This is a genomic window from Gluconobacter kanchanaburiensis NBRC 103587, from assembly GCF_007988905.1.
Classification (GTDB): domain Bacteria; phylum Pseudomonadota; class Alphaproteobacteria; order Acetobacterales; family Acetobacteraceae; genus Gluconobacter; species Gluconobacter kanchanaburiensis.
Window position 1 is genome coordinate 228271 of the sequence record NZ_BJVA01000001.1, and the last position, 56075, is coordinate 284345.

Annotated in this window: 58 protein-coding genes and 1 tRNA gene (2 of these 59 only partly in view); 40 read left to right on the forward strand and 19 right to left on the reverse strand. The window is 59.8% G+C overall.

From position 1 onward, the window contains the following. Positions 1 to 185, forward strand: partial view of a preprotein translocase subunit YajC gene (yajC, locus tag GKA01_RS01025; protein ID WP_146858611.1) — the 3' portion only. It extends 160 nt beyond the left edge of the window; 185 of the gene's 345 nt are visible here — the last part of the coding sequence; the start codon falls outside the window, past its left edge; the stop codon is at positions 183 to 185. Positions 186 to 270: 85 nt separating this feature from the next. Here yajC and GKA01_RS01030 read toward each other — a convergent pair whose 3' ends face one another. Further along, entirely contained in the window at positions 271 to 879 is a 609-nt protein-coding gene (locus tag GKA01_RS01030) for a superoxide dismutase (RefSeq protein ID WP_146858328.1), read from the reverse strand. A gap of 68 nt (positions 880 to 947) precedes the next feature. Continuing rightward, entirely contained in the window at positions 948 to 1820 is an 873-nt protein-coding gene (locus tag GKA01_RS01035) for an NAD(P)-dependent oxidoreductase (protein ID WP_146858329.1), read from the reverse strand. Between the two features lie 96 nt (positions 1821 to 1916). Between GKA01_RS01035 and msrP the strand changes: the two genes are divergently transcribed. After that, on the forward strand, positions 1917 to 2855 hold the full coding sequence (gene msrP, locus GKA01_RS01040; RefSeq protein ID WP_146858331.1) for a protein-methionine-sulfoxide reductase catalytic subunit MsrP: 939 nt from the start codon (positions 1917 to 1919) through the stop codon (positions 2853 to 2855). A 41-nt stretch (positions 2856 to 2896) separates the two neighbouring features. Further along, the gene (gene msrQ / locus GKA01_RS01045) at positions 2897 to 3472 is read left to right on the forward strand and encodes a protein-methionine-sulfoxide reductase heme-binding subunit MsrQ (protein ID WP_228119718.1); all 576 of its coding nucleotides are present in this window, start codon (positions 2897 to 2899) and stop codon (positions 3470 to 3472) included. A 31-nt stretch (positions 3473 to 3503) separates the two neighbouring features. On the opposite strand, the gene GKA01_RS01050 is transcribed toward msrQ, so the two are convergent. Both GKA01_RS01050 and GKA01_RS01055 read right to left on the reverse strand, forming a co-directional pair. Beyond that, a complete protein-coding gene (locus GKA01_RS01050) occupies positions 3504 to 4064 on the reverse strand; it encodes a uracil-DNA glycosylase family protein (protein WP_194265772.1) in 561 nt (186 codons plus the stop codon). Then, the gene (locus GKA01_RS01055) at positions 4061 to 4669 is read right to left on the reverse strand and encodes a LabA-like NYN domain-containing protein (protein ID WP_146858335.1); all 609 of its coding nucleotides are present in this window, start codon (positions 4667 to 4669) and stop codon (positions 4061 to 4063) included. Before GKA01_RS01055 ends, GKA01_RS01050 begins: the two co-directional genes overlap by 4 nt. Before the next feature lie 212 nt (positions 4670 to 4881). Between GKA01_RS01055 and rpoZ the strand changes: the two genes are divergently transcribed. From rpoZ to gloA, 19 genes are all read left to right on the forward strand, one after another. Continuing rightward, on the forward strand, positions 4882 to 5277 hold the full coding sequence (gene rpoZ / locus GKA01_RS01060) for a DNA-directed RNA polymerase subunit omega (RefSeq protein WP_146858337.1): 396 nt from the start codon (positions 4882 to 4884) through the stop codon (positions 5275 to 5277). Positions 5278 to 5312: 35 nt separating this feature from the next. Beyond that, positions 5313 to 7610, forward strand: coding sequence for a RelA/SpoT family protein (locus GKA01_RS01065; protein ID WP_146858339.1), 2298 nt, complete (start codon positions 5313 to 5315; stop codon positions 7608 to 7610). Positions 7611 to 7614: 4 nt separating this feature from the next. Then, positions 7615 to 8067, forward strand: coding sequence for a holo-ACP synthase (gene acpS, locus GKA01_RS01070; protein ID WP_146858341.1), 453 nt, complete (start codon positions 7615 to 7617; stop codon positions 8065 to 8067). 9 nt (positions 8068 to 8076) lie between these two features. Continuing rightward, positions 8077 to 8892 carry a signal peptidase I gene (lepB, locus tag GKA01_RS01075; protein WP_146858343.1) on the forward strand — a complete coding sequence of 272 codons (816 nt, stop codon included), beginning with the start codon at positions 8077 to 8079 and terminating at the stop codon, positions 8890 to 8892. Beyond that, entirely contained in the window at positions 8889 to 9623 is a 735-nt protein-coding gene (gene rnc / locus GKA01_RS01080; RefSeq protein ID WP_146858345.1) for a ribonuclease III, read from the forward strand. The genes lepB and rnc overlap by 4 nt, the downstream gene beginning before the upstream one ends. 25 nt (positions 9624 to 9648) lie before the next feature. Continuing rightward, a complete protein-coding gene (gene era, locus GKA01_RS01085; protein ID WP_146858347.1) occupies positions 9649 to 10536 on the forward strand; it encodes a GTPase Era in 888 nt (295 codons plus the stop codon). A 110-nt stretch (positions 10537 to 10646) separates the two neighbouring features. Further along, positions 10647 to 11387 (forward strand): UMP kinase, encoded by a 741-nt coding sequence (pyrH, locus tag GKA01_RS01090; RefSeq protein WP_167506293.1) that lies wholly within the window; start codon positions 10647 to 10649, stop codon positions 11385 to 11387. Positions 11388 to 11454: 67 nt separating this feature from the next. Continuing rightward, positions 11455 to 12021, forward strand: a complete 567-nt coding sequence (frr, locus tag GKA01_RS01095) for a ribosome recycling factor (protein ID WP_146858349.1) — start codon at positions 11455 to 11457, stop codon at positions 12019 to 12021. Between the two features lie 68 nt (positions 12022 to 12089). Then, positions 12090 to 12797, forward strand: a complete 708-nt coding sequence (uppS, locus tag GKA01_RS01100; protein WP_146858351.1) for a polyprenyl diphosphate synthase — start codon at positions 12090 to 12092, stop codon at positions 12795 to 12797. After that, complete coding sequence (locus tag GKA01_RS01105; RefSeq protein ID WP_146858353.1) at positions 12794 to 13645, forward strand: phosphatidate cytidylyltransferase; 852 nt, start codon at positions 12794 to 12796, stop codon at positions 13643 to 13645. Before uppS ends, GKA01_RS01105 begins: the two co-directional genes overlap by 4 nt. After that, positions 13638 to 14855, forward strand: coding sequence for a 1-deoxy-D-xylulose-5-phosphate reductoisomerase (gene dxr / locus GKA01_RS01110; RefSeq protein WP_146858355.1), 1218 nt, complete (start codon positions 13638 to 13640; stop codon positions 14853 to 14855). The genes GKA01_RS01105 and dxr overlap by 8 nt, the downstream gene beginning before the upstream one ends. Beyond that, positions 14848 to 15948 (forward strand): RIP metalloprotease RseP, encoded by a 1101-nt coding sequence (rseP, locus tag GKA01_RS01115; protein ID WP_146858357.1) that lies wholly within the window; start codon positions 14848 to 14850, stop codon positions 15946 to 15948. The genes dxr and rseP overlap by 8 nt, the downstream gene beginning before the upstream one ends. A gap of 171 nt (positions 15949 to 16119) precedes the next feature. Continuing rightward, positions 16120 to 18555: an outer membrane protein assembly factor BamA gene (bamA, locus tag GKA01_RS01120; RefSeq protein WP_146858359.1), complete on the forward strand. Its 2436-nt coding sequence runs from the start codon at positions 16120 to 16122 to the stop codon at positions 18553 to 18555. A 52-nt stretch (positions 18556 to 18607) separates the two neighbouring features. Continuing rightward, positions 18608 to 19510, forward strand: a complete 903-nt coding sequence (locus GKA01_RS01125; protein ID WP_194265771.1) for an OmpH family outer membrane protein — start codon at positions 18608 to 18610, stop codon at positions 19508 to 19510. 11 nt (positions 19511 to 19521) lie between these two features. Then, complete coding sequence (lpxD, locus tag GKA01_RS01130) at positions 19522 to 20580, forward strand: UDP-3-O-(3-hydroxymyristoyl)glucosamine N-acyltransferase (protein ID WP_146858361.1); 1059 nt, start codon at positions 19522 to 19524, stop codon at positions 20578 to 20580. A gap of 157 nt (positions 20581 to 20737) precedes the next feature. Beyond that, positions 20738 to 21208 (forward strand): 3-hydroxyacyl-ACP dehydratase FabZ, encoded by a 471-nt coding sequence (fabZ, locus tag GKA01_RS01135; protein ID WP_371859237.1) that lies wholly within the window; start codon positions 20738 to 20740, stop codon positions 21206 to 21208. A 5-nt stretch (positions 21209 to 21213) separates the two neighbouring features. Then, the gene (lpxA, locus tag GKA01_RS01140) at positions 21214 to 22071 is read left to right on the forward strand and encodes an acyl-ACP--UDP-N-acetylglucosamine O-acyltransferase (RefSeq protein WP_146858365.1); all 858 of its coding nucleotides are present in this window, start codon (positions 21214 to 21216) and stop codon (positions 22069 to 22071) included. Between the two features lie 2 nt (positions 22072 to 22073). Next, positions 22074 to 22919 (forward strand): LpxI family protein, encoded by an 846-nt coding sequence (locus tag GKA01_RS01145; RefSeq protein ID WP_146858367.1) that lies wholly within the window; start codon positions 22074 to 22076, stop codon positions 22917 to 22919. After that, complete coding sequence (gene gloA / locus GKA01_RS01150) at positions 22916 to 23305, forward strand: lactoylglutathione lyase (protein WP_146858370.1); 390 nt, start codon at positions 22916 to 22918, stop codon at positions 23303 to 23305. Before GKA01_RS01145 ends, gloA begins: the two co-directional genes overlap by 4 nt. On the opposite strand, the gene GKA01_RS01155 is transcribed toward gloA, so the two are convergent. Further along, a complete protein-coding gene (locus GKA01_RS01155) occupies positions 23289 to 23513 on the reverse strand; it encodes a hypothetical protein (RefSeq protein WP_228119715.1) in 225 nt (74 codons plus the stop codon). The genes gloA and GKA01_RS01155 overlap by 17 nt on opposite strands. Before the next feature lie 147 nt (positions 23514 to 23660). Here GKA01_RS01155 and rpmH point away from each other — a divergent pair, with 147 nt between their 5' ends. From rpmH to argB, 6 genes are all read left to right on the forward strand, one after another. Beyond that, positions 23661 to 23795, forward strand: a complete 135-nt coding sequence (gene rpmH / locus GKA01_RS01160; RefSeq protein WP_062110587.1) for a 50S ribosomal protein L34 — start codon at positions 23661 to 23663, stop codon at positions 23793 to 23795. A gap of 11 nt (positions 23796 to 23806) precedes the next feature. Next, complete coding sequence (gene rnpA / locus GKA01_RS01165) at positions 23807 to 24205, forward strand: ribonuclease P protein component (RefSeq protein WP_167506297.1); 399 nt, start codon at positions 23807 to 23809, stop codon at positions 24203 to 24205. An 8-nt stretch (positions 24206 to 24213) separates the two neighbouring features. Next, on the forward strand, positions 24214 to 24453 hold the full coding sequence (gene yidD / locus GKA01_RS01170) for a membrane protein insertion efficiency factor YidD (RefSeq protein ID WP_228119714.1): 240 nt from the start codon (positions 24214 to 24216) through the stop codon (positions 24451 to 24453). 102 nt (positions 24454 to 24555) lie between these two features. Next, a complete protein-coding gene (gene yidC / locus GKA01_RS01175) occupies positions 24556 to 26280 on the forward strand; it encodes a membrane protein insertase YidC (RefSeq protein WP_146858621.1) in 1725 nt (574 codons plus the stop codon). Between the two features lie 17 nt (positions 26281 to 26297). After that, on the forward strand, positions 26298 to 26978 hold the full coding sequence (yihA, locus tag GKA01_RS01180; RefSeq protein ID WP_146858623.1) for a ribosome biogenesis GTP-binding protein YihA/YsxC: 681 nt from the start codon (positions 26298 to 26300) through the stop codon (positions 26976 to 26978). After that, on the forward strand, positions 26975 to 27922 hold the full coding sequence (argB, locus tag GKA01_RS01185; protein ID WP_146858376.1) for an acetylglutamate kinase: 948 nt from the start codon (positions 26975 to 26977) through the stop codon (positions 27920 to 27922). The genes yihA and argB overlap by 4 nt, the downstream gene beginning before the upstream one ends. Positions 27923 to 27948: 26 nt before the next feature. On the opposite strand, the gene GKA01_RS01190 is transcribed toward argB, so the two are convergent. Next, complete coding sequence (locus tag GKA01_RS01190) at positions 27949 to 29334, reverse strand: sensor domain-containing diguanylate cyclase (RefSeq protein WP_146858379.1); 1386 nt, start codon at positions 29332 to 29334, stop codon at positions 27949 to 27951. A gap of 190 nt (positions 29335 to 29524) precedes the next feature. Between GKA01_RS01190 and dapD the strand changes: the two genes are divergently transcribed. Genes dapD through GKA01_RS01205 form a run of 3 tightly spaced genes read left to right on the forward strand, consistent with a single transcriptional unit; the run spans position 29525 to position 32125 of the window. Beyond that, positions 29525 to 30355, forward strand: a complete 831-nt coding sequence (dapD, locus tag GKA01_RS01195) for a 2,3,4,5-tetrahydropyridine-2,6-dicarboxylate N-succinyltransferase (protein WP_146858381.1) — start codon at positions 29525 to 29527, stop codon at positions 30353 to 30355. A 4-nt stretch (positions 30356 to 30359) separates the two neighbouring features. Then, positions 30360 to 31505, forward strand: a complete 1146-nt coding sequence (gene dapE, locus GKA01_RS01200) for a succinyl-diaminopimelate desuccinylase (RefSeq protein WP_146858383.1) — start codon at positions 30360 to 30362, stop codon at positions 31503 to 31505. A 38-nt stretch (positions 31506 to 31543) separates the two neighbouring features. Continuing rightward, on the forward strand, positions 31544 to 32125 hold the full coding sequence (locus tag GKA01_RS01205) for a hypothetical protein (protein WP_146858385.1): 582 nt from the start codon (positions 31544 to 31546) through the stop codon (positions 32123 to 32125). 19 nt (positions 32126 to 32144) lie between these two features. Here the strand turns inward: GKA01_RS01205 and truA are convergent, their stop codons facing one another. From truA to def, 3 genes are read right to left on the reverse strand one after another with little or no spacing between them, the layout of a single operon-like run. Then, complete coding sequence (gene truA, locus GKA01_RS01210; RefSeq protein ID WP_146858387.1) at positions 32145 to 32957, reverse strand: tRNA pseudouridine(38-40) synthase TruA; 813 nt, start codon at positions 32955 to 32957, stop codon at positions 32145 to 32147. Then, positions 32950 to 33864, reverse strand: coding sequence for a methionyl-tRNA formyltransferase (gene fmt, locus GKA01_RS01215; RefSeq protein WP_146858389.1), 915 nt, complete (start codon positions 33862 to 33864; stop codon positions 32950 to 32952). The genes truA and fmt overlap by 8 nt, the downstream gene beginning before the upstream one ends. Before the next feature lie 6 nt (positions 33865 to 33870). After that, complete coding sequence (gene def / locus GKA01_RS01220; protein ID WP_146858391.1) at positions 33871 to 34425, reverse strand: peptide deformylase; 555 nt, start codon at positions 34423 to 34425, stop codon at positions 33871 to 33873. A gap of 214 nt (positions 34426 to 34639) precedes the next feature. Between def and GKA01_RS01225 the strand changes: the two genes are divergently transcribed. The 3 genes from GKA01_RS01225 (at position 34640) to GKA01_RS01235 (ending at position 35879) form a co-directional block, all read left to right on the forward strand. Next, positions 34640 to 35152, forward strand: coding sequence for an Hsp20 family protein (locus GKA01_RS01225; RefSeq protein WP_146858393.1), 513 nt, complete (start codon positions 34640 to 34642; stop codon positions 35150 to 35152). A gap of 89 nt (positions 35153 to 35241) precedes the next feature. After that, the gene (locus GKA01_RS01230; RefSeq protein ID WP_146858395.1) at positions 35242 to 35493 is read left to right on the forward strand and encodes a DUF1150 family protein; all 252 of its coding nucleotides are present in this window, start codon (positions 35242 to 35244) and stop codon (positions 35491 to 35493) included. 23 nt (positions 35494 to 35516) lie between these two features. Further along, positions 35517 to 35879 carry a RidA family protein gene (locus GKA01_RS01235; protein ID WP_146858397.1) on the forward strand — a complete coding sequence of 121 codons (363 nt, stop codon included), beginning with the start codon at positions 35517 to 35519 and terminating at the stop codon, positions 35877 to 35879. Positions 35880 to 35953: 74 nt separating this feature from the next. Here GKA01_RS01235 and GKA01_RS01240 read toward each other — a convergent pair whose 3' ends face one another. The 9 genes from GKA01_RS01240 to GKA01_RS01280 all read right to left on the reverse strand — a co-directional run bounded on the left by GKA01_RS01240 (position 35954) and on the right by GKA01_RS01280 (position 43782). Continuing rightward, positions 35954 to 36760, reverse strand: a complete 807-nt coding sequence (locus GKA01_RS01240) for an aminotransferase class IV (protein ID WP_146858399.1) — start codon at positions 36758 to 36760, stop codon at positions 35954 to 35956. Continuing rightward, complete coding sequence (locus GKA01_RS01245) at positions 36757 to 38091, reverse strand: anthranilate synthase component I family protein (protein ID WP_146858401.1); 1335 nt, start codon at positions 38089 to 38091, stop codon at positions 36757 to 36759. Before GKA01_RS01245 ends, GKA01_RS01240 begins: the two co-directional genes overlap by 4 nt. 60 nt (positions 38092 to 38151) lie before the next feature. Further along, positions 38152 to 39468, reverse strand: a complete 1317-nt coding sequence (rpoN, locus tag GKA01_RS01250) for an RNA polymerase factor sigma-54 (protein ID WP_146858403.1) — start codon at positions 39466 to 39468, stop codon at positions 38152 to 38154. A gap of 9 nt (positions 39469 to 39477) precedes the next feature. After that, a complete protein-coding gene (gene lptB, locus GKA01_RS01255; RefSeq protein WP_146858405.1) occupies positions 39478 to 40233 on the reverse strand; it encodes an LPS export ABC transporter ATP-binding protein in 756 nt (251 codons plus the stop codon). Beyond that, complete coding sequence (locus GKA01_RS01260) at positions 40230 to 41174, reverse strand: LptA/OstA family protein (protein WP_146858407.1); 945 nt, start codon at positions 41172 to 41174, stop codon at positions 40230 to 40232. Before GKA01_RS01260 ends, lptB begins: the two co-directional genes overlap by 4 nt. Beyond that, positions 41171 to 41971 carry an LPS export ABC transporter periplasmic protein LptC gene (gene lptC, locus GKA01_RS01265; RefSeq protein WP_146858409.1) on the reverse strand — a complete coding sequence of 267 codons (801 nt, stop codon included), beginning with the start codon at positions 41969 to 41971 and terminating at the stop codon, positions 41171 to 41173. The genes GKA01_RS01260 and lptC overlap by 4 nt, the downstream gene beginning before the upstream one ends. Next, entirely contained in the window at positions 41968 to 42966 is a 999-nt protein-coding gene (locus GKA01_RS01270) for a KpsF/GutQ family sugar-phosphate isomerase (RefSeq protein WP_146858411.1), read from the reverse strand. The genes lptC and GKA01_RS01270 overlap by 4 nt, the downstream gene beginning before the upstream one ends. 20 nt (positions 42967 to 42986) lie before the next feature. Beyond that, positions 42987 to 43631 carry a ribonuclease D gene (locus tag GKA01_RS01275; protein ID WP_146858413.1) on the reverse strand — a complete coding sequence of 215 codons (645 nt, stop codon included), beginning with the start codon at positions 43629 to 43631 and terminating at the stop codon, positions 42987 to 42989. A gap of 64 nt (positions 43632 to 43695) precedes the next feature. After that, positions 43696 to 43782, reverse strand: a tRNA-Leu gene (locus GKA01_RS01280). Between the two features lie 109 nt (positions 43783 to 43891). Here GKA01_RS01280 and GKA01_RS01285 point away from each other — a divergent pair. The 3 genes from GKA01_RS01285 to gltB all read left to right on the forward strand — a co-directional run bounded on the left by GKA01_RS01285 (position 43892) and on the right by gltB (position 51043). After that, on the forward strand, positions 43892 to 44878 hold the full coding sequence (locus GKA01_RS01285) for a complex I NDUFA9 subunit family protein (RefSeq protein WP_146858415.1): 987 nt from the start codon (positions 43892 to 43894) through the stop codon (positions 44876 to 44878). Positions 44879 to 45068: 190 nt separating this feature from the next. Continuing rightward, on the forward strand, positions 45069 to 46508 hold the full coding sequence (locus GKA01_RS01290; protein ID WP_146858417.1) for an NAD(P)-dependent oxidoreductase: 1440 nt from the start codon (positions 45069 to 45071) through the stop codon (positions 46506 to 46508). Positions 46509 to 46522: 14 nt separating this feature from the next. Further along, on the forward strand, positions 46523 to 51043 hold the full coding sequence (gene gltB, locus GKA01_RS01295) for a glutamate synthase large subunit (protein ID WP_146858419.1): 4521 nt from the start codon (positions 46523 to 46525) through the stop codon (positions 51041 to 51043). Between the two features lie 6 nt (positions 51044 to 51049). On the opposite strand, the gene GKA01_RS01300 is transcribed toward gltB, so the two are convergent. After that, a complete protein-coding gene (locus GKA01_RS01300) occupies positions 51050 to 52183 on the reverse strand; it encodes an acyltransferase family protein (RefSeq protein ID WP_146858421.1) in 1134 nt (377 codons plus the stop codon). A 122-nt stretch (positions 52184 to 52305) separates the two neighbouring features. Here GKA01_RS01300 and GKA01_RS01305 point away from each other — a divergent pair, with 122 nt between their 5' ends. The 3 genes from GKA01_RS01305 to GKA01_RS01315 all read left to right on the forward strand — a co-directional run. Continuing rightward, a complete protein-coding gene (locus GKA01_RS01305) occupies positions 52306 to 54114 on the forward strand; it encodes a M3 family oligoendopeptidase (RefSeq protein WP_146858423.1) in 1809 nt (602 codons plus the stop codon). Between the two features lie 8 nt (positions 54115 to 54122). Then, entirely contained in the window at positions 54123 to 55484 is a 1362-nt protein-coding gene (locus tag GKA01_RS01310) for an ABC1 kinase family protein (RefSeq protein ID WP_146858425.1), read from the forward strand. A gap of 195 nt (positions 55485 to 55679) precedes the next feature. Then, a protein-coding gene (locus GKA01_RS01315; RefSeq protein WP_146858427.1) for a hypothetical protein crosses the window boundary here: on the forward strand, positions 55680 to 56075 show its 5' portion. The gene runs 168 nt beyond the window's last position; 396 of the gene's 564 nt are visible here — the first part of the coding sequence; its start codon is at positions 55680 to 55682; the stop codon falls past the right edge of the window.

Consider the following 56075-nt stretch of genomic DNA (forward strand, 5'->3'; position numbering starts at 1 on the left):
AGCAGGGCTCTCTGCGTCGTGGTGATCGCATCGTGACGGCAGGCGGCATCGTTGGCGTCGTGCAGGCGACACGCGATGACAGTGATGAAGTGGATGTCGAGATCGCCCAGGGCGTGCGCGTGAAGATCGTCCGCAGCACGATCACAAACATTACCTCGCGCGACAAGCCGGCCAACGACTCCTGAAGCGGGTTTTAAGCCTGTAACTAAAAACGCCCCGCCCGGATTTTTCCGGACGGGGCGTTTTTGAATCTGATGAACCCAGAAAGGATCAGGCAGACTTCAGTTCAGCTTCCGCGAACTCATAATTGGCGAGTTTGTCCAGATAGTTCGTGATGTAATCCGGGCGACGGTTGCGGAAATCGAGGTAATAGGCGTGCTCCCAGACGTCGAGGCCCAGCAGCGCTTTCCCCTGACCTTCGGCCAGCGGGTTGGAACCATTTGCCGTCTTCGTAACGGCGAGCTTGCCCGACTTGTCCAGCACAAGCCAGGCCCAGCCAGAACCGAACTGCGTCGTGGCGGCCTGCTTGAAGAGCTTCTTGAATTCTTCGACGGAGCCAAAGTCCTCAGCGATCTTCTTCTCCAGACCGGTCGGGATCTTGCCGCCCGTTGGGGAGAGGTTCTTCCAGAACAGGATGTGGTTCCAGTGCTGGCCCGCATTGTTGAAGACAGGAGCAATCTCGGGCTTGCCGTAGGAGAACGCGATGATTTCCTCAAGCGTCTTGCCAGCCAGTTCCGGCTTGCTTTCTACGAAACCGTTCAGCGCCGTGACATAGGCCTGATGGTGTTTGTCGTGGTGCAGTTCCAGCGTTTCCTGGCACATGCCAGCACCGGCGAGGGCATTCTCCGCATAGGGCAGGGGGGGAAGTTCGAAAGCCATGATGTCACTCCTTGGCAGAATAAGACGAGATGACCGCCCTCCGGGGCGACCGCTCCCGCCTATCGTTCTCATTTATGGGGAAGATTGGCAACGCTGTGTTCCATGGCGCCGATGAGGGCTGAATAATCCTCATCGGCATGTTGCCGGTTCGAAAGGGCCAACGCCTGATCCGCAACTGCCATGCCGGGCATGAACGCACCGACCTTGCGTCCGGCGTTCAGTAGCAGCCCCATGTCCTTGGACATGAGGCGTGTTGGGAACTGGGAGGGAAATTCGCGGTTCTGTCCCATCTTCAGCTTGCGCTTGTGATGCGGGCTGACAACAGCCACCTGCTGGAGCGTTTCGAATACGACATCGCGATCCAGTCCAGCAGCTAGACCGTATGTCACGCCTTCCGCAACAATATTGAGCGTTGCCCCCATCACGCCGTTCACAACCAGCTTCAAGCGCGCCGCAGAACCCGCTGGGCCAGCATGGATCGTCAGCTTGCCAATGACGTCCAGAACTGGCTGTGCGCGCTTGACCACGGCCTCTTCACCACCCACCAGCATGACAAGATCACCGCTCTCAGCTTCGGGCGTGCTGCCTGACATGGGGGCGTCCAGCAATGAGAAACCGTGTTCGGCAGCCAGAGCGGCAAAGGCATCAGCCTGATCGGGCGATACCGTAGAGGTGTCGAGAACAAGCTTCTCAGGCGTCAAAGCCGCGAGGGCGCCGTTTTCACCATGCAGGGACTGGATTTCGGCGGCATCATTCGGAACACAGAAAATGATTACGTCCGCTGCTTCTGCAATGGCGCGGGGTGAGGGTAGCATTTCCGTTTCATCCTTGCCCCCTGAAGGCGCGAACGCCACGACCGGGTAACCCGCTTTGCGAAGATTGGCCCCCATACGCTGGGCCATGGCCCCGTAGCCGATAAAACCGATCTTTGGACTGGACATGGAAACTGGCTCCTTGTGGTGCGTTGCGACAGAGTTACATATGAAGGGGCCAGATTTTCATGGCTGCCAGAGTCTCGCAAAGCCCGGAAATCGAAAATGGCCCTCTTTCGCTATCCCCGTCCCCTTCCGTCTGAAATCACGCCAAAACAGATTTATCTCTCCCGTCGCACTCTTATTGGCGCCACGGCTGCGCTGGCTGCGTCGGCGACTGCGGCGGAGGCTGCTCCCCTTCAGACACATCGCGGCCCATATTCCGCGGTTCTGGAGCCGACCCCACACGAAGACGTGACACATTATAACAATTTCTATGAGTTCGGGATGGACAAGGCGGACCCGTCCAGTCAGTCACAGGAATTCCAGCCTCTGCCCTGGACGCTCGAAATCACGGGCCTCGTAAAAAAGCCCCTTCGTCTCGATGTGGAACAGCTCCTTAAGTCCAGCGAAATTGAGGAGCGGATTTATCGGATGCGCTGTGTGGAAGCGTGGTCCATGGTCATACCTTGGGACGGTATTCCTCTTGCGAACCTGCTCAGAAATGCGGATCCTGATCCACGGGCCACCCATGTCGCCTTCGAAAGTGTGGTGCGCCCATTGGAAATGCCCGGACAGAATGGCGGATTTTCTGGAATCCAGTGGCCTTATGTCGAAGGTCTGCGTCTGGACGAGGCCATGAACCCTCTGACCCTTATCGCGCTCGGCATTTACGGGGAGACGCTGCCCAACCAGAACGGGGCGCCGCTGCGGCTCGTCGTTCCCTGGAAATACGGGTTCAAGGGCATCAAGTCGATCCAGCGCATCCGTCTGCTCGATCATGAACCTCCGACAACATGGAACCGGCTCGCTCCCGATGAATATGGTTTCTACGCCAACGTCAATCCGCAGGTTGATCATCCCCGCTGGAGCCAGGCGAGCGAGCGGGTCATCGGTGCGCGGTCACTGTTTGGCGCCCGACGTCAACCCACGCTCATGTTCAATGGCTATGGCGAGCAGGTTGCGGATCTGTACCGGGGCATGGACCTGCGGGCACACTTCTGATGACGAGGACCTGTGAGCGTATGGTTGTAAATGTCAGGTTCATGTTGAGGAAGCATTGGCGTGTCATCTTCTACCCGCTGGGGCTGCTGCCAGCCGTCTGGCTTCTCTGCGAGGGACAACAGGGCGCGCTGGGTGCTGATCCTGTCAATGTTTTTGAACGTTCTCTCGGCCTTTGGGCTTTCCGGTTTCTGTTATGCTGTCTGGCTCTCGCGCCTCTCAGGCGATTTACCGGCATCAACCTGCTGCGTTATCGACGGCTGACCGGTCTTCTGGCGTTTTTCTACGCGCTTATGCACCTGGCGGCCTATATTGGGCTGGACCTTGGATTTGACTGGTCAACCCTGTGGCGCGATGTCACCCATCGCTCTTTTATCATTTTGGGAATGGGGGCGCTGCTGATGCTGGTGCCGCTTGCAGTCACCTCAAACATGCGCGCAATGCGCATGCTGAGAGGGCGCTGGAAACTGTTGCATCGGCTGATCTACCCTGCCGCGCTTCTTGCAGGCATCCATTTCTTCCTGTCCTTCAAGACACTGAACAGCATATCTGCCCCTTATCTTGTGGCGTTGGGACTGGTGTTGCTGGCCCGTATCTCAAGGCGGTCGAAGACGATCTGAACTGGTCGGGGCAGGGATACGTGCTGCAATGCTATGCCGCAGGTCGCAATGCTGCGCGGATTTTCGGGGAGAGTTCCGAAAGGGCTGCACGCCGCTGTGCCAGCATGTCGGCCGGGAAGGAATTTGTCGGGAAGTGACACCCGTCGGCAAGAAGGAGGCCGTCGGGAAGATGGGTAATCTCGCCGGGCCGGAAATCAAGCCGCGACAGGGGAATGCCACAGGCTCCAAGAACGGCAATATGAGCACTGATTCCCAGCGTCAGAACCAGTTTGAGGCCATGCATGCTCTGCAACTCCCGGCAGAGGGCCGCACTGCACTCCTCGAGCTCGGACGGAAGTGCGAGCGGCTGCGGCGAGAGAGGCTGCATGACCGTCGTAATGCGGCCGACGATATTGTCCGGTCCTGCCACGGTGTCGAAAACGATCCGGTTGGCCTCCAGAAAAGACGCCAGGGTCGTCACGGCCTCCTCCGGATCAAGGCAGACGATCAGCAGTTCGGCTGAAAGGGGACCGATACCCGGTCTTGCTCCCTCGGGAATGGGAGCAAGGGGAGGGATCGTGGCGGTCGTTCCGGTGGAAGCCCGAAGTGTCATGAATCGGTGGTCTCGTCACTGTTGATATCGGCCGGATGACGAACGGGACCCTGACGTGACGAGGTGCGCGGCTCCGCCAGACGGCGCGTGAAGGACGGCGCGATGTCAGCCAGCTCCACGAACAGATCGGCCTGCCGGCGCAGGTCATCCCCGATCATGGGGGGAGACGAGCGCATCGAGGAAATGACCGTGACCCGGACACCGCGTGCCTGTGCGGCTTCCACTGCCCGTCGCAGGTCGGAGTCGCCACTCACGATTACCGCGTGATCGAGGCGCCCTGCCTGTTCCAGAAGATCCACTGTCAGTTCGACATCCATGTTTCCCTTGATACGGCGTCTTCCTGAATTATCCGTAAACTCACGCGCATTTTTCATCACGAGGTGGTAGCCGTTATAGGCCAGCCAGTCGGTCAGTGGCCGGAGCGGGGAGTAATCATCCGTTTCAGGCATCGCGGCGTAGTAAAATGCACGCTGAAACAGGCACTGGGTCTCGAACAGCTTGCGGAGGCTGCGGAAGTCGACTTCAAAACCCAGATTGCGGGCTGCGTGGTGGAGGCTGGCGCCGTCGATGAAAAGAGCTGTGCGTTCGTTCTGGCGCAAAAGCATGATGGGTAATCCTGGTATATAAAATATGTGTCCCTGTCGGACAGCGTCGTCGGGAGGGGGTAAAGGCTGCCTTCCAGCTGCGAACGAGCTGAATGTGCTTAGGTTCAATTCCGGAGGGAGGGCAGGCGCGATTGCATTCGCATGAACCGCATGGTAATGCCAGCATTCTCTCTTATTTTATTCCTTAGTCTTACCCGAAGGGGGCCTGTCGCATGGCGCGCGTAACCGTAGAAGATTGCATCGAGAAGGTTCCCAACCGTTTCGAACTGGTTCTGCTTGCTGCCCAGCGTGCTCGTGGCCTGTCACGCGGTGAGGAAATCCGTCTTGAACGCGAGAACGACAAGAACACGGTCGTCGCATTGCGGGAAATCGCGGAAGACAAGGTCAGTCTGCCCGTCCTTCGTGAAGGGATCGTTCGCTCTCTCGCCCGTGCTCCAGAGCCTGAGCCCGTTGACGAGGAGGTGCTGGATCTGATTCCGACTGACCAGAATATTTTCGGTCTTCAGGATGTGTCCGCGGAAGAAGAGCACGCCCATATGGCTGAAAATATGTCTGCGGATGAATCTGCAGCGATCGAGGCCGAGCTTGGTGGTCGGGGTCGCCGCTGATTTTTTCTCTGCCGTCCTGAGAGGGGGAATGCTTCATGTCTGATGCATCTCCTCCGAGCGCACTTTCTTCTGTCGCGTCCGGTGATTTTAAACCCTCGATTGCCGGATTGCTTCGTCGGATCGAAAGCTACGATCCGACCGCCGATCTGTCCCGGATTGAAGCCGCGTACGATGTTGCCGCGGATGCCCATAACAATCAGCGCCGCGACAATGGCGACGCCTACATCACTCATCCCATTGCCGTTGCCAACATCCTTGCAGGTTTTCGCATGGATGCGACGTCCATTATGGTGGGGCTACTTCACGATACGGTCGAAGATACCGGTGTTTCCTGTGAGTCGCTGAAGGCGCGTTTCGGCGAGGATGTCTCGGCCCTCGTGGATGGTGTCACAAAGCTGACGCGTCTCGAGCTGCAGTCAGATCGAACCAAACAGGCAGAAAATTTCCGCAAGCTCGTCCTTGCGATGTCCCGGGATATCCGGGTCCTGATCGTAAAGCTGGCCGACCGTCTGCACAACATGCGGACTCTGCATTATGTGCAGCGTACGGATAGACGGCAGCGCATCGCCCGTGAAACGATGGACATCTATGCGCCTCTCGCCGAGCGTATTGGTATGGATCGCGTCAAGACGGAGTTGCAGAACCTCTCTTTCGCGCAGCTTGAACCTGAAGCCGATGCGACAATCCGGGCCCGCCTGAACTTTCTGCGCGGGCAGGGTGCTGATGTCATTGAGCAGGTCCGTCAGGAATTGATGGGTCTGTGTGCTGAAACGGGAATTGACAGGGTCGAAGTGACGGGGCGTGAAAAATCGCCTTACTCGATCTGGGAAAAAATGCAGCGCCGCAACGTGGCGTTCGAGCAGCTTTCGGACATCATGGCATTCCGCCTGCTCGTACCGACCCGTGACGCCTGCTATATGGCGCTTGGCGCAATTCACGGTGCCTATCCGATGATAGCCGGGCGTTTCAAAGATTATATTTCCACGCCGAAAGCCAATGGTTACCAGAGTCTCCATACCGGCGTGACTCTGCGTCACCCGCGAAACCAGAAAATCGAAATCCAGATCCGGACCGCCGAGATGCACGATCTCGCGGAGAACGGTGTCGCATCACACTGGGCCTACAAGGAACATGCTACCCCGAGCGAACGTGAGGCGGCGGCTCTGTCCTCGGCATTTGGTGCACCGACCCGCAAGCTCCGCTGGGTGCAGGATCTTCTGGAGATCCTTGAAGACAGCCAGGCTCCTGATGAGTTCCTCGAAAACACCAAGCTGGAGCTCTATCAAGATCAGGTTTTCTGTTTCACTCCCAAGGGGCAGCTGATTTCCCTGCCGCGCGGCGCAACGCCAGTCGATTTTGCATATGCCGTGCATAGTCAGGTTGGTGATACCTGTGTCGGTGCCAAGGTCAACGGACGTCTGATGCCTCTGCGGCATGAATTGCAGAATGGCGATCAGGTCGAAATCATGACCGCCCGCGGCGGCACGCCATCCCCATCCTGGGAGCGTTTTGTCGCAACAGGCAAGGCGCGTGCCAGAATTAGACGCTTTGTCGCCCAGCAGCAGCGTCAGGTTCATCTGGATAACGGGCGTGCTGCAATTGCCAAGGCGTTCCGCCAGGAGGGTGTAGACGGTTCCGAAAAGGTTCTGGACGGCATCCTCAAGGAACTGCGCCAGGCTTCTGTGGAAGACCTGTATGTTTCGGTGGGCAATGGCCAACTTGGCCCGAAGGACGTCGTCAATACCGCTTATCCGGAGTTGAGGCAGAGCGTCCGTGCTCCTCGAATGGTGCCCGGTCTCTCGCCCCGTTTCGGTCAGTCTCTCATGCTCGGCGCAGGGCACGCAGGCTCAAGAAGCACGGCGACACATTCGGGTGGCACGATCAAGGGAATCGGTTCGGGGATCGCCATCAGTTTTGCCGGATGCTGCCGCCCGCTGCCGGGTGATCCAATCGTTGGCATTATCGCGCAGGGCAAAGGTGTCACCATTCATCGCCGGGGCTGTCAGAACCTGTCGAGCTTTGCCGATACGCCGGAACGTTTTCTGGAAGTGGACTGGGACTACGAGGCTCTTGGCCGGCGTCAAGGTACGGACCCCTATACAGCGCGCCTGTCCGTTGTCGCGGCCAATGAACCTGAGGTCCTTGCAACACTGACCAATGTCGCCGCCAAGCACAATGGAAGCGTCATTAACCTCAAGATCGTAAACCGTCAGCTCGACTTTATGGAAATCCTGGTCGACCTTGAAGTCAAGGACCTCCGCCATCTCTCGTCGCTGATCGCTGCCTTCCGGACGGCAGTGGGTGTCATGCAGGTCGAACGGGCTAAGGGATGACCTCATGATCCTCGGGATGGGGACGGATTTGTGCATGATTTCGCGCATCGAGCAGACTGTCGAACGGTTTGGTGAACGTTTTTTGTGCCGGGTTTTCACCAAGAATGAGCGCACTCATGCTGGTCGCCTTGCCGGTGCTGCACGGATGGCAAGTTATGCTAAGCGCTGGGCTGCCAAGGAGGCGTGCGTGAAGGCGCTGGGTACCGGATTTGCACAGGGTGTCCAGTTTCAGGATATCGAGATCTTCAACGCTCCTAGCGGTGCCCCCGAACTTCGGTTGTTTGGAGGCGCGCGCGCGATTCTGGATCGGCTGGTTCCGCAAGGGCAGGAGGCGCGTGTTCTTGTCAGCTTGACGGATGACCCGCCCTTCGCGCTGGCGCAGGTGATCATCCAATCCGCTCCTGTGGGATCATTTGGACCGATTGAAGCGCTCGCCAATGCGGTCAAGCTGGGTTAAGAGCGTCTCATGACCAAGGACAACAGGCCCGTACCGGGTACAGAAGGCGCCGCGGACCAGCCGGTGCGCAGGGAAGAGACTCTGGGCGAGAGCATACGCTATTTCTGTGTGCTTCTGCTGGCGGTTTTTGCCGTGCGTTCGCTCGTTGTAGAGCCTTTCAATATTCCCTCCGGCTCGATGATCCCGACGCTCCAGATCGGGGATTTCGTTCTGGTCTCGAAATTCAGCTACGGCTATTCGCGGTTTTCCTTTCCGTTTTCGCCTAATGTGTTCAGCGGCCGTATTCTGGGGGCGGAACCGCATCGCGGGGATGTGGCGGTGTTTCGGTTCACGCGCGATACGTCCGTGGATTACATCAAGCGCATCGTTGGTCTGCCAGGCGATCATATTCAGGTTACGGGGGGGAAGCTTATCCTCAACGGGATCGAAGTGCCGCGTACGGCGCTCGGGCATTATGAAGTCCTTGATGAGAACAACCGTCTTCTAAGCGGGGAGCGGTATCGTGAAAGCCTGCCGGGCAGCGCGGGGCGTGCGCCGGTCGAACATGATATTCTCAAGCTGACGGACGAGGGGTTCGCAAACGACACGCCGGAATATGTTGTGCCGGATGGGTCGTTCTTCGCCATGGGCGATGATCGTGACGACAGTGCCGACAGCCGCTTCCAGGGTGACGGGCCGGATGATCTCGGTTTCGTGCCGATGCAGAACCTTGTCGGGCGTGCGCCGATTGTCCTGTTTTCCATGGATATGCGCCACCCAGCCTGGCAGTTCTGGTACTGGCCGACCGAGGTTCGCTGGAACCGCTTCCTGCATTCCGTCACATGACACTGTCCACGTCAGATGCCTTTGAGGCGATGCAGCGGGCGCTTGGCCACAATTTCGTTCGCCCCGAGCTGCTGAATGAAGCGCTGACACATCGGTCAGCCGTGTCAGGTCGGGACCCGCGTCGCGCCCGCCGCAGCCAGCGTCCCAAGGGAAGCGGGTCCAACGAGCGTCTCGAATTCATCGGGGACCGGGTTCTGGGTCTTCTCATGGCGGAATGGTTGCTGGAGCGTTACCCGGACGAGCAGGAGGGGGCGCTTGGCCCCCGTCACGCCCATCTGGTGTCGCGCACGGTGCTTGCGGAGATTGCCGATCAGGTCGGTCTGTCTGCGTCGCTGCGGATTTCTCCTCATGAGGAGGATGCCGGGATCAGGCGTCTGTCCAGTATCCGCGCAGATGCCATGGAGGCGCTGCTCGGGGCGCTCTATCTGGATGGCGGTCTGGAACCGGCCCGTCGCGTCGTGCGCCAGTACTGGCAGGCACGGATCGATAGCGCTGATCGCCCTCACAAGGAGCCCAAGACCCTGCTTCAGGAATATATGCTTTCGCAGGGTCTGCCGCTTCCGCATTATGAACTCCTGTCTTCGGACGGCCCGTCCCATGCGCCCGTGTTCCGCGTCAGCGTCACGACCATGGGGTATACGGGAACGGGAGAAGCCGGCAGCAAGAGGCTCGCGGAAAGTGCCGCGGCCACGGCCCTGCTGAAACACCTCGGTCAGACGGTGGCATCCTGAGATGTCACCAGCAAAGGATCAGAACATGACCACGCGCTGCGGTTTCGTGGCTCTCGTCGGCGCCCCGAACGCGGGGAAGTCCACCCTGCTGAACCGGATTGCCGGAGCCAAGCTGTCCATCGTCAGCCCCAAGGCCCAGACGACACGCTTCCGGACACTCGGGATCGTCATGCAGGACAATGCCCAGATCATTCTGGTGGACCTGCCAGGAATTTTCAAACCACGCCGTCGGCTGGACCGCGCGATGGTGAATGCCGCCTGGTCGGGATCGCAGGATGCGGACCTGACCCTGTTGCTGGTGGATGCGAAATCGGGTCTGCGCGAGGATGTTCGCGAGATCATTGCCAAGCTTGGCGAGAGCAAGGGGCGCATCTGGCTGGTTCTGAACAAGACGGATCTTGTGGAGCGTGCCGAATTGCTGCCCCTGACGCAGGAAATCAGCGGTCTCATTTCCGTTGAGCATGTTTTCATGCTCAGTGCCCGCTCGGGTGACGGGGTCAGTGACCTGATGGCGTCTCTGGCGACTGAACTGCCTGAAGGGCCGTTCCTGTATCCGGAAGACGATCTGACGGATCTTCCCGATCGGCTGCTTGCTGCGGAACTGGTTCGTGAGCAGATTTTCATGCAGACGCATGAGGAAATTCCGTATCAGGCGACAGTCGAGACCGAGAGTTTCAAGGAGCGACCTGACGGATCGGTGCGGATTGAAGTGACGATTTATGTTTCCCGCCCTGGGCACAAGGCCATCCTGATTGGGGAGGGCGGGCACAAGATCAAGTCGCTCGGCGCTCGGGCGCGTATGGAGCTTCAGGAGCTTCTGGACCGCAAGTGTCATCTTTTTCTGAATGTGAAGGAGCGGGCAGGCTGGGATGAGGAAAAGGCCCGTCTGCGTGCCATCGGTCTGGAAGACTGAAAGGATGGATGCCGGACTGATTGAAATCCGGTATCCTGACATCGCTTGTTCCAATCCTCCCACGTCTGTATGACAGGCGCACTTCAAGACACATCCAACCAGAGACGGGCATGATGACCGAAAATCGAGAACAGAGCCCCTCCTACAAACGCGTCCTTCTCAAGGTGTCCGGAGAGGCACTGATGGGGAACGGGCCGTCAGGGGTTGACCCCGTAATGGTGGACATGGTTGCCGCCGATATCGCCGAGGTCGTGGCTTCCGGGGTGGAGGTCTGCCTCGTTGTCGGGGGTGGCAATATTTTTCGCGGCCTCGCGGCCGCAGCGAAGGGCATGGACCGGGCGCAGGGTGACTATGCCGGAATGCTGGCGACCGTCATCAATGCGCTGATGCTCCAGAACGCGCTGGAGAAGCGTGGCATGGAGACGCGCGTCATGACCGCGATCCAGATGGCCTCGATCGCCGAGCCCTACATCCGTCGGCGGGCCGTGCGTCATATGGAAAAAGGTCGTGTCGTGATTTTCGCGGCGGGTACAGGTAATCCGTTTTTCACGACCGATACCGCTGCCGCCCTGCGTGCGAACGAAATGGAATGCGACGCGCTCTTCAAGGGAACGCAGGTGGATGGTGTCTATTCCGCCGATCCGCGTCGCAATCCCGATGCCCAGCGTTATGACCAGTTGACCTATCTCGAAGTGCTGGCCCGTGACCTGAACGTCATGGATGCGGCTGCCATCAGCCTCGCGCGGGAAAACAGATTGCCGATCGTGGTCTTCAACATGCATGCTCCCGGCTCTTTCAGTGCCGTGATGCGTGGAGAAGGGCGTTTCACCCGGATCATCGAAGCGGACTGATCTGCTTGTCGTCAACGAAATTCCGGAACGTGTTCCGGGAACAACGTCGAACTGAAAGGAACAGCTCATGTCTGCTGACCTGAATGACCTCATCGCCGACCTGACACGCCGGATGGACGGAGCGATCGAAAGCCTTCGTCGCGATCTGTCCGGTCTGCGTTCCGGACGTGCCAGCCCCAACCTGCTGGAGCCTGTGCGCGTCGAGGCTTATGGGTCCGAAGTGCCGCTGTCGCAGGTCGGGTCCATTGCCGTTCCTGAAGCCCGCATGCTGACAGTGTCTGTCTGGGATCGCACGGTGGTCGGTGCTGTCGAGCGCGCCATCCGGGACAGCGGCCTTGGCCTCAATCCGTCCACGGACGGCCAGACGGTTCGCGTTCCCATTCCGGCCCTGACCGAAGAGCGTCGCAACGAACTGGCCCGTGCGGCCAGCCGTTATGCTGAGAACGGCAAGATTTCCGTGCGTGGTGTGCGTCGTGATGGCATGGAGCAGACCAAGGCTCTGGAAAAGAAGAGCGACATCAGCCAGGACGATATGAAAACCTGGACGGATGCGATCCAGAAGCTGACGGATCAGTACATCAAGAAAGTGGACGATATCTTCGCGGATAAAGAACGCGAGATCAAACAGGTCTGATTGCGCGTTTGTCTGCAGGCTCTCTCCCCCGACCCGACCGTACCACCCCTCCGTCTACGGGGGATGGCGTGAACCCCGTTCCTGTCCATATCGCAATGATCATGGACGGGAACGGACGATGGGCCCGTGCGCGCAGGCTTCCTGTCGCCGCGGGGCATCGTCAGGGGGCTGAGTCCGTGCAGCAATGCGTCCGGACCGCCATCCGTCAGGGGGTGCGCTACCTGACGCTTTATGCGTTCTCCTCGGAGAACTGGCGTCGGTCCGCTGAGGAAGTCGGGGACCTGACGTCCCTGCTGCGCTTTTATCTGCGTCACAAGATCAATGAACTTCATTCCCAGGGCGTTCGTCTTCGGATCATCGGGGAGCCGGAGCGCTTCGAGGGGTCGTTGCGTGAAGAACTGCGACGCGCCGAGGCGCTGACGCTGAACAACACGACCCTGACCTTGACGCTTGCCCTGTCTTATGGCGGACGTGCCGATATCGTTCAGGCTGCCCGTCGCCTTGCTGAAGAGGCTGCGGCCGGGAGGATTTCCGCTGAGAATATCAGCGAAGACATGCTCGACGAGGCCCTTCAGACGGGCGACATGCCGGATCCGGATCTGGTGATCCGGACCAGCGGAGAGTGTCGTCTGTCCAATTTTCTCCTCTGGCAGAGTGCGTACGCCGAACTGGTTTTCATGGATGTTCTGTGGCCCGATTTCGGCGAGGCGGAATTTCTTGAAGCGCTCTCCCGTTTTGCAGGACGTCAGCGACGTTTTGGCGGTCGTCCGGTATGAGTGCCTCGTCCGCTAGGTGGTCGGATCTTCGGCTGCGTCTTTTGTCTGCCGCGGTTCTGGTGCCTGTTGCGGCGTTCTGCATCTGGCGGGGAGGGGCGATTTATGACGCTCTGATCCTGCTGGCGATGTTCGGTCTGGTCTGGGAGGGCGAGACGCTCATCCGTCAGCCATTGCGGACATGGCGTGGCGTTCTCCTGCTGGTCTGGCCCGTGATTGCGGGACTGGCTGCCCTGAAAGGGGAATGGAGTGCGGCATTCTGGATGATCTGGCCGACGCTAATTTTTGGTTTTCCGGCCAGCGTTCCTGTCATCGTGTCTATTGTTGGTGGATTGTCACTGCTGTGGCTGCGGCATCTGCCGAATGGCATGGCTTCCGTGTTGTTCGTGCTGTGTGTCGTGATCGCAAGTGACAGTTTCGCTTATCTGGCAGGGCGTATTTTTGGCGGTCCAAAGCTGGCACCGTCCATTTCCCCCGGTAAGACGCGCTCTGGTGCGATTGGCGGTCTGATGGGCGCCGCCCTGGCAGGGGGGCTCGTGGCCTGGTTGACCGCTCATGGGACGCAGGCTGGCGGTCTGCTCTGTGGTGCTGTTCTTGGGGTTTGCTCCCAGAGCGGCGACCTGTTGGAGAGCGCGGCGAAACGCCGTCTTGGCGTCAAGGATTCCGGCCGTCTCATACCAGGCCATGGCGGTCTTCTGGACCGTTTCGACGGCCTTCTTGCAGCAGCTCCCGCAGCGGCTCTGCTGTCGCTGCTGGTGGCGGGACAGCCCTTCTGGTCCATTCTTCCTGCAGATCTGACTGGCGGTTCTGCACACCCACCTATTTCTCAGGGGAGCTTTTCTCATGACTGACGGTTCCGCACGTCGTCGCGTTACGGTGCTAGGCAGCACGGGCAGCATTGGGACCTCGACGGTCGATCTACTTGCTCGTATTCCTGAAGAAATTGAGGTGCGCGCTCTGGTTGGGGGATGCAATGCGCCTCTTCTTGCCGAGCAGGCCCGCCGTCTGAATGCTGAAGTCGCCGTCATTCATGACGAACGCCGGTATGAAGAGCTGAAAGCGTGTCTGGCCGGGTCCGGGATCCGCACCGCCGCGGGACGACAGGCTGTCATCGAAGCCGGTGCCATGGAAGCCGACTGGACAATGGCCGCCATTACAGGCGCCGCGGGACTGGAGCCCACACTTGCCGCCGCCCGTAATGGTCATGCGATTGCGCTTGCGAACAAGGAAGCTCTGGTTTGTGCGGGAGATGTCATGCTCCGCGCGGTTGCCGAAGCCGGAGCCACGCTGTTGCCCGTTGATTCGGAGCATAACGCCATTGCCCAGTCTCTCGGCGCCTGTGACATGGACAGCGTTGAGAAGATCATCCTGACGGCTTCGGGTGGACCGTTCCGCAAATCTTCTCTGGAAGACATGCGGGCTGCTACTCCGGAAAAGGCGTTGAAGCATCCGACATGGACCATGGGGGCAAAGATCACGATTGATTCCGCGTCCATGGCGAACAAGGGTCTGGAAGTTATTGAGGCAGCCAGACTTTTCGGTCTGACCGAAGATCGCATCGATGTTCTGGTACATCCGCAGTCCGTTGTGCATGGTCTGGTTCAGTTTCGTGATGGCAGTCTCGTTTCCCAGATGGGATCGGCAGACATGCGCATTCCCATCGCCCACACACTTGCCTGGCCGAAGCGGATGGAGACGCCGTGTGACCGCCTTGATCTGGCGGCATACGGCACGCTGGAATTCGAAGCTCCGGATGAAGTGCGTTTTGCGCCGCTGCGTCTGGCCCGGCAGGTTCTCCGGGCGGGAGGTGCCGCGCCTGCCGTATTCTCGGCCGCGAACGAAGTGGCGGTTGATGCCTTTCTCAACCGTCGTATCGGCTTTCTTGGTATCGGCGAGACGATCGAGGCCGCCTTGCAGGCTATGGACGAAAACCCGGAACTCACGACTCTTGACGAAGTGCTGCACTGGGATGCCCGGGGCCGAGCTCTGGCGGAGGCTCACATCCTGCGGGAGAGTGGCCAGTTGCGGAATACTGTGAGCGAGGCTTCCCTGAATGCATGATCTTCTGCGCACCATTCTGGCTTATGTTCTGATCCTTGGCATCCTCGTGTTCATTCATGAGCTTGGACATTATCTGGCTGCACGATGGCGTGGTGTGAAGGTCGAGACCTTCTCCATCGGTTTTGGTCCTGCAATTCACCGCTGGCATGACAGGTCCGGGACTGAGTGGCGGATCAGTGCCATTCCGCTCGGCGGATTCGTCAAACCTCATGGCTTTGAGGGGCCGGAGGATGCGACGGAAGAGCAGAAATTGGCCTGGATCCCGGGGCGGACCTTTCACGACAAACCCGTGGGGTCCCGGGCTCTCGTCATCATCATGGGACCGCTTTTCAACTTCATTTTCGCGATCCTTGCATTCACCGTTCTCTTCGCGGTGGTCGGCAAACCCGAAATCCGGGGGGACATTACGCAGGTTACAGCCGGAAGTGCCGCGGATCATGCGGGGCTGAAATCCGGAGATATCATTACCCGTATCGGGAATACGCCCATTTTGGGTGCCGAGGATGTAATGGCAACCGTGGCAGGTCTGCCTGGAAAGCAGACGACCTTGGGAATTCACCGTGGTTCTGAAACGCTGACGCTGCCTGTTACGCTCGGTACCCTCAAGCAGGGTGGGCATGAGATCGGAAGCCTTGGAATAGGGTTTGCCGTTTCTCCAGGAAAACCTGTTTCGTTACCTGCGGCTTTCATCATGGGTCTTCGGGAAACATGGGACAAGTCGGTCATGACCCTTGAAGGGGTCTGGCAGATCGTGAGCGGGCAGCGCAGTGCGAGAGAACTGGGTGGCACGATTCGCATTGCCCAACTCTCCGGGCAGGTTGCAAGTTACGGTCTGGCCAGCATCATTTCTTTCATGGCGCTGCTCTCAATCAACCTCGGATTGATCAATCTTTTTCCGATCCCCGTGCTCGATGGCGGGCGGCTTGTTTTCTATGTGTGTGAGGCAATCCGCGGGCGTCCGGTCTCCAAAAAGGTTCAGGATGTCAGCATGCAGGCGGGAATGGCCTTGATCGGCGCGCTTTTCCTGTTCTCGACGGTGAACGATCTGACGAACGTTGGACTGTTCCACTGGCTCTTTCACGCAGTAAGCTAAATATTCTGAAAAGACTTGTGATACAGTCGAATACGTAAGGGCATCTTGCGCGGTGCAGGGGTTATCGGATACCCCGGCCAGTGGCATGACGTGTCAGTCGCCTGCGAAAAATATGTTACAAGGAAAGCCGGTTTGTCAGGATCACGGTCAAGAGGTTCCCGGTCTTCGAACATGCGTCTGATGCTTCTTGCATCAGCCTGTCTGCTGCCGGCCACCTTCGGCGCAGCCCAAGCGCGCTCTGTTCGTCATCAGGCGCCGGCAGGAGCTTCAGCATCGGGCGGCAATATCATTCAGGCCATCTCGGTCAAGGGGAACACCCGTATCGAGACGAGCACGGTGCTGTCCTACATGGTGGCGCAGCCGGGGGATACGTTCAATCAGGACGATCTCGACCGCTCGCTGAAGACCTTGTACGCGACGGGGCTCTTCAAGGATGTGACGCTGCATCGTGACGGCAATACGCTTCTTGTGGATCTCGTTGAGAATCCGATCGTCAACCGCATTGTTTTCGAAGGCAATCATGCCCTGAAGGACGAGGACCTGCGCAAAGAGATCAGCCTGCGGCCACGTGCCGTCTTCTCTTCGCAGACGACAGCTGCCGATCGCCAGAAGATCCTGAACCAGTATGCCGGCAAGGCGCGTTTCGGCGCGACGGTCACGCCGCAGATCGTCAAGCTTTCCCATAATCGTGTGGATGTGGTCTTCAATATCAATGAAGCGCAGCAGACACTCATCAAGAAGATCGTGTTTGTCGGCAATCACGCCTTCAGCGAAGCCCGTCTTGCGCAGGTCATATCTTCCAAGGAAACGATCTGGTACCGGTTCTTCTCTTCTTCGGATGAGTACAATCCCGAACGCGTGAAGTATGACGCCGAACTGCTGCGCCGTTTCTATCTGCATAATGGATTTGTCGACTTCCATATGGTCGATGCGACTGGCGAGCTCGCGCCTGACCATAAGTCTTTTTACATTACCTTCACTATTCACGAGGGCGATCGCTACCGTCTGGGGAAGATGGAGACGCGTTCCAGCGTTCGGCACGTCACGCAGGACATGCTCCGTTCCCATATCGAGCTGTTTCCCCATCAGTGGTATGATGGTACGGCAATCCAGAACAATACCAAGAACATGCAGGAATGGCTTCAGGCGACTGGCCATCCCTTCGCCATGGTGCGTTCGGAAATTGCCCGTAACCCTGAAAAGCATCTCGTCAATCTGCTGTTTGACGTGACGGAAGGGCCGCATGTGTATGTCGAGCGGATCGACATCAACGGCAACACCATCACCCATGACGATGTGATCCGTCGCAACCTGCCCATGGCGGAAGGGGACCCGTACACCCCGTTCGATCGTAAATATTCCAAGCTTGGTCTGCAGGATCTTGGATATTTCAGTTCCGTGTCGGTGGACCAGACGCAGGGGTCTGCGCCAGACCGAGTGAACGTTTCTGCGAATGTGGTTGAGAAGCCGACGGGAGAATTCTCCCTTGGCGGCGGTTATTCCACAGACGTCGGTATCCTCGGTAATGCGTCGATCAAGCAGCATAACCTGCTCGGAACGGGCGTGGATGCCGGTATCTCCGGTACGGTTGCCTATTATGAAAAGCAGGCCGATATCTCAGTTACCGATCCCTATTTCCTGAACCGGAACCTTGTGGCCGGTGCGGACTTCTATTTCATCCAGAACAACTATCAGACGTATCAGAGTTATAAAGAGTCCCAGTACGGCATGAGCCTGCGACTGGGTTATGCCTATAACCGATATCTGTCACAGTCCTGGAACTACACCCTCGTTGATCGTCAGGTTGGTAACTTCTACGACGCTTCCGCTGTCGCAGAAGATCCTAGCCTGATCCAGTGGGTTCCTTCCATTTATGTTCAGCAGTCCGCTGGATGGTCGCTGCTATCGCAGCTCAGCACATCTGTAACGTATGATCGCCGTGACCGTCGGAGCAATCCGCATAGCGGCTATATGTTCAAGGTCGGCGGTGACTTCGCGGGTCTGGGTGGAAACTCAAAATACGCTCGTGTGAAGGCGGATGGTGCTTATTACCTGCCGCTGGATGACCTGACCGGGAACCATGACTGGACCTTCCAGTTCAAGGGTGGTGTCGGTTACATGGGAGACTGGAGCTCCAGCGGCAAACGCAACATCATCGATAACTTCTATCTCGGTGGTGAAAATCTGCGTGGCTTCCTTCAGGGTGGTGTCGGGCCGCGTTCGGGCCATCTCAAGATCAACGGCGTTTATATCCCTGCTCAGGGTCAGGAAGATCTTCTGGGTGGCCGGTTCATGTACACGGCCTCTGCTCAGCTCAACTTTCCGCTGCCAATGGGTGACGACCTCGGAGTTTCCGGTCGTGGCTTTATCGATGCTGGTAGCCTTGCTGGCGTGCGCGTCAAGCATTTGTACACGAACCGTACGAATGATGGCGACAACTACACCCCGATCACCGGCGATAATCTGATTCCGCGTGTTTCTGGCGGCCTTGGTGTGTCGTGGAAGAGCCCGTTTGGTCTTGTCAATATCGACGGTGCGATCCCCATCCGCAAGGAACATGGTGATCGTCTTTATCCGCTGCGTTTCGGTTTTGGCCAGCAGTTCTGAGCTGCGCGACACCTTGCCGTCCTGTTCTTCAACCCCTTCTCAAGAGGTGGTCATGACCTTCATTTCCCTGATGCGCCCGGTTTCGGCCGGAGCGCTTCTGGCTGCGACGATTCTTGCCTCCGCGCCTGGCGCTCATGCCCAGGCGGCAGGCGGCAACGGTGGCTGGTTTGTTCCCAAGGCTGCCCACCCGGAGGCGCCGGCCGCGCGTCCGGTGCAGCGTCGTATTCCGGTTTCCGCACCTGAGGAAGATGAGGAGTCCGCTCCTGCCGAACAGCAGCAGGCTCCTCCGGTTTTACCGCTCCCGCCGATCCCGGCTCCTCCGACCATTGCGAAAGCGGCTCCTCCGCCGGCGGCTGTGATCGGGGTGATCAATGTTCAGGCCGTCATGCAGATTTCCAGTGCCTGGCAGGAGATCCAGCAGGTGCTGGGGGCGCGTCGCGATCGTCTGGCGCAGGCTGTGCAGCGCGAGGAAGCGGCATGGCGTGGCGAGCAGCAGAAGTTGCAGGCGCAGGCACGCACACTGACGTCCGACCAGATCCAGTTGCGTGAGCGTCACCTTCAGGAGCGGCGCGCCAAGGACCAGCATGATTTCGGCAATCAGGCCCGTGTCATCCAGGAAGCAGCGCAGGTTGCCATGCATCAGATCGAGCGTGAGCTGGAGGAGCCCAGCGGCATTATTGCCGCAGTTGCAGCCGCTCACAACATGAACCTCATCCTTCATGCGGAGCAGGTTGTGCTTCATGTGGGCGGTCAGGACATCACCGAGGAAGTCGGCGCTCAGCTTAACAAGACGCTGCCGCATGTTTTTATTCCTGATGATGGTGTCGATCCGGAGCAGCTTGCCCGCTCCGGCAAGATGCCGACGACGGCTGATGAGCAGCGACAGGTGCAAGCTCCCCAGCAGGAGCCGACCGCTTCGGCGCCAGGTGAGTCCGTTCTTCGCCAGCATCACTGAGGTGACAGATCATGTCTGACGTCTCCGTAACGGAAAGCCGGCCCGGCGACAGCCGTTTCTTCCAGCGTTCAGGGCCTTTCGGGCTTGAGCGACTGGCGGAAGTGTCGGATAGCACAATCGTCGTCGCCGCATCGGGGAAGGGGCTTTCCGAATTTCGGGGCGTCGCCCCTCTGCATGTTGCGGGGCCTGACGAGGTCAGCTTTCTCGATAACCGCCGTTATCTTCCGCTTCTGGCGGAAACCCGGGCAGGCGCTGTCATTCTCTCTCCCGCTTTTTCTGATAAGCTACCTCCCGATACTGCGGGGCTGGTTTGTAAAACGCCCTATCTCGCCTGGGCCCGGGTCGCGACGCTGTTTCACCCGGCACCGACCTCAACCGGGCTGCACCATTCGACGGCCTGCATCGCCGACGATGCGGAAATCGGCGAAAACGTCGAAATCGGTCCTTTTGCGGTGATCGGCAACGGGGTTCGGATCGGTCGGGACAGTGTGATCGGCAGTCATGTCAGTATCGGGCAGAGCGTGGAAATTGGTGCCCGGTGCCGGATCGGTGCGCATGCTGCGATTTCCCATGCGCGCATCGGCGAACGGGTCACCCTTTACCCGGGTGTTCGCATTGGTCAGGATGGCTTCGGGTTTGCGGTTGGCCCCGATGGGTTCGAAACCGTGCCCCAGCTTGGTCTTGTCGTGCTGGAGGATGGTGTTGAAATCGGTGCCAATTCCACAATTGATCGTGGATCGATGCGCGATACCCTGATCGGAGCCGGGACCCGTATCGATAATCTTGTGCAGATCGGGCATAATGCGCGTCTTGGGCGTTGTTGCATTGTGGTCTCGCAGGCGGGTATTTCGGGCTCTACCGAACTCGGCGATTTTGTTACGATTGCCGCGCAGGCTGGACTTATCGGTCATATCAAAATCGGCGCAAAAGCCCGGATTGGTGCTCAGTGCGGCGTGATGTCGGATGTAGATGCTGGAGCCGATGTCATCGGCAGTCCCGCCATGCCGTTCCGTGAGTTTTTCCGGAACGTTGCGACCCTGCGCAGGCTCTCCCGCAAAAGCGCCGACTAGTACTGGCGACTGGCGCTCCGGCGGCGCGGATGGTAACTCGGCCCTAGGTTTGCTAAGGGAAGCCTTCCGCGCTGCCAGAACGCAGCCTGACTGATTTACAACACCGCTTGAAGGGCATGGTGAAACGATGGACCGAGTGGACGCTTCAGCTGAACAGATGACTCCTGCTGCCGCTGACGGCCATCAGGTTCCGGAGAGCATCGACATCCTGAAGATCATGCAGTCGATCCCGCATCGTTATCCGTTCCTGCTGATCGACAAGATGGTCGAGATCCATGCCGGCCAGTCAGCCATCGGTATCAAGAACGTCACGGTCAACGAGCCTTTTTTCCAGGGCCATTTCCCGTCTCATCCTGTCATGCCGGGTGTATTGATCGTCGAGGCCATGGCTCAGACCGCAGCTACGCTGGTCGTCATGACCCTTGGGGCCGCCTTTGAAGGGAAGCTCGTCTATTTCATGACGATCGAGAATGCGAAGTTCCGTCGGCCGGTCGGTCCGGGGGATCAGCTCCGGATCCATGTGGACAAAGAGCGCTCCCGCGCCAATGTCTGGAAGTTCAAGGGTATTGCCCGCGTTGATGGCGTGGCTGTCGCCGAGGCGACTTTCAGTGCGATGATTATGGGTTGATTCTGATGCAGATGGCAGGCAAGCGCCCCGAAACCGCCGAAATCCACGCGACCGCAATCGTTGATCCGCGTGCACGCATCGGCGAGAACGTGCGCATCGGACCCTGGTGTCTGGTTGGCCCCAACGTCACGATCGGTGACGGGGTCTGTCTGCATGCGTCGGTTCTGGTGGATGGATACACGACCCTGCGCGAAGGCGTGGAAGTCTATCCATTCGTCACAATTGGTCTGGCACCTCAGGACCTGAAATATGCAGGCGAGCCGACATTGTGCGAAGTCGGCGCCAACACGGTCATCCGTGAGAATGTCACGATCCATCGTGGAACCGCGCAGGGGCACGCCCTGACACGGATTGGCGCAAACTGTCTGATTATGGCCAATTCCCACGTCGCCCATGACTGTGTTCTGGGGAATCGCGTCATCATCGTGAACAATGTGGTTATGGGTGGCCATGTTGAAATTGATGACGACGCCAAGATCATGGGCTCTGCCGCGCTCCATCAGTTCGTTCGTATAGGGCGTGGCGCCGTGGTCGGAGGTGTCTGTGGTGTGGAAATGGACGTCATTCCCTATGGAAGCGTGCTGGGTAACCGGGCCCGTCTGGTTGGCCTGAACTGGATCGGGCTGAAACGGTCCGGGGTGGGGCCGGACGAAATGCAGGCCATGCGTCGCGCGTTCCGGACACTTTATCCCCGTCACGGCGCCACCGAAACCGTGCTGGAAAGTCGCATCGCGGCGGTGCGTGAGGAATATGGTCATCTGCCGCGCATTGCGGAGATGCTGGACTTCATGGAGGCGCCCAGTCGGCGGGGCCTGACCCGCGTCGCGCGTCAGGAAGGGCAGTCCGAAACCGAAGGCGCCTGACAGTGGGGGATCGGGGCTGCATTGGAATTCTGGCAGGTTCGGGGCCTCTTCCCGCGCAGGTCGCCGCCGCAGCTATCGCCAAAGGCCGGAAGGTTTTTGTGGTCGGCTTTCGCGATTTTGCGGATAGCGCCCGGCTTGCGCCCTATCCGCACGAGATCATCCGTCTTGCGGCTGCGGGGGATATCCTCGGGGCTCTCAAACGCCATCAATGTCGTGAACTGGTGCTGATCGGGCCTGTCCGCCGCCCGGCATGGCGCGATCTGCGTCCCGATGCCGAAGGTGCACGGATTCTGGCACGTCTGGGTCGGGCCATTTTCTCCGGTGATGATGGTCTGCTGGGAGCCGTTGTCCGCGTTCTGAGCGAAGAAGGATTTCATGTTCGCGGTGCGCATGAATTCCTTGAGCATGCAACAGGACGATCGGGAACGCTGGGGCGGGTGCTCCCTGATGCTCAGGCCCAGCGGGATATTATTCGTGGCGTTGAGGTCCTCAAGGCCATGGCTGTTCTCGATATTGGTCAGGGATGCGTCGTCCAGAACGGACTTGTTCTTGCTGTTGAAGCGCTTGAAGGAACGGACGCAATGCTGGGACGGTGTGGACGCCTCATGCAGGCTGGAAGTGGCGGCGTTTTGGTAAAAATGCCCAAAACGGGTCAGGACCTGCGTGCTGACATGCCAACGATCGGGCCCGAAACGCTGGAGAATGCGGCCCGGAACGGATTGAGAGGTGTGGCGTTTCAGCCCGGAGTAACGCTCATGACGGACCCTGCGGGCTGTGTCAGGCTGGCCGACCGCTACGGACTGTTTTTGTATGGGCTGACGCCGGAAGATCTGAAGGATAGCAAATGAATACGTTTCTGCATACGATGGTCAGAATCCGGGATATCGACCGGAGTCTGGCATTCTACAAACTGCTCGGCATGAAAGAACTGCGCCGGAAGGAAGTGCGGGAAGGGCGTTATACGCTGGTTTTTATCGGATTCGCCGATAACGAGCATGGACAGGCCGAAATCGAGTTGACGTATAACTGGGACCAGGAAGGCGATTATGACGTCGGAACCGGGTTCGGTCATTTTGCGATCGGTGTTCCCGATGTTGCTGCTCTGGTGGAGGCGGTCCGTGCGGGAGGCGGCAAGGTGACGCGCGAGGCGGGTCCTCTGAAATTCGGCACAATCATCATTGCTTTCGTCGAGGACCCGGACGGTTACAAGATCGAACTTATTGAGAAGAACTAGCTTTTTTCAGAAGTTTTAATGCTTTCTCCAGCGCCGTGACAATTGTCGCGGCGTTTTCTTTTACTGCCGGATCGCTATGGGATTTTAGAATATCCGCACAGAGCAGCGCGGGGGCCAGGGCATTGCGCAGATCATGCCTGAATGTTGCGATATCCTCTGTCTGCGGGGTGGAGATGTCTGAGGACACGCTTTTGCTGGACTCGGTCATTGTCTGAACTTCCTGTAGGTCTGGCATTGACATGAGTGGCCTGCGTGCTTACAAGCCCGGGTCTCAATCACCGGGCGTTTCGTGCGCCCGATCGACGCGGATGTCCAGTAACAGAGACGTCCGCCTGATTATTTAAGGATCAACGTCATGAAGCGCACGTATCAACCCTCCAAGCTGGTTCGCAAGCGTCGTCACGGTTTCCGTACGCGTAGCGAGACCGTCGGCGGCCGCCGCGTGCTTGCCAACCGTCGCGCCAAGGGCCGTAAGAAGCTCTCCGCCTGAGTTCGCGGAACATCAGCACGACCCATACGCCGCACCGCCTGAAAAAGCGGTCGCAGTTTCTGCGTGTAGCCGGGAAGGGGCGTAAGGTCGCCACTCCCGGAATGGTTGTGCAACTCCTGTTAGACGACGCGACTGAGACCCGCGTTGGTTTCACGGTTACCAAGAAAGTCGGTAATTCCGTCATTCGAAACCGTACCCGTCGTCGTCTTCGGGAAGCCCTGCGCCTTGTCGCGCGGGAGGACGGGATACCGTCTGGAGATTTCGTCCTGATTGGGCGTGACAAAACCCGGGGACGGGACTTTTCTCTTCTGAAAAACGATCTGCGACATGCCCTTCGCAAGGGGGGGGATGTCAGCTCTGGCGATAATCCGCGTGCAGAGCCTGCCGGAAAGTCGGTCCGCGCGAAATGATTGCGCCCATGATCAGGCAAGCTGTCACGGCCCTGATGCTTTCATTGATCGACGCCTACAAGCTTTTCATCAGTCCCTTCATAGGCACCAACTGCCGTTTTGATCCGACGTGCAGCAGTTATGCGCTGACAGTGATCCGGGAGCATGGTCCTTTCCGGGGTGGATGGCTGGCTATTTGCCGGATCGCACGTTGTCATCCCTGGGCCAAAGGTGGAACGGATCTGCCTCCGAAGCCACACCATCATTAAAAAAGCCCGGCAAAACATGCGCCGCCTATTGTTTTGAACGCGCTTTTCGGCCACTTGAGGCGCAAGCCCTATCCAGTGAGACGAAAGACCGGCATCCGCCCGATGGACATCAAGCGCATTATTGCGGCCACCATTCTCTCGGCCCTTATCCTGATCGGTTTCGACTATTTCATGCCGAAACCCCATCAGGATGATCCCCATCCCGACACTCATGTGACCGCACAGGTCCAGAAGAGCGCTCCTGTCCCACCTGTTTCCGCGGCCGAGGCCGCGCCAGGGCCGGTCAGTGCACGACGTATCTCCATTACCGGGCCGGACGTTCAGGGGTCTCTCAACCTGCAAGGTGCAGTGCTGGATGACCTGATTCTCACGAAGTATCGTGAGACGCTCGCCAAGGACAGCCCGCTGGTGCGTCTTTTGGACAAGGCTGGGAGCGCGCATCCGACCTTTGTCGCGGTCGGTTGGACCAATGCGCCAGGCTCGAACGTACGGGTGCCGGACCTGAACACCGTTTGGGAAAGTGCGGATGAGGCGCTGACGCCGGATCATCCTGTCACCCTTCACTGGGATAACGGGGAGGGACTGGTGTTCTCAATCCAGATCGGATTGGACGCGCATTACATGTTCGCGGTGAGCCAGGCGGTGGAGAACCATTCGGGCCAGCCTGTGGCGCTTGTGCCCTTCCAGCGTGTACAGCGTGATTACGATGCGCCGGAAGGAGCCTTCACCGCCCATGAAGGTCCGATCGCCGTCGTTGGTGGCCGGATGCAGGACGAAAGCTACAAGAACCTGCGTAAAGGGGCGGACCACCCGGATCACGTCTCCTGGTCTTCCACAGGCACCAGTGGGTGGGACGGCATTAGCGACAAGTTCTGGCTGACGGCTGTGGCGCCCGCTGACGGAACGCCCGTTACCGCGAGCTTTGCCTATGTCCCGGGGAGCACATCCGGGTCCTATCAGGTGGGTATGTCGGCACAGACCGCCCAGCAGATCATGCCGAACGGCTCCATTACTGCGAAGAGCCACGTCTTTGCGGGTGCGAAGGTTGTCAGCCTGCTGCAGGGCTACAGCAAACAGCTCGGTATTCCGGACCTGGACAAGGCGATCGACTTCGGCTGGTTCAGCTTCCTGACCCGGCCGCTGCTGACGCTTCTGCACTGGCTGTATCTGCATATCGGCAATTTCGGCCTCGCGCTGATGGCGCTGACGCTGATCGTCAAGATCGTTCTTTTCCCGCTGGCCTCCAAGGCGGCGCAGTCTTCGGCGCGCATGCGTCTGCTGGCGCCGAAGGTCAAGGAAATCCGGGAGAAGAACAAGGACGATCCGATGGCCATGAACCAGAAGGTCATGGCGCTGTATCGTGAGGAGAAGGTGAGCCCGGCGAGCGGCTGTCTGCCGATGCTGATCCAGGCGCCGATTTTCTTCTGCTTGTACAAGATCCTGAACATCAGTATCGATGCACGCCATGCGCCGTTCTTCGGCTGGATCCATGATCTGTCGATGCCGGACCCGACGAACGTGTTCAATCTGTTCGGACTGCTGCCATTCGATCCGACGCATTATTCATCGTTCCTGCATGTTAGCATCTGGGGTACGGCGCTCGGCTTGACGTTCTGGCTGTTGCAGCGCCAGACCAGTTCAACGGCGAGCCTTGATCCGGCACAGGCACGGATGATGCAGTTCATGCCGCTGGTCTATGTGTTCTTCATGTCCGGCTTCCCGGCCAGTCTTCTGGTCTATTACACTTGGAACAACCTGCTGACGGTTGCGCAGCAGATCTTCATCCAGCGCCGGACGGGTCTGCCCGTTCCGGTATCGCGGACCTGAGGTCTGGCAGAGACATGATGAAAGAAATCCCGGGTCCTCCGACCGAGGCCCAGATCGAGGACGGGCGACTTCTGTTCGCGGGGGAATGTGAGTTCTTCTTCGGCTCGCAGAAGATCGACCAGCTTCCGCCTGTGGGCCGGCCGGAAGTGGCGTTCGCGGGCCGTTCCAATGTCGGCAAGTCCAGTATCATCAATGCCCTGACGGGACGGCGCGCGCTGGCGCGGGCCTCGTCTGAGCCGGGACGGACGAAGCAGCTCAACTTCTTCAATCTGGCGGACCGGCTGTCTCTCGTGGACATGCCGGGCTACGGGTTCGCCAAGGCAGCGAAGTCGGTCAAGGAAGACTGGCAGGACATGATGTTCGCCTATCTCCGCGGTCGGACCACGCTGGAACGAGTTATTCTGCTTTTAGATGCGCGGATCGAGCTCAAGGCATCGGACAAGGATGTCATGGAGTTGCTGGATCGCGCGGCCGTGGTGTTCCAGATCGTGCTGACCAAGTGCGATCAGGTGAAGCCGAAGGCACTGGCTGCGAAGATCGCGGAAGTCGAGGCGCTGGCGCTCAAGCATGCCGCCGCCTACCCGCGCATCATTGCTACGAGCAGTGAAACCGGCTTTGGAATCGAGGATCTGCGGGCGGAAATCGCCCGTTTTGCCGTGCCACTTCAGGCGTCAGGGGAAGGACAGTCCGGATCATGACCAGCAAAACCCCCAACAGCACTCACAGCGACAAGCTGCCCGAGGTGCCTCCCGTCGTGAATGCCGAAGAGGCCCAGCAGCAGGCAGCCATCCTGTCCAGTGCGCTGCCATTTCTGCGGCGCTATGCCGGCGACACCATCGTCGTCAAATATGGTGGCCATGCCATGGGCGAGGGCAAGCTGGCGCATGCATTCGGTTATGACATTGCCCTGCTCAAGCTCGTCGGCATCAATCCGATCGTGGTGCATGGTGGCGGACCGCAGATCAGTGCCATGCTCGACCGACTCAAGATTCGTTCCGAGTTCATTGATGGTCTGCGTGTAACTGACAAGTCGATGGTCGATGTGATCGAGATGGTCTTGTCGGGCAGCGTCAACAAGCAGGTTGCGGAACTCATCAACCGGGCCGGAGCGCTGGCTGTCGGCCTGTCAGGCAAGGATGGTGGCCTGATCAAGGCGAGGCGTCTGACGCGGACGAGACGGGATCCCGGAAGCGAAATCGAGAAGGTCATCGACCTTGGGTTTGTGGGGCAGCCCGAAAAGATTGATCCGCGCGTTCTTTACGCTCTTCTTGGCGCAGGGCTGATTCCCGTCATTGCGCCGGTCGGTGTCGGTGAGAATGGCGAGACCTATAACATCAACGCGGACACGGCAGCAGGTGCGATTGCGGGAGCCGTTCACGCATCGCGTCTTCTGATGCTGACGGACGTTCCGGGTGTTCTGGATGAAAATGGCAAGCTGATTGAGGAATTGAGCGCGGAAGAAGCTCGTCGTCGTATTGCGGATGGGTCGATTTCAGGGGGAATGATTCCCAAGGTCGAGACGTGTCTCGAAGCTGTTCAGAAGGGCGCGAAGGCTGCGGTCATTCTGGATGGCCGCGTGCCGCATAGCTGCCTTTTGGAGCTGTTTACGCGGGCTGGGCCGGGTACGCTCATCAAGGCCTGACGAAGGCCACGTGCTTTTAGAAGGGATTATGGCGCTTCATGTGAGAAGCGCCATTTCCTGTTTTCGGCCAGGCCTTCCTGCATGGCCTGAAGACCCCGTTCAAGCAGGCTCTCCGGTGTTTCGTCGGCATTGGACTCACGCGAGACCAGTCCAAGCTGGAGCGGCAGGTGGACGGGGGGATCAATCAGGATGGGCACGCCATGGGCGGTCATCCGTTCCGCACGTTCCGCCGCAGCGAAGCGGTCTCCGCCATCCATCCACAAAGCGAACGTATTATTGCTGAGGCGGCCGATCGCATCTGTTGGACGCACGGCCTTGCGCAGAAGCGCCACGCACTGGCGGAGAGCCTGTTCACTGGCTTCAAAACCGCGGCTTTTCGACAGTTCCGTGAGGCCCGGGACGCGTGCAAGGATCAATGTGGCGGCCATGGCTTCCTGATCCAGCCTGCGGCAACGCCGTTCGATTTCCGCTTTCAGCCCGTTCCAGTTCAGCAGATTGGATGAAATGTCATAATCGGAATCGGTGAGGATCCGACGGTGAATTCCATCCAGTTCCCAGAAGCCCGCAAGGAGCGAGCAGGCTGTTTGGCAGAGTTGGCGTTCTGGCACCGACCATGGGGCGTGACGCCACAGGACGAGACAGAGCTGCTGAAGGCTGCGGACGCTTTCCCGACAGATCAGGACATGGGAGTTGCCGGCTATGAACATGCTAATGCCGGGATCGAAATGTGTTGCGAGGACGCTCTCGATGTCAGGGGAGAGAGGTGACGAAACGAAGAGAGGGCTTTTCGGACTGCCCGTGTCGATAAGGGCTCCTTCAGCCCCGAGCGGGGTCACAAGGGCTTCCATGGCCGTGGCTGACGCCAGACGGGGAACGATTGCTTTGCGCAGGGCGGCCGTAACCTCTGCGAGTACGGACAGTCCGTCTGTATCCGGGAGCGGGTGAACGCCCGGCAGGTGTGATCCGGGGATGGGGGGACCCAGTTCGATTGAGGCTGAAGGGGAAACCGCTTTGAGGGTACCGCGTGCGCCGGTGACTCTGCCTTCATGATCGCTGAAGGGCGCGGCGGAGAGAATGGCAGTCAGAGAGGTTCCCTGCGGAGTCATGATTTGTAGGAGAGTACCAACATGCGGGCGGAGGATGTCGACGCCTTCGCAAAAGGTGCTGAATGGATGTCCGATCAGCGGGGTTGTCGGTCCACCAAGCCATGTATCCGGCGAGATCAGGATGATCCGTCCCTGAGTGTCGGTTTCGAAAATAAGGTCGACGGCCTGGTATAGCAGGGATCGCCAGCGCTCGCGGCTTTCCAGCGTCGACGCCAGCAGGTTCCGCAGTTCCTGCGGGCTTTCGTCGGACGTGGATCCGCTTGTGAGCTGGGACAGCAAGGTACGCATATCAGGCAAAGGCGACATATCCCGCAGAAAGCTCCTGGTCGGGGTGGCCGATAAAGGCTTACTGTCCTCTTAAGCAGGGTGGATTAAGAAGTCATTAACAACGCGGGTCGTCTGCTGCGGGTCATGACGGCATAAAGATGCGTTGACATGCTCCGCACGGAACCGCATGGTCCGGCGGATTTCTGCTTCCTGTTACCGGACCGATCTGATGCCGAATGCACCTCTTCGTACTGCCATCGAAGCTCTGTGGGAGCGCCGCACGACTCTCAGCGCCCGCACGGAAGGCGAAGATCGGGACGTCGTGGAGAAGGCCCTGTCCGCTCTGGATTCGGGAAGCCTTCGCGTTGCTGAGCCCACTACGGACGGGTGGGTTGTTCATGAGTGGCTGAAAAAGGCCGTCCTGCTGTCTTTCCGCCTGAATGATAGCCGCGTCATGGAGCGGGGTTGTGGTGGCGAGCCTGCTTTCGACAAGGTTCCTTTGAAGTTCGATGGCTGGGACCAGTTCCGTTTTGCCGAGGCCGGGTTCCGGGCGGTTCCGGGTGCGATCGTGCGTCGCTCCGCCTTTATCGCGCCGAATGTGGTGCTCATGCCGAGCTTCGTAAACGTGGGTGCCCGCGTGGACAGCGGAACCATGATCGATACATGGGCCACCGTCGGATCCTGCGCGCAGATTGGCAAGAACTGCCATATCAGCGGCGGCGCCGGTATCGGCGGCGTTCTGGAGCCGCTGCAGGCTGCACCTGTCATCATCGAGGATGACTGCTTCATCGGGGCGCGCTCCGAAGTGGCTGAGGGCGTTGTCGTGGAAAAGGGCTCCGTCCTGTCGATGGGTGTCTTCCTCGGGGCCTCCACGAAGATCGTGGACCGTTCAACGGGTGAAGTCTTTATGGGACGCGTTCCGGCGTATTCCGTCGTTGTGCCGGGTACGCTGCCCCCCAAAGAGCCGGGGATGCCGTCGCTGGCCTGTGCGGTCATCGTGAAGCGCGTGGACGAGCGGACACGCTCCAAGACATCGATCAACGATCTTCTGCGCGACTGATCTGGTGTCGGGGCCGTCTCTGCCAATCGATCCTGTCGCACTGGCGCGGGATCTGCTGCGCTGTCCCTCCGTGACGCCAGCCGATGGAGGCGCGCAGAGCCTTCTGGCAGATGTTTTGGAAGGGATGGGGTTTCGAACAGTCCATCTGCCTTTCGGGCCGGTGGAGGCTCCCACTCCGAATCTCTATGCCCGGTTGGGAGAAGGCCACCCGCTGCTCTGTTTTGCCGGGCATACCGATGTCGTGCCCCCGGGAGATGGCTGGGCGCATGATCCGTTTGCTGCCGAGATCCAGGACGACCGGCTTTATGGCCGGGGTATAGCGGACATGAAGGGGGGCGTTGCCTGCTTCGTGGCAGCCGTGGCGCGACGTCTGGAGCAGGGGCCGCTGAACGGTTCGATTGCCCTTCTCATCACGGGTGATGAAGAAGGCCCTGCCCATTTTGGTACAAAGCCGGTGATCGAGTGGCTCGCGGAGCGGAACGAGCTTCCGGATTTCTGTCTGCTGGGGGAGCCCACCAATCCCCAGGCGCTTGGGGATGTCATCAAAATCGGCCGACGCGGGAGCATGAATGCTGTCGTGACCGTGGCGGGCACTCAGGGGCATGTGGCCTATCCGCATCTGGCGGATAACCCTGTTCACCGGCTTCTGGCCGCTTTTTCCGAACTGACTGCGCCGGAACTGGATCAGGGGAGTGAATGGTTTGAGCCATCATCGCTTCAGGTGACGAGCATTGATGTCGGGAACATGGCGACCAATGTTATCCCGGGAGAGGCTGTCGGTCGGTTGAACATCCGCTTCAACGATCTGCACACGGGTACTGGCCTGACGCAGTGGATTGAGAACGTTGTGCAGCGTCATGCACCGCAGGCTGACGTGGCGGTGTCGGTCAGTGGTGAGGCGTTTCTGACGCAGCCGGGTCCGACTGTGGCGTGTCTGTCGGAAGCGGTCCGGACGGTGACGGGCCGGGTTCCCAAACTTGATACAGGGGGCGGGACGTCAGATGCGCGATTTATTTCGCGTTACTGCGATGTCGCCGAATTCGGGCTCGTGGGTGCGACCATGCACAAGCGTGACGAGCATGTGGAACTTCAGACGCTGGAAGATCTGACGCGGATCTATCTGGCGTTTATGGAAGGATACGGCGTGTGACTTCCGGACGACCGGGTCCTTTTCCACCGAATGGCAACATGGCCATTCCACTGGGCGTATGGCTGCTGGGACGGGGACGCTCCGAAGGGATCAGCTGCTTTGCCCCGGGTGCCGGAGCGCTCCTTGCCGCCCTGGCCCCCACGATCGCGCTTGCGGTTATCGGGGTATGGATGGCGTTCATGGTGCCGTCCTCCGAGCGTATCATGGGTCTGACACGGGCCGTGGTGCCGCTTGTCTGCACCTTGCTGCAGCTTGTCGTTTCAGAACTTTATGCCCGGATGCTGAACAGAACGGGGCTCTGGAGCCGCTATGCTACGGCGTCACTATGGTGTGGATGGCTTCCGTTGGCGATGCTGATCGTGGCACAGGGAGTTCTTCACCTTGTTCTGCCCGGAACCGCGGTTTCCGATCAGGCGCTGGCCGGGCTTGCCTTTGGAGCCCAGCTCTACACGCTGTGGCTGACCTGGTATGTGACCCGGGTCGGGCTTGTGACAACGGGCTGGCAGGCGTTTGTCATGACAGCATTACAGACCGCGCCTGTGGGAATACTTCTCTGGGTGCTTTGGCTTTTGCCACCACACTATAACGCCGTCGTGGATCTGCTCGGACTGTCGTCCTGAACGTGGAGTGGGATCGGACTTAAGAACCCCTTCCGAACGGATTGTCGGGGTAGCCGACATCCATCAGGCACAGGCCTTCGGGAGGGGCGGTCTGTCCCGCTGCACAGCGGTCCCGCGCTTCCAGAACGGCAATGATTTTTTCGACCGGCCAGAGGCCCGCGCCGATCATCATCAGGGTGCCCGCCATATTGCGGACCTGATGGTGTAGGAAGGAGCGCGCCTTCGTATCGATTAGGACAAGCTCGCCGTCACGCTGGACGTTCAGGACGTCCAGCGTGCGAACGGGGCTTCTGGCCTGACACGCGACCGCGCGGAAGGACGTGAAATCATGAGGGCCGAGAAGATGGTTCGCGGCCTGCTGCATGAGATCCACATCCAGCGGGCGCTTGATGTGCCAGACGCGGTTTTCCATCAGGCCCGGGCGGGCGGGACGGTTGAGGATCGTGTAGCGGTAGCTGCGCCATGTCGCGGAGAAGCGAGCATTCCACTCTGGCCCGACCTTTACCGTTTCCAGAACGACAACGCGGTGCGGCTTGAGATGATATCCCATGCCGTCGCGGATCTGCCGGGCGTCGATCGGTGCGTCATCCGGGAAATCGAGATGGATGACCATGCCGGCCGCGTGAACGCCGGCATCCGTGCGCCCGGCAGTGATGCTGGGGACGGGACGGTTGCGGACCAGTTTCGAGGCGGCGGCTTCGATCAGGCTCTGAATGGAGGGGCCGTCACTTTGTTTCTGCCAGCCGAGATAGCCAGTGCCGTCATATTCGATGCGTAAGGCCCAGCGGTTCAGGCCGGAAGGCTCCTGGACCGGAGCCTGCGCGTCAGACAAGGAGTGTCCCTTTCGGCACGGGCTGACCGCGCAGGAAATCTGCGGCGGATATCATGCTGCGTCCGGGTTTCTGAACGCGCTCGATGCGAATCGCACCGGTGCCACAAGCGATCGTCAGCGCGTCGTCGATCGTAGTGCCGGGGGAGATGGCAGCAGCAGTACCCGGAAGTGGGGTAGCTGTGCCGATTTTCAGCACGACACCATCGAGCGTCGTGAACGCACCGGGCCAGGGCGTGAGACCACGGATCTGCCGGTCGATCTCGGTGGCGCTGCGTCTCCAGTCGATACGGCCATCTTCGCGTGTCAGGCGTTCGGCGTAGGTGACGCCTTCTGAGGGTTGCGGAACCGGCGTCGGGTGTTCAGCCAGCGCACGAACGACCAGCCGGCCACCGATTTCTGACAGACGGTCATGCAGTGTGCTGGCGGTATCGGTCGCGCTGATGGGCGTGGCCTCCTCCAGCAGCACTGCGCCGGTATCGAGACCTTCATCCATCTGCATGATGGAGACGCCGCTCTGGCTGTCTCCGGCAAGAATAGCGGACTGGATGGGGGAGGCGCCACGCCAGCGGGGCAGAAGGCTCGCATGGATGTTCAGGCAGCCCAGACGCGGGGCGTCGAGCATCTCTTTGGGTAGAATGAGACCATAGGCGGCGACCACGGCGGCATCGGCATTCAGGGCGGCGAAAGCTGCGTGCTCCGCCGTGTCGCGGCGGACGCGCGAGGGGGTTCGTACTTCGATCCCGGCGGCCTCTGCGGCTTCATGAACCGGCGAGCGACGGAGCGCCTTGCCCCGACCTGCCGGACGCGGCGGCTGCGTATAGACCGCGACAACGTCGTGACCGGCGGCAAGCAGGGCGTGCAACGCCGACACTGAGAAGTCCGGTGTTCCCATGAAGATCAGCCGCATCGGAGATCAGCGCCTTCCGAGTTTCTGCTCTTTGGCGAGGCGGCGCATGATTATGTTGCGCTTGAGAGTCGAGAGGTGGTCGACGAACAGGATGCCATCAAGATGGTCCATCTCGTGCTGGATGCAGGTGGCGAGCAGGCCGGACGCATCACGCTCGATCGTTTCGCCCGCGAGGTTGCGGTAGCGCACGCGGATCGATTCGGGGCGAACGACTTCGGCATACTGGTTCGGCAGGGAAAGACAGCCTTCCTCGCGCGCGGCCATCTGCTCGGCTTCCGTAACGATTTCCGGATTGATCAGAAGCATGGGCTCTCGCGGGGCATCCTCTTCGGCTACGTCCACCAGAGCAAAGCGCATGCCCAGACCGACCTGCGGCGCGGCCAGTCCGATACCGGGAGCCTTGTACATCGCGGAAAACATGCCCGGAAGCTGGTCGCGGATGAAGGCGATATCCTCGGGACGAACCTCGCGGGCGACCTCCCGCAGGACAGGTTGGGGGGCGATCAGGATCGGGGTGGGGGGCACATCGTCGATGCCAGACAGGAAATCGAATTCGCTCATGTCCTGCGATGTAGCGAGGGCGGGCGCCAAATGCCAGTGCAAATCCCTGCCCGGATCGCGGCCTTGCAGTACGGCGACAGGGAGGTTCCGTGCGCTTCGGAAATGGCGGAACTTGCATCCGGAGGGGAAGGCACCATATTCTGACCGGATCGGTTGCCGCTGGAAGGGGCCGGTTTTCTTTGTATGTCTCGCTCATGGAGGAGGCTTTAGCCCTATGTCCGGTCGTCTGTTCACGTCCCCGATGTTTCTCGGTTTCGATCACCTCGAGCAGATGCTCGAGCGTGCGGCCAAATCGACGTCTGACGGGTATCCTCCCTATAATATCGAGCAGCTCAGCTCCACGGCCCTGCGGATTACGCTGGCGGTGGCGGGGTTTGTCATGGATGACCTTCAGATCACGCAGGAAGACAACCAGCTCGTGATCCGCGGCCGTCAGGCGGATGACAGTCAGGGGCGCATTTTCCTTCATCGTGGCATTGCCGCGCGCCAGTTTCACAAGGCTTTCGTGCTGGCGGAAGGAATCGAAATCGGCGGCGCCTGGCTTGATAATGGCCTGCTGCATATCGATCTTCATCGTCCCGAGCCTGAAGTGCGCGTGAAACGGATCGCTATTTCGCAGGGACGGCGCGGCCCCATGCCGGGGCCTGCCGTTCACCATGAGGCAGTGCCGCCTGTGGTGAAAACCCGCAGGACCATCCGGCCCGCGCGCGATCTCGATGAAGAATAGCGTTCCGCGCGTTCTTCCGAACCCGATTTTGCTGACATGTCTCTCTGCCCGCACGGTATCAGCCGCGACGGCATGTAAAGGAACCTGAGTTGAACAATCCCTTCGAAAACGGTGATCGTTCTGATGAAAAACTGCCTGCGGATCTGCGGCGCATTACCGGACCGCAGCTTCTGACGCTGGGGATGTCCCATCTCGCCTATGTCAAATCTGTCATGCATGACGGCGAGATGGTCGTCGCGATTCACGCGGCCGATGGCACGCCCATGGCGGTCGCGGAAGACGAGGAAAGCGCCCTTGATGCGATCCTTGAGCATGAGATGATCCCGACCCTGCTCCAGTAAATCCAGCCAGAAAGTCCACGCCCGTGAGCAAGAACGCCGATATTTCCCGTCACCTCGAAGAAGAGCGCCTTGCGGGCGTGGTCGTCCATAACGGGCTAGCCTATCTGGCAGGTCAGGTTGCGGATGATGCAAGTCTCGATACGGAAGGGCAGACGGTCGATATTCTGCGTCAGATTGATGCGCTTCTGGCCTCTCTGGGAACGGATAAAAGCCGGATTTTGTCGGTGCAGATCTTCCTGACGGATATCGGGGAAATCGGTGCGATGAACCGGGCCTGGGATGCGTGGCTGGATCCGGCGAGCAAGCCAGCACGTGCTACGGTTGAGGCAAAGCTGGCCGTGCCGGAATGGCGTGTCGAGATGACAGCGATTGCTGCGTTGAAATAAGGGCCTGCTCCTGGAGCACTGAAAAGCCGTCTTTCGATCGGGAAGGCGGTTTTTTTGTGCCGATACGGCCCGGTCTAGACAGAGAACAGAAACTCTCTCAGCTGCCTGTCCAGTTCTTCATGCAGCGATAGACCATGTGCGTCGATACCCGATACGGCGGTCAGCGATAATGCATTGACCAGCCATGCGCCTGTGAGCGTTTTGAGATCCTGCGGCAGAAGACTGCATTCCGTGCAGAATCCGCCTTCCAGCAGTCTGGCCCGGGACGTTCCCGGCAACGCGCCGTCATGGACGGGAGGCGTGTGCAGACGTCCTTCCCGCAGAAACAGGATGTTTGCAGCGCTGGCTTCGGCAACGGCGCCCGTCATTCCCAGAAGAAGCGCATCCTCCATTCCTGCTGCGATGGCTTCCATGCGGCTCATAACAGAGGGGAGGGAAGCCAGCGATTTGACGCGCGCCAGTGGAGAAGCCCCGTCTCGCCGGTAGCGGCTGAGACCCAGGCGGACCGGAGCAGACACAGTCATTGTGGAAGCTGTGGTCTGAATGAGAACTGTCGGATGCGGCATAGCGGGGGGCACAAGGCCACGCGGTCCGGTGCCCCGTGTGACTGTCAGGCGCAGCGATCCGTCCGAGAGTTTCGTAGCGTGCAACAGGTCAGAGATGGCCTGTGCCAGCAGCCTCCGGTCCGGCGCAGGCAGGCGAAGAATCGCGCATCCTTCCTCCAGCCGTGCGAGATGCCGTGCCAGATGCGGCGTTTGTCCGTTAGCAACGCGGATTGTTTCAAATAGACCGTCGGCAAGCAGAAAACCCCGGTCATTCGGGGCAATTTGTGCATCTGCAATGTCCCGAAGGCGCCCATTGAGCCAGACTGTCGCGCTCATGCTTCAAACGCGTTCAGGATCGGGGCGACTTTCAGGAGCATTTCCTCATATTCCCGCATCGGATTGGACAGCACAGTGATGCCGCCCCCTGCGCCGACAGAGAGGGTGTCACCTGCTCTCGCCATGCTGCGGATGATGACGGAACTGTCCATCGCACCATCATTCCCGATACAGAACAGGCTGCCGCAATAGGCACCACGGGCAGAGGCTTCCAGAAGGTCGATAATCTCCATCGCCCGTTTTTTCGGTGCCCCGGTGACAGAACCCGGCGGAAGCGTGGCCTGAAGCAGATCAATGGCATCCAGTTCGGGGCGGAGTTGTCCCTGAATGGCCGAGACCAGATGCAGGACGTGAGGGAACTGCTCAACTTTCGAGAGTTGTGGAACACGGACGGAGCCGATCTGCGAGACACGACCAATATCGTTCCGCATCAGATCCGTAATCATCAGGTTTTCGGCGCGTTCCTTCTCGTCCGCAGCCAGTAATCGGCTGTTCCGGAGTGTTTCTTCCGCCGTATGCCCAAGGGAAATAGTGCCCTTGATGGGACGCGTCTCGATCAATCCATCCTGCGAAAGTGAAATGAAGCGTTCTACCGAAGCACTGAGCAGCGAGAAATCCGGTGTTTTCAGATAGGCTCCGAATGGAGCTGGGGAAGTCTGGCGCAGTGTCCGGTAGGCAGCTAGTTCATCGAAATTGTCAGTACAGTCCGCAATCCAGCGCATCGTCAGATTGGCCTGAAAAATATCTCCCGCCCGAATGAAATCGACAATGCTGCGAACCGCATCCGTCCAGACATCCTGGGACTGTTCAGGCGCAAAGTGCAGAGGAGGTCTCGTGGAACGGACGGTGGACCGGGTCAGGTCAGGGGCCGGGTTTCCAGTCTGGCTGATCCACCAGCAGCGTTCTTCACGCCGGTCGAAAGCCAGTACGTCTGTGAAGGAGGCCGCTATCAGTCTGGGGGCAGGAGAAGTATGGCGGGACGAGACGTTTTCAAGCGCCATGCCCGCTTCGTAGCTCACCATTCCGATCATCCCGCCCGTAAAGGGGATGATACCTTCGCCCTTGGGGGGGCGACGCGCGGAAGCGCTCATATCGCGCAGATGAGTCCAGACATCCCCCGCGACGGGTACGCCGTTCCTGCATAGGCTTTCCCCCTGCCAGTTGAGGGTTTCGTCAGGAGACAGACACAGAAAGGACCAGCGTGCGCGTTCTTCTGTGTCCGGGCCTCCGCTATCGAGAAACGCGGCCCAGGGGGCAGCCTCCAGGGCGGACAGCGCCTGCTCAGGAGGTCTCCAGGGAATTTCAGTGAGAGGCGGCGAAACGCGAGACATTCAGGCTCCGTAAGGGAAGTTCTGCCAACCTGTCAAAGCCTTGCATCTCTGCTTGAGGTGTCAGGACGTGCGGCGCAACCGCTTGCGCTGGCTGGATTTTGCAATACCAAGTCCCTCGCGGTATTTCGCAACGGTGCGGCGCTGGATGGAGAAGCCCTCTTTTTGCAGAAGGGTCGTCAGGGCATCGTCGGACAGGATGTCGTCGCCTTCAGCAGCCACCAGCGCCTGAAGACGATGCTGGATGGCGTGAGCGCTCTGGGCGGTGCCGTCTTCAGATGTCAGGGCTGTTGAGAAAAACAGTTTGAGCGGGACGGTGCCCTGCGGAGTGTCGATGTATTTGCTGCTGACGATGCGGCTGACCGTGCTTTCGTGCAGATCCGTTTTCTCGGCGATTTCGCGCATTGTGAGCGGCCGAAGGGCTGAGGCACCGTCATGGAAGAAAGCGGCCTGATGTTGGATGATGGCGCGCCCTATGGTGAGGAGGGAGTGTTTTCGGCTCTGGAGAGCACGAATGAGCGCGTTAGCCTCACTGGCATAGCCAAGAAGGATTTTTCCCGCTTCCGTCTGCTCATTGATTCGGGAGCGGAGCGTGGTGTCGAGGCTGACGTTCGGAAGGAGGCGCGTGTTAAGCGTTAGACGGAAGCCGCTGCCATGAAGGCGGACAATCAGGTCGGGTTCTATCGGGGGAGCTGGGGGCGGAAGGCGGAGCCCGGGACGCGGATCAAGCGCCTGGATCTCGGCCAGCATGTCCAGAAGGTCATCCTGCTCAAGCCCGCATTTTTCGCGCAGCCTGCGCCATTCCCGTCTGGCCAGAAGATCCAGATGATCCAGCAGGGTCTGCATTGCGGGATCAAGGCGATTGCGGACCCGGAGCTGGGCGGCCAGACATTCTTCAAGCGACCAGGCAAAGAGTCCGATGGGCTCGAAATGCATGAGGGTCTGGCGGAGGGATTCGAGCTTTGTAATCTCCATCCCCAGTTCGGTTGCGAGGTCTGCGACCGAAACGGAAAGACGCCCGCTTTCATCCAGACTGTCCAGCAGGTGGAAGGCGGCCGTCTGCTCGGTCTGTGGCACGGCGAGACGGATCTGGAGGATCAGGTCCTCACGCAGGGTGGGAGGCGGGGCGGCAGCTTCAGGCCGTTCGGATCCGCTGGTGAAGCGGTCCGGATCATCGTCATGAAACTCTTCCGGAGTGGTGGCGGCCTCGGGGGCTGTATCGCCGGGCTCCAGAACAAGAAGCGGATTCGTTTCGCAGACCTGCCGGAGATGCTGGGCGAGATCGGCCTGCGTATATTGCAGCAGTGCGATTGCCTGACGCAGTTGAGGCGTCATGACGATAGACTGCGACTGACGCTGGATCAGGCCCGGGACAAGCATCCCGGCATGTTACAGCGAGAAATTCTCTCCGAGATAGACCCGGCGGACGTCTTCGTTCGCAACGATGGCTTCAGGCGTACCTTCCATCAGGACCTGACCGCCATGCATGATGTAGGCGCGGTCGATGACTTCGAGCGTTTCGCGGACATTATGGTCCGTAATCAGCACGCCAATCCCGCGATCTTTCAGGTGCGAGACGAGATCGCGGATCTCTCCGACCGCGATCGGATCAATGCCGGCGAGTGGTTCGTCAAGCAGGATGTAGTTCGGCTGGCTCGCCAGCGCCCGGGCGATTTCCAGACGGCGGCGCTCACCACCGGACAGGGCGAGCGAAGGGGAGCGGCGCAGATGGGTAATGCCGAACTCGGCCAGTAGACCGTTGAGCATCAGATCGCGCTTTTCCGGGTCGGGTTCGACGACCTCAAGAGCGGCCATGATGTTCTGCTCGACATTCAGGCCACGGAAAATACTGGCTTCCTGCGGCAGGTAGCCGACGCCGAGGCGCGCACGGCGATACATCGGAAGCTGCGTGATGTCTGCGCCGTCCAGCGTGATGGTCCCGGTGTCGGGCTGCACGAGGCCGACGATCATGTAGAAACTCGTCGTCTTGCCGGCGCCGTTCGGGCCGAGCAGGCCAACGGCTTCGCCACGCTGGACCTGAAGCGAGACGTTCCGGACGACGGCACGCTTTTTGTAAGTCTTGCCGATCCCGCTGGCGACGAGACCGGTCGAAGGAGGCGGGGGAGGAATTTGACTGTCTGTCACTTGGGTGCCTGACTGCTGTTGGCCTCGTTCGGCACGACCAGTCCCTGGATCGGGGAGTCGGTGCCTGGCAGCATGGTTGCGATGCCGGTCTTCATGTTAACGATGGCCTGCGAACCGTTGTTCTGGTTCTGACCCTGCGTGACATGCACATGTCCGATCAGACGGGCAATCTCGGTATCGAAGACATAGACGCCACGGTCTCCCGTTGCCGTCTGCGTCTGTGTCCGCAGAATGACGTGGCCCCAGCCATAGGCGCGGTCGAGTTTGGACGAGCCGCCGCCCATCGGGTTGGAGGCATCCGCGGCGGGCTGTCCGGGGGCCGGGGCGTCGCTGGCCTTGCTGAACGAGACCAGCACATCCGCCTTGACCTGCTTGCCGTCATTGGTCGTGACGGTGGCGTCTCCACGACCGACCGACATGCGCGTCTTGGAGTGATATTCCATCACATCCCGCGCGGTCAGCACGTCTTGCGGTGTCGTCAGCTTCAGGTGCTTGCCCGTCATGACCATGACGGCCTGATCCATGTCGTAAAGCGCGTGATCGCCCCAGCCCTGATCGGTCTGGTTATAGATATGAACGTTTCCGCGCGCCTCGATCCGGTAGAGCTCCAGCGAGCCCCCCATGGGGTCAGAACTGCTGCCTGTCTTTGCGTCAGCGGGGGGAGGGGCGGCCTGCTGTCCGGGGGCAGGCGCTTTTTTGCGAAGATATCCGATAAGGGTATCCGCATCGACCGTCACGTCTCCACGGACCGCGCGCCCCCCCCCGGTCAGGGTCACGGTCTGGGCATTGCGGTCGTAGACTTCCTCGTTTTTCCAGAAAAGCTGGACAGCTTCGCCGTGGGACATGTCCAGTCCGTCCGCGAGTGCCGGGCCTGCGGGAAGGGCGAGGGTCAAGGGAAAAGCGAGGAGGAAGGGCAGGAAAGCTGCGGGGCGGGCTGTCATTTCTCGGTCTTCAGTCCTTGCAGGTGCAGGCGGGCCGCCGCACTCGGAGGGCCGTTGTCATCGTTGCGGACCGTCAGTCCTGGTCCTGTAAACTGCATGATACCTGCATGCTGGTCCAGAAAATAGCCTTGGGCGTCCTGTCTGCCGAACGGACCCTCCGCATGGACCCAGTCCCGGGAGGCAATGACGTCGGCTTTCAGATCCAGATCGGCGGAAGGACCGTTCATTAGCAGTCCGTCGTCCCGGTAGAGCACCACGTGATCGTCCAGGGTGAGGGTCTGTTCATGCTGCATGTAAACGCCCCGATCGGAGCGGATATGGGCCCAGGAATTGCCCGAAAGCTGGATGTCGGCAACGGGATCGACAAGATCCACGCGGTCCGGACCCTGCTGGTGGGTGGTGCGGGCGGTGATCATGTAGAGATGGTCGTGGGCATCGAGGCCGCGATAGGTGGCCTGCTCCATGTTGCCGCTCTCCACCCGCAGTTGGGCCATCTCTTTCAGCGCCGCGCGGTTCTGGTTCAGGAGGTGGGAAATTTCGGGCCACGCGGCGATGGAACTCAGCAGTACGAGCGCCAGTCCCGGAAGTGCCCATTTAGCGAAACCAAGCAGGGAACGCCTGCGGGCGAGCTGTCCGGCGTCGGGGGCCTGGCGGATCCGCTGGAAAGCCGCCCGGCGCATTGCGTCAAGACGGGCCAGACTCTCGGCCCGGTCCGGGTCGAAATCTTCCCGGCGGATACGGGGCTGTTCCTGATCGGAGGGGGGCGGTGCGGATTTGGACGTTTCGGACGTGCTCATGACAGGCCGCTCCGCAGGAGATCGTGAATGTGGACGATTCCCCGGGGCTGGCGGGTTTCGTCCAGAATGAAAAGGCTCGTGATGGGACGTTTGCGCTGGTTCATCAGATGCAGGACGTCCTGGGCGAGCATGTCGGTGGTCGCAGTAACCGGGGCGCGGTTCATGACATCCTCCGCCGTTGTCCGGTCGAGGTCGCCGGAAATGGCGTGGCGGAGATCGGCGTCCGTGATGAGGCCCTGAAGTACACCTTTGTCATCAACGACACCCATGCACCCGAATGACTTGCGTGTCATCTCGAGAATGACGGAGCGGAGGGGGAGGCTGCCTTGTCCAAGCGGCAGGGCATCGCCGGTATGCATCAGGTCGCTGATGGGGCGCAGGCGTGCACCCAGCAGTCCGCCCGGATGGAATGCGCCGAAGTCGCGGGCCGTAAAGCCGCGTTTTTCCAGCAGGGCGATGGCGAGCGCGTCCCCCAGCGCGAGTTGGAGAAGGGTGCTTGTGGTTGGGGCCAGACCCATGGGGCAGGCTTCGGTACTGCGGGGCAGGACCAGCGAAATGTGTGCGGCACGCGCAAGAGCTGATGTGGCGACCGACGTGAGGGCGATAACGCGGTGTCTCTGGCGGGCGGCGTAGGTCAGGATCGCTGCAAGTTCCGCGGTTTCGCCGGAGTTGGAGATGGCCAGAATGATATCGCCCGCAGCGATCATGCCGAGATCGCCATGCGATGCTTCCGCGGGATGCAGAAAAAGCGAGGGCGTTCCGGTTGAGGCGAGGGTGGCCTGGATTTTTCGAGCGATATGACCGGACTTGCCGATTCCCGTAACCACAAGTCTGCCCGGACTTTCGGCGATGCAGTTGACGGCGGCGACGAATGTGTCACCGAGAGGTCCTGAAAAAGCCTGTTCAAGCGCATCCAGTCCGCGCCGTTCTATGGCGAGGGTCTGGAGAGCCGAATCGAGCGGTGCGCGTGCGGACGAGGGCGACGGACGGTGCATGGGGCCAGCCGGACCGGAATTCAGGCGCGGTGAGAAAAGATGTCGGGCTCTTCATAGCCCAGCAGATCCAGCCGGCAGCGGGCAGGCAGGAAATCATAACAGGCCTGAGCCAGGTCACGGCGGTTTTCGCGGATCAGCATGGCTTCGAGCTTATCCCAAAGCGCGTGAAGATGCAGCACGTCCGATGCGGCATAGAGACGCTGTTCCGGAGTGAGGACATCCGCACCCCAGTCCGAACTCTGCTGGTGTTTGGAGATTTCGACGCCGAGAAGGTCGCGGCACAGATAGGCCAGACCGTGACGGTCTGTGAAGGTATAGACCAGCCGGGCCGCGATTTTCGTGCAGATGACCGATGGGATCGTGATGTTGAAGGCGTTCTGCAGGACTGCGACGTCAAAGCGTGCGTAGTGCATCAGCTTGGTGACGGAATCGTCGGTCAGGAGCGCCTTGAGGTTCGGGCAGTCATAGCCGCGGCCGCCCATGGAGACCGGTTTGATCTGCACGAGGTGGGCTTCGCCGTCGCCGGCTGAGAGCTGGACAAGGCAGAGGCGGTCACGATGGGGGTTGAGACCCATGGTCTCGGTATCGATGGCGACAACAGGGCCAAGATCGAAATCGTCTGGCAGATCGCCGTCATAAAGATGGATGGCGTTCTGCTGGCTCATTCTATTGTCACCAAGTTTTTTTTGATCACCAGAGGATCGAGGCGATATGTCGCCTGATCGTCTGTGGTGCCCAGAAGAAGACTCGAACTTCCACGTCCTTTCGGACACAGGTACCTGAAACCTGCGCGTCTACCAATTCCGCCATCTGGGCTCAGAAAGCACCGGGTTTTTTCAGTTTCCTGAGGCATCCCGGCTCGGTGAAGAGGCGTTTACCCCTGCACGTGTGGGGCGTCAACAGCCAAACTGAAAGAAAAGCAAAAATGCGTACAAATTTTTCCGTAGAGGGGAGCGGCCCTGACAGGGCCGAGCAGTCCGTGGGACGGGTTGTGGCGGTTTTGGGCGGTGGGGGCTTTGTTGGTCGCGAACTGGTGAGCCGACTGGTGGCGTTGGGGCATGTGGTGCGCGTGGGTAGCCGCAATCCCGAGGGTGATCAGGCGCTGGCCCGCTTTCCCGGTGACGGGCGTGTGGAATTCATCAAAGCGTCCGTGAATGACGCGCACTCGCTTGAGCGTCTGTTCAGCGGGGCTGATGCGGGAATCAATCTCGTGTCGATCATGTCGCCGGATGTGAAGGTGATGCATCGCGTCAATGTGGAAGGTGCACGTCTGGCGGCGCTTTTGGCGCGGCGAGAGGGCGTGGGGCAGTACCTGCATATGTCTGCGATTGGTGCGTCAGTGACGTCCGCAGGGAATTACGGGCGGAGCAAGGGGCTGGCGGAACAGGCGGTGCGGGAGGTGTTCCCTGAAGCGGCTCTGTTGCGGCCTTCGGTGATTTTCGGGCCGGCGGACAGTTTCTTCAACATGTTTGCGCTGATTGCCAAGCTATCGCCCGTGCTGCCGGTTTTTGCTGCGGGGACGTATTTCCAGCCGGTGTATGTGGGGGATGTGGCGCAGGCCGTCATGGCACTGGTTACGCCGGGCCATGAAGGCGTGACGGTCGAAGCTGGTGGGCCGGATGTGCTGACGATGAAGGCGCTGATGGCGTTTGTGCTGGAGGCGTCAGGGCGTCGTCGGCTGCTGTTGCCGGTACCGGACTGGGGGGCGAAGTTGGGGGCGGAAATCCTTGAGCCGTTGCCGGGGCATCTGCTGACGCGGGATCAGGTCGTGATGATGGGGCTGGATAATGTGGTGCAGCCGGGGGCGGGCACGCTCCAGTCGCTTGGGATTGTGCCGACGGCGATGCGGAGTGTGGTGCCGGACTATCTGGCGGGGAGCATTTGCGAGAGCTGGCGGCGCTTCCAGAAGTAATTGGTCCGTTTCGGACCTAAAAAACTCTATGAAAAATGACCCATGCAGCGGGAACATAGGTCATTTCGCATGAAAGGTCAGTGACGCTGACTATTATTGAAGAAACTGACGGAATAGCAGCTTTCGTACAGGTCTGATGTGCGTCCGGGGTTTGTGGTCGGGCGGGCATGTTTTGCAGGAGACACGACGCATGGCCGAACGGATGTTGCAGTTCGTCACCCACCCCCAGGTGCTTCCGGAGAAGCGCGACGCGGAAGAACGCCGTCAGGACTTCGGGGAGATTTATCGTGGGTTCGCGCGCAGCCGGGCGGAAGAGCAGGCGTCGCGGTGCTCGCAGTGCGGGATTCCGTTCTGCTCCGTGCATTGTCCGCTGGGGAACAACATTCCCGACTGGCTGAAGCTGACGGCGGAAGACCGGCTTGAGGAAGCGTATGAAATGTCGTCCGCGACGAATACGTTTCCGGAGATCTGCGGGCGGATCTGTCCGCAGGACCGGCTGTGCGAAGGCAACTGCGTCATCAACAAGGGCTTTGAGAGCGTCACGATCGGCGCTGTCGAGCGCTTCATTACCGAAAATGCGTTCGAGCAGGGCTGGGTGAAGCCAGCACTCCCGGACCGGAATCTGGGGCGTAGTGTCGGGATCGTGGGCTCCGGCCCGGCGGGTCTGGCCTGTGCGGAGCGGCTGCGGGCGCAGGGTTATGAGGTTCATGTCTATGAGCGTCAGGACCGTGTGGGTGGACTGCTGACTTACGGGATTCCGAGCTTCAAGCTGGAAAAGCATGTGGTGGCGCGGCGTCATGCACTGCTGGAGGCGCAGGGGATCGTGTTCCATCTCTCCACGCCTGTTGGTTCTGGTGAAGGCGAGACGTCCCTTGAGGATCTGCGGGCGCGGCATGATGCGGTGTTTCTTGCGACGGGTGTGTATCGCTCGCGCGATGTGAAGGTGCCGGGGGCCGGGCTTGAGGGGGTTGTCGATGCGATCGACTTCCTGACGGCGTCCAACCGTCGTGGCTATGACGAGGATCCGGGCGAGGATGCGGCGCTTCATGCGAAGGGCCGTCGGGTTGTGGTCATTGGCGGTGGTGACACGGCGATGGACTGCGTGCGCACGTCGATCCGTCAGGGTGCCGAGCGTGTGACCTGTGTTTATCGTCGGGACCGGGCGAATATGCCGGGGTCGCGGCAGGAAGTTTACAATGCCGAGGAAGAAGGCGCGCAGTTCGAGTGGCTGGGCTCGCCGGAAGCGTTTCTGGGCGATGGCAGTGTCTCGGGCGTGCGGGTGCTGAGGATGCGGCTTGGGGCTCCGGATGCGTCGGGGCGCCGGTCCATCGAGGGCACCGGGCAGCATGACGTGATTGAGGGCGATCTGGTCATCAAGGCTCTGGGCTTTGATCCTGAGGATCTGCCGGGGCAGTTTGCGGCTCCTGATCTGGCTGTGACGCGCTGGGGTACGCTGACGGTGCCGCCGGGCGGTTTTGAGACGAGCCTTCCGGGTGTGTTCGCCGGTGGCGATATCGTGCGCGGCGCGAGCCTGGTCGTCTGGGCGATCAAGGATGGCCGGGATGCGGCCGATGCGATCCATCATCATCTGACTGAAATAATGACCGGTGCTCTGGAGGCCGCGGAATGACCCAGGATCGTGACATGACTCACAATAACGATTTCATCCGCGCGTATGCTGAGAACGTCGAACGGCTGAAGGGGCTGTATGATCCGTCGCAGGAGCGCGATTCCTGCGGTGTGGGTCTGGTCGCGTCGCTGGATGGCAAGCCGTCGCGCAGCGTGGTGCTGGCGAGCATCGAGGCGCTGGGCAATATCTGGCATCGCGGTGCGGTCGATGCCGATGGCAAGACCGGCGATGGTGCGGGCATCCATGTTGAGATCCCGCAGGATTTCTTTGCCGAGGCGATCCATAACAGTTCCAGCGACGATACGATTGATGGTCGTATCGCAGTGGGTATGGTGTTCCTGCCCAAGACCGATCTGGGCTCGCAGGAGCGGGGCCGACAGATCATCGAGACGGAGATCCTGAACTTCGGTTACGGGATCTATGGCTGGCGTCAGGTGCCAATCGATACGGCGTGTATTGGCGAGAAGGCCAACCAGACGCGGCCGGAAATCGAGCAGATCATGATCCGCAACCGGCTTGGCCGGTCCGAGGACGAGTTCGAGCGTGACCTGTATGTGTTGCGTCGGCGGATCGAGAAGCAGGCGACGGCGCAGCAGGTTGATCTGTATGTGTGTTCGATGTCCTGCCGCTCGGTGATCTACAAGGGCATGTTCCTTGCTGAAAACCTGACAGATTTTTATCCGGATCTTCTGGATGAACGGTTCGTGTCGCGGTTTGCGATCTACCATCAGCGCTATTCGACTAATACGTTCCCGACCTGGAAACTCGCCCAGCCGTTCCGCAAGGTGGCTCATAACGGCGAGATCAATACGATTTCGGGCAATACGAACTGGATGCGCTCGCATGAAACGCGGCTCGCCCATCCGGATCTGGACCCGTACATGGCGGATCTGAAGCCTGTGGTGCAGGCTGCGGGTTCCGATACGGCGGTTCTGGACAATGTGTTCGAACTGCTGACATTCGCTGGGCGGGATGCGCCGATGGCGAAGACGATGCTGGTGCCGGCGTCTGGCGGTGCGAACTCGGCGATGTCGGATGCGGCGCGCGCGCTGTTTCGGTACTGCAATGCGGTGATCGAGCCCTGGGATGGTCCGGCGGCGCTGTGTGCGACGGACGGGCGTTGGGTTGTGGCGGGGCTGGATCGCGCCGGGCTGCGTCCGCTGCGGTATAGCATCACGCAGGATGGTCTGCTCATCGTGGGCTCCGAGACGGGGATGGTCCGGGTGCCGGATGCGCGGGTTAAAAGCCGTGGGCGCCTTGGTCCGGGGCAGACGCTTGCGCTGGATCTGAAGGAAGGGCGGCTTTACCAGTCTGAAGAGTTGCTCGAGATGCTGGCGTCACGTCAGGATTTCCAAGGCTGGGTGAAGCGCATCCGCGATATCGAGCCGATCGTGCGCGATGTTGTGGAGCCTGAGGCGCTGGACCCGGATGTGCTGCGGCGGCATCAGGTGGCAGTCAGTCTGACGCATGAGGAGCTGGAGACCATTCTGCATCCGATGGTGGAGAATGCGGCCGAGGCTCTGGGCTCGATGGGCGATGATACGCCGCTTCAGGTGTTGTCCACGATCTATCGCGGGCTGGCGCATTATTTCCGTCAGGGGTTCAGTCAGGTAACGAATCCGCCGATCGACTCCCTGCGCGAGACGCGGGTGATGAGCCTGATTACGCGGCTCGGTAATTTGGGGAACATTCTCGATCAGGCGCCGGAGCAGTGCGATCTGTTGCAATTGCCGAGCCCGGTTCTGACGATCGGTGAGTTTGACGAGCTGCGGAAGGTCTGCGGCGACAATGCGGGCGTGATCGACTGCACTTTCCCGGCCGAAGAGGGTGAGGAAGGTCTGCGGGCAGCGATTGCCTCCATCCGGGCGCAGGCGGAGGATCATGTTCGCGGCGGATGCACGCATCTGTTCCTGACGGATGACAATACGGATGCGGCGCGGGTTGCGATTCCGATGATCCTCGCCACCGCAGCTGTGCATATCCATCTGGTGCGCAATTCGCTGCGGACGTTCACGTCGCTGAATGTGCGGACGTCCGGAGCGATTGATGTTCATGCGATTGCTGTGACGATCGGCGTCGGTGCGACGACGGTGAACCCGGCTCTGGCCCAGTATTGCGTTGCGGACCGGCTGCGCCGTGGATTGTTCGGCAAGATGTCGCTGCGTGAGGCGATGGAGCGGTATCGCAAGGCCGTGGACAAGGGTCTGCTGAAGATTATGTCCAAGTCGGGCATTTCGATCATCTCGGCCTATCGAGGTGGGTATAATTTCGAGGCGATCGGACTGTCCCGCGCGCTGGTGGCGGAGTTCTTCCCGGGCATGCCGTCGCGGATTTCGGGGATCGGCCTGCCGGGCATTGCGCGTAACATCCTTGGAGCCCATGCGGCGGCGTGGGACCGGAAGGTCGAGGCGCTGCCTGTTGGCGGGCGCTACAAGCTGCGGCGTCAGGGTGAGACGCATGCGTTCTCGGGGCAGCTCGTACATATGCTTCAGAGTGCGGTGACGGCGAACAGCTTTACGCTGTACCGGCGTTATGCGGATGCGGTGCGTCAGATGCCACCTGTGGCGCTGCGAGATCTGCTGGATTTCAAGCCGGCCCATGCGCCGGTTCCGGTGGATGAGGTCGAGAGCATCACGCAGATCCGGCGTCGTCTGGTGGCGCCGGGAATTTCGCTGGGCGCGCTCAGCCCCGAGGCGCATGAGACGCTGGCGATTGCCATGAACCGGATTGGTGCGAAGTCCGATTCCGGTGAGGGTGGCGAGGATGCCGAACGGTCCAAGCCGCGTCCGAACGGGGACAATGCGTCTTCGGCGATCAAGCAGGTCGCGTCCGGGCGTTTTGGTGTGACCGCGCAGTATCTGAATGACTGCCGCGAAATTGAGATCAAGATGGCGCAGGGTGCGAAGCCCGGCGAGGGCGGGCAGCTTCCGGGCTTCAAGGTGACGGAGCTGATTGGGCGTCTGCGTCATGCGACGCCGGGTGTGACGCTGATTTCGCCGCCGCCGCATCATGACATCTATTCGATCGAGGATCTGGCGCAGCTCATTTATGATCTGAAGCAGATCAATCCGACGGCGACCGTCACGGTCAAGCTGGTGGCGCGGACAGGCATTGGTACGATCGCGGCTGGTGTGGCGAAGGCCAAGGCGGATGCGATCCTGATTTCCGGCCATTCGGGCGGAACGGGTGCCAGCCCGCAGTCTTCGATCCATTATGCGGGTCTGCCGTGGGAAATGGGGCTGTCGGAAGCGCATCAGGTGCTGATGCTGAACCGGCTGCGGCATCGTCTGGTGCTGCGGACGGATGGCGGCATCAAGACGGGGCGCGACGTTGTCATGGCGGCGATGCTGGGTGCGGAAGAATTCGGTATCGGCACGGCGGCGCTCGTGGCGATGGGCTGCATCATGGTGCGTCAGTGCCACTCCAACACCTGCCCGGTGGGCGTGTGTGTGCAGGACGAGAAGCTGCGGGAGAAGTTCGGGGGATCGCCGGAGAAGGTCATCAACCTGTTCACGCTCATTGCGGAAGACATCCGGCATATTCTGGCGGATCTGGGCGTGCGGTCGCTTGAAGAGGTGATCGGGCGGACGGACATGCTGCGCCAGGTGTCGCGTGGTGCGGATTATCTGGACGATCTGGATCTGAACTCACTGCTGGTTCAGGCCGATCCGGGCGAGCATGCGCGGTTCTGCACCCGTGAGGGGCGTAACGAAGTGCCGGAGACGCTGGACGGGCAGATCATCCCGGATGCGACCGCGCTGTTCGAGCGTCGGGAGAAGCTGCACCTGCATTACACGGTGCAGAATACGCATCGTGCGATCGGTACGCGGGTTTCGGGGCTGATTACGCGCAAATTCGGCATGAAGGAGCTTCCGGAAGGGCAGCTTACGCTGTCGCTGCGCGGGTCTGCCGGGCAGTCTCTGGGGGCGTTCGGTGTGCAGGGCCTCAAGATTGAAGTCGAGGGCGATGCCAACGACTATGTCGGCAAGGGGCTTTCGGGGGCGACGATTGTTGTCCGCAAGTCACCGGCCGCGCAGTGGGCGTCCGAGCAGAGCGCGATCATTGGCAATACGGTGTTGTACGGGGCGACGGCGGGGACGCTGTTTGCGGCCGGACAGGCGGGTGAGCGCTTTGCGGTGCGGAACTCCGGCGCGACGGCGGTGGTCGAGGGCTGTGGCTCGAATGGCTGCGAATACATGACCGGCGGTACGGTCGTGATCCTTGGAGAAACGGGTGACAATTTCGGCGCCGGTTTCACGGGGGGCATGGCCTATGTTCTGGATATGAAGGGGCGGTTCGAGGCGCAGATCAATCCCGATACGGTGATCTGGAGTCGTGTGCAGGCTGGCAGCCGCTGGGATCAGGAGCTTCGGGCGCTCGTGGAGCGGCATGTGGCGGAGACGGGCAGCACCTATGCTGCGGATCTGCTGCATTGCTGGGAGCGGACGCTGGAGCAGTTCTGGCATGTTGTGCCGCGCGATTATGCGCGGATCATCGGCTACGTTCAGGAAGACCTGTCGCAGCTTTCGGCCTGAAGAGCGTTACCCCTGCCTGGGACGGAGTTTCAGGCAGGGGCGTTCCACGAGGTGCCATGACAGGATCGCGCCGCCGATGGTGGTGAGGATCGTGAAGATCACGGCCTGTCTGCGGCCGAGGCCGTAGCGGGTCTGAAGGTCGCCAGCCATCATCACGAGCGGAAGATGGCACAGATAGAGCCCATAGCTGTGGGTGCTGATGCTGCGGACTGCCGGACCGATCAGGGGCGGCTGGGTTCGCAGGCGCATCATGGCGGGCATGCAGAGTGCGTAGCCGAAGCCCACGACATCGAAAATCGCTATGGCCTGAAAATGGTCTGTCCAGAGCGGGACCGGCAACAGGTCTGCCAGCCATGCCATCAGGACGATCCCTGTACCGACGAGGGCTAATGGGATGTGCAGGCGGGAGACGAATTTCTCGTATCGGGTGAGGCATGCAGCGGTAATGCCCCATGCAATCGAATCAAAGCGGCAGGGGACGATTTTGCTGGTGACCTCGTCCCAGTTGACGTCCGTGGGGAGCGACAGGCGCCAGCAGAGCGGGACGATGAAGAAGGCCGCAAGCGTGCTTCCAAAGGCCAGGGCCGGTTTGACGCGGCAGGCGAGAAGGGTGAGCAGCAGGGCGGGGAAAATGATGTAGAACCATTCCTCCACGCAGAGCGACCATGTAACGCCATACCAGTTCGAGACCATGGGCCAGCCGAGGTTTTGCGTCAGGGTCAGGAACCAGGGCAGGGCGTGGCGGGCTTCGTTCCAGACCACGCCGTAGGGACCGAAATAAGCGAGTGGGATGAGCAGGAAGAACAGCCACGCATAATAGGCGGGCAGGGTGCGCATCCATCGGCGGGCCAGGAAAATGCCCCAGCCTTTCATGGAGGTTCCGCGTTCCAGCAGGTCCAGCATGATCGTGCCGATCAGGAAGCCGCTGAGGACGAAGAACAGCATCACGCCGTAAAAGCCCAGCACCGCGAGATGAAACGGGAGTGTGCGGTGCCACCAGTCCAGAAACAGACTGCCGTCGTGGCAGATCAGGACCTCGAGAATGGCGACCGAGCGCACCAGGTCGGGGCCTGCGATTCGTTCGCGCAGGTTTTCAAAGGAGGTCAGGGGGGCAGATGCCTTGGGGGGGTATTTCTGCATGACGTGGCGGAAGATCCGAGGTTGCGGCTGTGGCGCTGTTGGGCGGCGGTTTTACACTACGGATTTGTCATCAACATCCCGTTTGACTGGGGGGATTGTGGCTTTAAGGTCAGGATATGACCATGCTTTTTTCTGCCGCTGACGGCACGCCCAATTCACTCTCCGGGGAGCAGACACCGCCCCGCTGGGATCTTTCCGATCTCTATGCTTCGCCGGAAGATCCTGTTCTGGGTGCGGATTTTGATCGCTGGGCGGGAGAGGCGCGCCGTTTCTGCGGGACGTATAAAGGGCATCTGGATAGCCTGAATGGTGCCGGGCTCGCGGCGGCCTTTGCCGAATATGAGGCGATTGAAGAAGGTCTCGGGAAGATCGGGTCGTTTTCCAGTCTCGGTTTTGCCGCGCATACCACTGATCCGGTCTGGGGGCGGTTTGCACAGGGTGTGCAGGAGCGGATGACGGAGGTGGCCTCCGATCTGATGTTCTTCACGCTGGAGCTGAACCGCATTCCCGACGAGACGCTGGCGCTGATCTGTGAGGCGCCGGAGATGCGTAAATGGGATGCGTATCTGCGGGATCTGCGGATGTACCGGCCGTATCAGCTTTCCGATGAGGTCGAGCAGGTGCTGATGGATAAGTCGGTAACGGGGCGTAATGCCTGGAACCGGCTGTTTGATGAGACCATGGCGACGTTGAGTGTCACGATTGACGGCGAGGAAAAGCCGCTGGGCGAGGCGTTCAATCTGCTGACGAATGCGGATCGTACGAAGCGCGAGGCTGCGGCGCAGCAGATCAGTGCGGTGCTGGGCGAAAATTCGCGCCTGCTGACGATGATTACCAACACGCTCGCCAAGGACAAGGCGATCGGGGACAAGCTGCGGGGTTATCCGCGCCCGACGAGTTCGCGCAATCTGGCGAATATGGTCGAGGACAAGGTTGTTGATGCGCTTGTGGGCGCGGTAGACGAGGCTTATCCTCGGTTGGCGCACCGGTATTATGCACTCAAGGCGAAGTGGCTCGGGCTTGAGACGCTGGAGCACTGGGACCGCAATGCGCCGCTTCCGGGTGTGGACGTGCGCAAGATCGACTGGGAGCAGGGCAAGGAGATCGTGCGGAACGCCTATGCCGGGTTTGATCCTGCGCTGGGTGAGATCGTTCAGGAGTTCCTGACGCATCCGTGGATTGATGCGGCTCCGGTCGCGGGGAAGTCTTCGGGGGCTTTCTCCCATTCCTGTGTACCGTCGGTTCATCCGTATATTCTGATGAACTATCGCGGGCAGCCGCGTGACGTCATGACGCTGGCGCATGAGCTGGGGCATGGCGTGCATCAGACACTCGCGGGGAAGGCGCAGGGCTATCTGAATGCGTCTACGCCGCTGACGCTGGCGGAGACGGCCTCGGTGTTTGGCGAGATGCTGACGTTCCAGTCGCTGCTGGACGCGGAGAGCGATCCGAAGCGTCGCCGTCACATGCTGGCGGCGAAGGTCGAGGATATGCTGAACACGGTTGTCCGGCAGATCGCGTTCTACCAGTTCGAAGTGAAAGTTCATGACGAGCGGGCGAAGGGTGAACTTTCGCCGGAGCGTCTGGGAGAAATCTGGCGTGAGGTTCAGGTGCGGAGTCTGGGGCCCGTGTTCCACTTCACACCGGATTATGATCTCTACTGGTCCTATATCCCGCATTTCGTGCATTCGCCGTTCTATGTGTATGCGTATGCTTTCGGGGATTGTCTGGTGAATGCGCTTTATGGCGTTTATCAGGAAAAACCTGAGGATTTTGCAGCGAAATACCGCACCATGCTCGAAGCGGGCGGGACGCTGCGGCACAAGGAACTGCTTGCGCCGTTCGGACTTGATGCGACAGATCCGGGTTTCTGGCGTAAAGGACTTGATGTGATCTCGGGGCTGATCGATCAGCTCGAGCAGGAGGACTGAGGAGCATCATGGCGAGGGATCTCGACAACACCGGCCTTATGGGGGAGCTGCGTCGTATGGCGCGGACCTCCGGCGCGGTTGGCGGTATTGCGGCACGGATGGCGGGTAATCGTCTGGGCTTCAAGACGGACAAGGGCGTTCATGCAGAGGGCTTGAAGTCGGCGTTGGGAAACCTCAAGGGGCCACTGATGAAGGCGGCTCAGCTTCTCTCCACTATTCCCGGTGCGTTGCCGGATGAGTATGCCGAAGAGCTGGCGCATCTGCAGTCCAATGCACCGCCGATGGGTTGGAGCTTCGTGCGCCGTCGCATGCAGGCCGAGCTTGGCGCTGGTTGGGAAAAGCATTTCCGTTCTTTTAGCCATGAGGCCGTGGCGGCGGCGTCGCTTGGGCAGGTGCACCGGGCGCGTCTGGTCGATGGGCGGGAAGTGGCGTGCAAGTTGCAGTACCCGGACATGCAGGCCGCTGTAGATTCGGATCTACGGCAGTTCCGGGCGGCTTTGGGTATTTACAAGCAGTTCGAGACGACGATCCGTCAGGATGAGGTTTACACCGAACTTGCGGACCGACTGCGCGAAGAGCTGGATTATCGGCGTGAAGCGAGCCATCTGCGGCTTTATCGGGACATGCTTTCCGAAACGCCCGAAGTCACGGTTCCGGCGCCGGTTGAAGAACTGTCCACCGGGCGGCTGCTGACGATGGGTTGGGTGAGCGGGCGCAGCATGCGGACGGTTCTGGGAGAGAATCTGCCGCTTGAGGATCGCAATGCGATGGCGACCGCGCTGTTCAAGGCCTGGTACACGCCGGTTTATCGTTATGGTGTCATTCACGGCGATCCGCATATGGGTAATTTTACCGTGCGGGACGATTATGGCCTGAATCTGCTGGATTTCGGAGCTGTTCGGATTTTCTCGCCGCGCTTTGTGGAGGGGATCATTGATCTGTTCAAGGCGCTGCGGGAGAATAACGAGGAACTGGCGTTCCACGCTTACAGTAAGTGGGGATTTGTCGGGATTTCGCGTGAAACGGCGAATGTCTTGAATGAATGGGCGCGGTTCTTCTACCGGCCGCTGATGACGGACCGCGTGTGTTCCATGCAGGAAAGTAATGATCCGGCGGAGGCACGTCAGGTTCTTGAGAAGGTCTATGACGGGCTCAAGCGAACGGGGGGGGTGAGGCTGCCACGTGAGTTTGTGCTGATGGATCGTTCGGCGATCGGGCTGGGGAGCGCGTTCCTGCGTCTGGAGGCGCGTCTGAACTGGCACAACATGTTTGAAGAACTGATCGAGGGCTTCGATGTGAATGTGCTTGCTGCGCGTCAGAAGGAGGCTTTGGAGAAGGCAAAGGTGCCACCGGCGCTGTCTACGCTCTGAGGGGTTTTGGGTCATGAAAGAAGGGCGCTTCCTTTGCGGGAAGCGTCCTTTTTTTTGATGTAAGGCAGGTCTTCTAGGGGAAGTCTTCAGAAGTATTTCCATTGGTGTATGAATTCTGGAGTAGTATCCTGATCTTCATACGTGCGAGTCTTTTTTATTTTTTTTGATTTCAGGTGTGGAAATGGAGATAAGAGTATGTCGGGTGATGAGAATAATGATTTCTATAAAAATCTGTTAATTGGTCGGATTGGCGAGCAGATTCTGGAAAGCATATTTGCCGAGGCTGGTGCTCCGCTTGCTCGATTTGGGATCGAAGCGAATTTCCCAACATTACAATATGGTCTTCAAAGGAAGATGACTGGCTGTGAGGAAAAGGGAACGAATTTATTTTTACGAAGGATGCCAGATTATGCGTTTGATAGTAAAGGTGCGCCTCTCCTCATTGAAGTGAAAACTTCTGCCTCAAGGCAGTACAAAACCCTCAGTGTAGAAGACTACAAAGCATATGAAGCCTGGGGTTCATTAATATTCATTATTTATTTGGGCGAGGATGCCCCCGGGATTTATGTCGTCCGTGATTGGGGAAAAAAT

Bases quoted from the DNA above. Each gene is read 5' to 3' on its own strand.
- fabZ (WP_371859237.1), top strand. From the start codon at position 20,738: ATGACTCCTGCTGCCGCTGACGGCCATCAGGTTCCGGAGAGCATCGAC.
- yihA (WP_146858623.1), top strand. From the start codon at position 26,298: ATGAAAGAAATCCCGGGTCCTCCGACCGAGGCCCAGATCGAGGACGGG.
- gltB (WP_146858419.1), top strand. From the start codon at position 46,523: ATGACTCACAATAACGATTTCATCCGCGCGTATGCTGAGAACGTCGAA.
- GKA01_RS01125 (WP_194265771.1), top strand. From the start codon at position 18,608: ATGACCTTCATTTCCCTGATGCGCCCGGTTTCGGCCGGAGCGCTTCTG.
- dxr (WP_146858355.1), top strand. From the start codon at position 13,638: ATGACTGACGGTTCCGCACGTCGTCGCGTTACGGTGCTAGGCAGCACG.
- GKA01_RS01285 (WP_146858415.1), top strand. From the start codon at position 43,892: ATGCGTACAAATTTTTCCGTAGAGGGGAGCGGCCCTGACAGGGCCGAG.
- GKA01_RS01310 (WP_146858425.1), top strand. From the start codon at position 54,123: ATGGCGAGGGATCTCGACAACACCGGCCTTATGGGGGAGCTGCGTCGT.
- GKA01_RS01225 (WP_146858393.1), top strand. From the start codon at position 34,640: ATGTCCGGTCGTCTGTTCACGTCCCCGATGTTTCTCGGTTTCGATCAC.
- GKA01_RS01065 (WP_146858339.1), top strand. From the start codon at position 5,313: ATGTCTGATGCATCTCCTCCGAGCGCACTTTCTTCTGTCGCGTCCGGT.
- yidC (WP_146858621.1), top strand. From the start codon at position 24,556: ATGGACATCAAGCGCATTATTGCGGCCACCATTCTCTCGGCCCTTATC.
- rpmH (WP_062110587.1), top strand. From the start codon at position 23,661: ATGAAGCGCACGTATCAACCCTCCAAGCTGGTTCGCAAGCGTCGTCAC.
- lptC (WP_146858409.1), bottom strand. From the start codon at position 41,971: ATGAGCACGTCCGAAACGTCCAAATCCGCACCGCCCCCCTCCGATCAG.
- GKA01_RS01205 (WP_146858385.1), top strand. From the start codon at position 31,544: ATGGCCATTCCACTGGGCGTATGGCTGCTGGGACGGGGACGCTCCGAA.
- dapD (WP_146858381.1), top strand. From the start codon at position 29,525: ATGCCGAATGCACCTCTTCGTACTGCCATCGAAGCTCTGTGGGAGCGC.
- GKA01_RS01275 (WP_146858413.1), bottom strand. From the start codon at position 43,631: ATGAGCCAGCAGAACGCCATCCATCTTTATGACGGCGATCTGCCAGAC.
- GKA01_RS01030 (WP_146858328.1), bottom strand. From the start codon at position 879: ATGGCTTTCGAACTTCCCCCCCTGCCCTATGCGGAGAATGCCCTCGCC.
- GKA01_RS01035 (WP_146858329.1), bottom strand. From the start codon at position 1,820: ATGTCCAGTCCAAAGATCGGTTTTATCGGCTACGGGGCCATGGCCCAG.
- GKA01_RS01055 (WP_146858335.1), bottom strand. From the start codon at position 4,669: ATGCTTTTGCGCCAGAACGAACGCACAGCTCTTTTCATCGACGGCGCC.
- GKA01_RS01190 (WP_146858379.1), bottom strand. From the start codon at position 29,334: ATGTCGCCTTTGCCTGATATGCGTACCTTGCTGTCCCAGCTCACAAGC.
- rpoZ (WP_146858337.1), top strand. From the start codon at position 4,882: ATGGCGCGCGTAACCGTAGAAGATTGCATCGAGAAGGTTCCCAACCGT.
- lepB (WP_146858343.1), top strand. From the start codon at position 8,077: ATGACCAAGGACAACAGGCCCGTACCGGGTACAGAAGGCGCCGCGGAC.
- GKA01_RS01240 (WP_146858399.1), bottom strand. From the start codon at position 36,760: ATGAGCGCGACAGTCTGGCTCAATGGGCGCCTTCGGGACATTGCAGAT.
- def (WP_146858391.1), bottom strand. From the start codon at position 34,425: ATGAGCGAATTCGATTTCCTGTCTGGCATCGACGATGTGCCCCCCACC.
- pyrH (WP_167506293.1), top strand. From the start codon at position 10,647: ATGATGACCGAAAATCGAGAACAGAGCCCCTCCTACAAACGCGTCCTT.
- msrP (WP_146858331.1), top strand. From the start codon at position 1,917: ATGGCCCTCTTTCGCTATCCCCGTCCCCTTCCGTCTGAAATCACGCCA.
- rpoN (WP_146858403.1), bottom strand. From the start codon at position 39,468: ATGCTTGTCCCGGGCCTGATCCAGCGTCAGTCGCAGTCTATCGTCATG.
- acpS (WP_146858341.1), top strand. From the start codon at position 7,615: ATGATCCTCGGGATGGGGACGGATTTGTGCATGATTTCGCGCATCGAG.
- GKA01_RS01305 (WP_146858423.1), top strand. From the start codon at position 52,306: ATGCTTTTTTCTGCCGCTGACGGCACGCCCAATTCACTCTCCGGGGAG.
- GKA01_RS01270 (WP_146858411.1), bottom strand. From the start codon at position 42,966: ATGCACCGTCCGTCGCCCTCGTCCGCACGCGCACCGCTCGATTCGGCT.
- yidD (WP_228119714.1), top strand. From the start codon at position 24,214: ATGATCAGGCAAGCTGTCACGGCCCTGATGCTTTCATTGATCGACGCC.
- rnc (WP_146858345.1), top strand. From the start codon at position 8,889: ATGACACTGTCCACGTCAGATGCCTTTGAGGCGATGCAGCGGGCGCTT.
- lpxD (WP_146858361.1), top strand. From the start codon at position 19,522: ATGTCTGACGTCTCCGTAACGGAAAGCCGGCCCGGCGACAGCCGTTTC.
- GKA01_RS01105 (WP_146858353.1), top strand. From the start codon at position 12,794: ATGAGTGCCTCGTCCGCTAGGTGGTCGGATCTTCGGCTGCGTCTTTTG.
- GKA01_RS01050 (WP_194265772.1), bottom strand. From the start codon at position 4,064: ATGACACTTCGGGCTTCCACCGGAACGACCGCCACGATCCCTCCCCTT.
- GKA01_RS01260 (WP_146858407.1), bottom strand. From the start codon at position 41,174: ATGACAGCCCGCCCCGCAGCTTTCCTGCCCTTCCTCCTCGCTTTTCCC.
- GKA01_RS01300 (WP_146858421.1), bottom strand. From the start codon at position 52,183: ATGCAGAAATACCCCCCCAAGGCATCTGCCCCCCTGACCTCCTTTGAA.
- msrQ (WP_228119718.1), top strand. From the start codon at position 2,897: ATGTTGAGGAAGCATTGGCGTGTCATCTTCTACCCGCTGGGGCTGCTG.
- gloA (WP_146858370.1), top strand. From the start codon at position 22,916: ATGAATACGTTTCTGCATACGATGGTCAGAATCCGGGATATCGACCGG.
- frr (WP_146858349.1), top strand. From the start codon at position 11,455: ATGTCTGCTGACCTGAATGACCTCATCGCCGACCTGACACGCCGGATG.
- bamA (WP_146858359.1), top strand. From the start codon at position 16,120: ATGCGTCTGATGCTTCTTGCATCAGCCTGTCTGCTGCCGGCCACCTTC.
- lpxA (WP_146858365.1), top strand. From the start codon at position 21,214: ATGCAGATGGCAGGCAAGCGCCCCGAAACCGCCGAAATCCACGCGACC.
- GKA01_RS01290 (WP_146858417.1), top strand. From the start codon at position 45,069: ATGGCCGAACGGATGTTGCAGTTCGTCACCCACCCCCAGGTGCTTCCG.
- GKA01_RS01245 (WP_146858401.1), bottom strand. From the start codon at position 38,091: ATGTCTCGCGTTTCGCCGCCTCTCACTGAAATTCCCTGGAGACCTCCT.
- era (WP_146858347.1), top strand. From the start codon at position 9,649: ATGACCACGCGCTGCGGTTTCGTGGCTCTCGTCGGCGCCCCGAACGCG.
- rseP (WP_146858357.1), top strand. From the start codon at position 14,848: ATGCATGATCTTCTGCGCACCATTCTGGCTTATGTTCTGATCCTTGGC.
- fmt (WP_146858389.1), bottom strand. From the start codon at position 33,864: ATGCGGCTGATCTTCATGGGAACACCGGACTTCTCAGTGTCGGCGTTG.
- argB (WP_146858376.1), top strand. From the start codon at position 26,975: ATGACCAGCAAAACCCCCAACAGCACTCACAGCGACAAGCTGCCCGAG.
- GKA01_RS01155 (WP_228119715.1), bottom strand. From the start codon at position 23,513: ATGACCGAGTCCAGCAAAAGCGTGTCCTCAGACATCTCCACCCCGCAG.